Origin of the sequence: Devosia sp. Leaf420, from assembly GCF_001425445.1 — a bacterium.
GTDB lineage: Bacteria > Pseudomonadota > Alphaproteobacteria > Rhizobiales > Devosiaceae > Devosia.
Genome location: NZ_LMQU01000001.1, coordinates 225036 through 282131 on the forward strand (window position 1 = coordinate 225036; position 57096 = coordinate 282131).

A 57096-nucleotide genomic window follows, 5' to 3' on the forward strand; every position below is an offset into this window, starting at 1 on the left:
GACATGTTAGTTTGCAGTTTTGACCGGCATGTGGCGCCTGTCAATGAGGTACGCACATCAAGCTTTGAGCAGAGCCCGGGCTTCTTCGATGCCCAGGGCGCGGGGGCGTTCGCAGGTGGTTTGGAGGGTGAGGACCTGGCCGGTTTCGCCGGCCTTGAGGAGGCCTGTCATCACTTCAACCACATGGAGCGCGACGTCGAGGCCGCAGCGGGCGGTCTGGCCGGTCTCGTGCGAGATCATCATGTCGGCAAGGCCGGCACAGCGATAGTTGGCGCGCGGGATGGCCTTGTCGAGTTCCTGGTTCGGCTTGCCGAAAGGGTGATCCCAGGGCGTGACCGGGGTCCGCGTTCCGTCGATGCTGGCCGTGACCAGATCGCCGCCGAAGAAGTTCGGATCGGGCACGAAGATCGAACCTTCGGTGCCGTAGAGCTCGATATTGTGGTGGCCGTGAGCCGCCACGTCCCAGCTGGCGCCGATGGTGACGATAGCGCCGTTGTGGAACTCGAGCACGCCGTGGATCGTGGTCGGGGTACCGACCTTGACGAAGGTGCCCTTATAGGGGCCCTCGGCTGTGACTTCGCGCTCGGTGCGGGCCATGTTGGTGAAGGCGGAGAGGCGCTTCACGGGGCCGAGCAGATGGACGAGGTCGGTGATGTAGTATGGGCCGAGATCGAGGATCGGGCCGCCGCCGGGCTGGAAGAAGAAGTCCGGGTTCGGGTGCCAATGTTCCATGCCACGGCTCATGACGTGGGTGGTGCCGCTCATGATCTTGCCGAGCTTGCCACTGTCGATGATCTCGCGGGCCTGCTGATGCGCGCCACCGAGGAAGGTATCGGGGGCCGAACCAACCTTGAGACCGCGTTCGTCGGCAGCCTTCTTGAGGGCGAGGCCCTCTTCGACGCTGAGAACGAAGGGCTTTTCGGAATAGGCGTGCTTGCCGGCCGAGATGATGTCCGAAGACACCTTGTAGTGGGTCGCCGGGATCGTAAGGTTCACGATCACGTCGATTTCGCTGTTCTTCAGCAGCTCATCGGGCGTCTGGGCGGCGACGCCGAATTCATCGGCGCGCTTCTTGGCGGCTTCCGGGAGAATGTCAGCGACGGCACGCACTTCGAGGCCGTTAAAGAGCGGCGCAAGGCGCAGATAGGCGGCAGAGATGTTGCCGGCACCCATGATGCCGACGCCAAAGGTCTTTGCCATTTTAGACTCCGTAGCTCTTCAGGGCGGCAGCAGCATTGCGGGCGAAGCGGATGGCATCGCTTGGCTTGTCATGCTCGGCAACGAAGTAGCGCGCCTTGGTCTTGGCCTTGATCTGGTTGATGTAGTTCGGCCAATCAAGCGTGCCGGTGCCGACGTCGGCCCAGCCATCTTCGTCGGTCTTTTCGCCGGCTGGCGCGATGTCCTTGACGTGGACCGCAGTGATGCGGCTACCAAGCTTGTCGATCCAGAACAGTGGATCTTCATTGGCGCGGATGACCCAGGCGAGATCCATTTCCCACTGGGTGTCCGGGGAGGCATCGAGGATCAGTTCCATCGGGGTCTTGCCATTGGCGTCCTTGGCGAATTCCCAATGGTGGTTATGGTAGCCAAAGCCCTTGCCGGCAGCCTTGAAGGCGGCAGCGATCTTGGCGAGCCCTTCGGCGAAATCCGCCCAATTCCCAGTGCCGTCACGATAGGCTTCGGACGGGGGCGCGGGGCAGTAAACGGTCTGGATGCCGACCTGATCGACAATCTTAAGCGCAGCATCGGTGTCTTCGAGCTGGCCATAGCCCATGTGTGCCGTCGGCATGGTGAGGCCGGCGTTTTTGAGGCTCTGCGCGAGAGCGGCAGGATCGGCAAACTGGCCGCCCCAACCTTCGACCTGGGTATAGCCAAGGCCGGCGAGGGTCTTGAGGGTTTCGTCCAGCGACGCTTCGTTGCGTGCGCTATAGAGCTGGTAGGAGAAGTCCATTATCGGCCTCGTCTTTTCGGTTGGATGCGGCTCCGCATGTCGATGGGGTACTCCCCGAAGCGGGTGCCTGTCGCACCGCTTCGTCAGATGCAGTGCCGCAAAAGTAAGGTGAGGATCGGGCAGACCCGAAGTGGCGCCCCGAAGGGCGCCACGAAAGCTTAGAGCCGGCTTTCCGACTGCGCGTCGAAGAGCGAACCGCGGGCGATGTCGAAACCGACAGTGACCTTATCGCCGGCATGGAGCGGAATATCGCTCGAGCAGCGGAAGGTGACCGGGATGCCGGCGACCTTCGTCCAGGCAAGGGTTTCCGAACCCATGGGCTCGACGATTTCGATTTCGGCCTGGGTCTGGAACGGCATGCCTTGGGCGGCATCGCCCAGAAGAATGTGTTCGGGACGCACGCCGAGAACGGCCTTGGTGGCAGCGCCACGCTGGGCAGCGAAATCATAGGCGCCGACCGGGATCTTGGTGCCATCGTCAGCGGTGAAGGTCGCACCATCGAGCGAGCCGTTGATGAAATTCATCGAGGGCGAGCCGATGAAGCCGGCGACGTAGAGATTGACCGGCTTGTTGTAGATGGTGTGCGGATCGGCCAACTGCTGGATGACGCCATTTTTCATGATGGCGATGCGATCGGCGAGCGTCAGAGCCTCGATCTGGTCGTGGGTCACGTAGATCATGGTGTTCTTCAAGCGCGCATGGAGGCGCTTGATTTCGACGCGCAGATCGCTGCGGAGCTTGGCGTCGAGGTTGGACAGCGGTTCGTCGAAGAGGAACACGTCCACGTCACGCACGAGGGCGCGGCCGATGGCGACGCGCTGGCGCTGGCCGCCCGACAGGTTTGCGGGCTTGCGGCCGAGAAGCGGCTGGATCTGCAGGATTTCTGCAGCGCGCGCGACGCGGCGGGCAATCTCGTCCTTGGCCATGCCGGAGACGCGGAGGCCGAAGGAGAGGTTCCGCTCGACGGTCATCTGCGGATAGAGCGCGTAGGACTGGAACACCATGCCGATGCCGCGGTCCTTGGGCTCTTCCCAGGTGACGTTCTTGCCATTGATGAAGATCTGCCCATCGGACACATCGAGGAGACCCGCGATGCAGTTGAGCAGGGTGGACTTGCCGCAACCCGAGGGGCCCAAGAGGACGATGAACTCGCCCTGGGCAATATCGAGATTGAGGCGTTCGAGAACCTTCACATTGCCGAAATTCAGCGAGAGGTCTTTGATGGAAACGCTTGGCTGCATTTCTTTTATCCCTTCACGGCGCCGGCGGCGACGCCGCGTACGAACAGCTTGCCGGACACAAAGTAGATGATCAGTGGCACGAGACCGGTCAGCACGGTGGCAGCCATGTTGACGTTATATTCGGGCGTGCCCTGGGCCGAGTTGACGATGTTGTTGAGCTGAACTGTCATTGGGTAATTTTGCGGACCGGCAAAGACGACGCCGAAGAGGAAGTCGTTCCAGATACCGGTGATCTGCAGGATGAGCGCGACGACGAAAATCGGCAGCGACATGGGGAGCATGATCTCGAAGAAAATGCGCCAGAACCCTGCCCCATCGACACGCGCTGCCTTGAACAGTTCCTGCGGCAGCGAGGCGAAGTAGTTGCGGAACAGGAGCGTCAGGATCGGCATGCCGAAGATGGTGTGGATGACGATAACGGCCTGGAGCGAGCCGAAAATCCCCATGCCGCGCGTCAGCATCACCAGCGGATAGAGCATCACCTGATAGGGGATGAACGAGCCGAAGATCAGGACGGCAAAGAAGATTTCCGAACCCTTGAAGCGCCAATTGACCAGGGCATAACCGTTTACCGCGGCGATGAAGATCGAGACGATGGTCGAGGGGATGGTGATCTTGACCGAGTTCCAGAAGCCGGGGGAGAGACCATTACAGGTGAGACCCGTGCAGGCACTGGTCCAGGCCTTGACCCAGGCATCGAAGCTCGGCGCAGACGGCAGCGCGAAGATATTGCCGAAGCGGATTTCGGGCATGGTCTTGAGCGAGGTCACGACCATGACATAGAGCGGAAAGAGGAAGTAGAGCGCGAAGAAGATCAGGGTCGTGTAGATCATGATCTTCTTGGGCGTGAAGAACGGCTTGGGGCGCGGACCGCGTGGGTCCGTGGCCGCGTTGCCGCTAGTTGCCGGCGCGGAGCCGGTCATAGTCGCGGTCTGGCTCATTTGCGCCCCTTTCCGCCAAATTCGAGATAGGCCCACGGAACCATGATGATCATGACCGTGAGGAGCATCATGGTCGCGGCAGCGAGGCCCTGGCCGATATTGCCGCCCGAGAACATGTAATTGTAGACGTATTTGGCGGGCACTTCGGACGAGATGCCCGGGCCGCCATTGGTGAGCGCGACCACAAGGTCATAAAGACGGACGATGCCCGAGCCGATGAGCACCACGGCGGTGACGAGCACGCCGCGCATCATGGGCAGAACCACCGAGATATAGGTGCGCCAGGTCGGGATGCCGTCGACGCGCGCGGCTTTCCAGATCTCTTCATCGACGCCGCGGAGACCGGCGAGCATGAGCACCATACAGAAGCCGACGCCCTGCCATAGACCGGCAATGAGCAGCGCGAAGAGCACCATGCGCGGATTGGCGATCCAGTCGAAGGTGAAATTGGTCCAGCCCAGGTTCCGCATCGTGCCCTGAAGGCCCAGAGTCGGGTTCATGATCCACTGCCAGACAAGGCCGGTGACGATGAACGAAAGCGCGAAGGGATAGAGCATGATGGTGCGGAAGGCGCTTTCGAAGCGGATCTTCTGGTCCATCAAAACGGCGAGCAGAAAGCCGAGCCCGAGGGTCAGCACCAGCGACATGGCGCCGTACATCAAGAGATTGATGACCGAGACATTCCAGCGCGAGGTGGCGAACAGGCGCTCGTACTGATCGAAGCCGACAAACTTGCCCGTCGGCAGGAGTTTGGAGTTCGTGAACGAGTAATAGATCGTCCAGATGGTGCAGCCGATGAAGACGACGAGCACCGTCGCGACCATCGGGATTGCCGCGACCTTGGCGGACAGGTTGTGAAGGAAGAATTTTTTTAAGGCGCTAGGCCGACTGGAAGATCCAGCCGCCGGCGCGGATTGTACGGCAGTGTCCGCCATCAGTGTCTCTCCATACGACAGTGGTCGACCTTGTCGATTCAAGGCCGACCACCGCTTTTCAGTGATGAGAAGTTATTCTCACCGAAACGACCGACGCTTAGTCAGCGGACTCGATGATCGAAGCATAGCGTTCGATGTAGTCGTCGACAGTGATGCTGTCGTCATCGAGGAACTCGGTGTTGAGGTCCGTCATCTGCTGCTGGGTGTCTGCGGAGAGAGCAAAGTCACCCGACGGCAGCAGACCGTTCTTGAGAAGGCCGAGAGCCTTCTGCATGCACGGATTGGCCTGCGACAGGTCGATATCCGTACGGATCGGCATGGAGCCCTTCTTCAGGTTGAAGGCGAGCTGAGCTTCTGGCGAGATGATCGTGCGCGCAAGCTGGGCCTGAGCTTCGATGACAGCCGGATCGGTGCCTTCTGGAAGAACCGGGAAGTAGAACGAGTCGCCGCCGCCGGTCAGCTGAGTGCCGAGGCCGAGAGCCGGGAGACATTCATAGTCCTTGCCGGGAACGGCGCCAGCAACCTGAAGGTCGCCCTGGAGCCAGTCGCCGTGGATGTTGCCAGCCGCGGTGCCTTCGATGAGCTGCGTGCCGACGTCGCCGAAGGACGGAACCATGGTTTCAGGCGAAACGACCTTGCGCAGAGCGTCGAGAGCTTCGGCAACCTTGCGGAATTCCGGGCTGCGAACAGCTTCGGCATCCTTGTCGCGGTTGATCTTGAGAACGAGATCGGAACCACCAATGCCCGACATCAGAACGCCCGGGATACCCGAGAACGGCCAGCCAGTGGCAAGACCGAATGGCAGGATGCCGGCTTCCTGCAGAGCAGGCCAGGAGGCGACGTATTCGTTCCAATCCTTGGGGACCGGCTGACCGATCTTTTCATAGGCCTTGGTCGAGAGCCACAGCCAATCCCACGAGTGGATATTGACGGGCAGGCAGTAGAGGCCGCCGTCGATCTTGCACGGCTCAAGAAGCGACTGGTCGACGTAGAACGAGTCGATGTTCATGTCGGCAACGACATCGGTCAGGTCGCGGATCAGGCCAGCCTGGATGAGTTCTTCGGCATCGCGGCCGGTGTTCATCTGGGTGGCGCCCATCGGGTCGCCGCCGATGATACGGCTGATGATGACGGGGTTGGCACCGGTACCCGAGCCAGCGAGGGCCGAGTCGATCCACTTGTTGCCGGTTTCTTCTTCGAAGACGCGGGCAAATTCGGCCACGGCGGCCGCTTCACCAGCGGACGTCCACCAGTGGGTCACTTCGAGATCGGCTGCGTACGAAGACGTAGAGCCGAGCAGCGCGGTCGCCATCATGGCAACCACTGCAAATTTCTTCATAGGAATGTCCTCCCAACGAACACGAGGAGCTGTGTGCCCCCATTCATGCCACCGGCCGGCGGATCCCCGTTCCTCCAGACACCCGTTCGGCCGCATGTAATCGATTGCATAAACCAAGTGAAATAGGTTGTGCAATCGATTTCATTAGTTTCATACACGTCTTGCAGACCTGTCAAGATCGAATTAGACAGATTGCGACACTGACAGCGAGAGGGGGCGCTGCCAGCCGTGACAACAGATCGAAAAACGACGACGATTCAAGACGTTGCGCGTATAGCCAATGTCTCCACAGCAACTGTGAGCAGAGCTCTTTCCGCCCCTGACAAGGTGAGCGAGGGAACGCGTGCGCGCGTCTCGGAAGCGATCCGTGCAACCGGTTACACGCTCAATCAGGCAGGCCGGTCTTTACGCCAAAGGTCGGCGAAAACTATTCTTGTCGCCATCCCCGATATCAGAAATCCGTTTTTTTCGCTGATCCTCGACGCCATAGAGCGGGAGGCGGCTAGTCGCGGGTTCGGCGTCCTTGTTTTGAACCTTTATTTCGGCCACGAAACCGTTCGCCGGCTGCAAGATTTTCTTCTTTCGAACCGTGCCGACGGGCTGCTGCTGCTCGATGGGTCGGTCGACATGCACATGCTGCGCGAGCTTGCCGAACAGGCGGCCGAGATCCCGCTAGTGGTGGCGTGTGAAGAGATTCCCAATTCGGGATTTCACACGGTCTTGACGGATAATGTCGAGGCGGCGGAGCGGGCAACGCAGCACCTGATCGACCTTGGACATCGCAAGATCGCGCATCTGGTGGGGCCGGATCATAACGTCGTCGCGCGCGAGCGGCTGGTGGGCTATCTCAAGGCGCTCAATCGCGCCGGCCTCCCTGCCCTGCCCGAATGGCAGCTGCGCGGCAATTTCGACATGGAAAGCGGCTTTGCAGCGTCGGCCCGGTTCCTAGGCGTCGCCGACCGGCCGAGCGCGGTCTTTGCCGCAAACGACGAGGCCGCCATCGGTTTTCTGTCGGGACTACGGAATCACGGCCTGATCTGTCCGCGGGACGTTTCGGTGGTTGGGTTCGACGATCTCGGCGTTGCCGCGCATTATGCGCCGCCTCTGACCACAATGCGCCAACCGCGCGAAACGCTTGGCAGGATGGCCGCGGAAGCGCTGATCGATCTCGTCGAAAATCCCGGCGTGATCGCGGCGCCGCTCCGGATCGTGCTGCGCTCGGAATTGGTGGTTCGCGAGAGTACAAGCCGTGCCCAAATCCAAGTGACCGCGAAAGCCGCCGAGATCGTCGCTTCCTGATCGTGGGGCATTTCATTTTTCGCCAAATCCGCTAAAGGGAGACTCGTGCGGTCCCGTAGCTCAGCTGGATAGAGCAGCAGCCTTCTAAGCTGAAGGTCACAGGTTCGAGTCCTGTCGGGATCGCCAGTCCATCCGCGCTGGCTTATGGGCCGCCTCAGACGTTCAACACTATCGGAGGAGGCCTGCTTGGCTCTCTTTGCCATAAGCTTCATGCTCGAAGACGGTAGCGACTACAATGATCGCCTCGCGACCCTGGTGAAGGCGATCGAGGAAGCGGCCGATGGCGACGTCTGGTCGGAAACAGCCTCGTTTTTTCTCGTCACGTCGACGAAGAATTCGGCCAATCTCAAAGACGAAATCATGGCGTCCGTCGGCTTGCAGGATGGTGACGTGCTGCTCGTTATCAACCTGAGCAAGACCAAAGGTCACTCGACACACGGCCTATCCAAGAAGACCTTGTTCAAGAAGCTGATCGATCAGCGCTAGCGGCTACGCGGCTTCGCTCCATCAGGGCTTGCACCTTTTCTGTGTCTTCACTCGACACGGGATTGTAGACGACCATCCCCAATTCGGGTCGACCATCAACGGCGAAGGCGGAGAATTCGAGCTGCAACAGGCCCATATCCGGGTGGTGCAGACGCTTGACGCCTTCGTGGTGGGCCGCGATGTCGTTCGCGATCCAGAGACGCTTGAAATCGGGACTGGAGGCCGAGAGCTCATCGACTAGCTGCTTGATCGCCTCGGTTGCGCCGGCGCGGGCGACATCGGCGCGGAATGAGCCGACGACGTAGCGCGCGACGCTTTCCCAATCTTCCTGAATGGCGCGAAGACTGGATTGCCCGAACATCAGTCGCAGAATGTTGCGCTTTTCGACGGGCAGCTTGCCGTAATCGGTGAGCACTGCCGCAGCGGCACGGTTCCAGGCCAGCACATCCCAAGTGGCGGACTTGATGAAGGCCGGGCTATGGGCCATGGCGTCGAGAACTTTTTGTAGCCTCGGCGTTACGCCATCGATGGGTTTGTACTGGACCTCGGGAGGCCGCCCGAGCGCGAGGATGTAGATGTGCTCGCGCTCCATCTCCGTCAGCATGAGGCCTTTGGAGAGTCGATCGAGCACATCGGCAGACGGAGCGCCACCGCGACCTTGCTCGAGCCATGTATACCAGGTGGGGCTGATATTGGATCGCTGTGCGACCTCTTCGCGCCGCAAACCGGCCGTCCGCCGCCGGGTGCTGGTGTAGCCGAAGGTTGCCGGGTCGAGACGGGTACGACGATCGCGCAGATAATCGCCGAGAGCATTGCTGGAGCTTGAGGAGACCGACATCCGGGTACATCCTATACCATGATAAGATCACTACTTTAACAGGACCAGATCTACCGCCACCCTGGGTGCCGAACAATATGAAAGGTGTCTTCCATGCGCGTTTTTCTCACGGGGGCGACAGGGTTTATCGGGTCGAAGGTCTTGGCTGAACTGATTGCCGCCGGACATCAGGTTATCGGGGTCGTGCGGTCCGAGACTGGCGCTGATGCTGTGCGGGCCGCTGGCGGCGAGCCATATCAAGGCACGCTGGAAGCGCCGGAGGCTTTGGCAGAGGGGGCGACACAGGCAGATGCCGTGGTGCATACGGCGTTCGACCACGACTTCACCAAATTCGTCGCCAACTGCGAAAAGGACACGCGGGTCATCGAAGCTATCGGTGGCGTGCTCGCCGGATCGAACAGGCCGTTTCTGATCACGTCCGGCGTGGGCATGGGCAATGGACCCAATGGCGAGGCGGCGACGGAACAGGTCTTCGACCGTCAGAACCCCAACCCAAGGCGAATGTCGGAATTGGCGGGCGAGGCTATCGGCGCCAAGGGCGTCAGCGTTTCCTTTGTACGACTGCCGCAGGTGCACGATACGCAGAAGCAGGGGCTGATTTCGCCGATGATCGAAATTGCCCGGCAGCGCGGCTTTGCAGCCTATGTCGGAGAAGGCGCGGGGCGCTGGTCGGCGGTCCATGTCAGGGACGCGGCGCGGCTCTATCGCCTGGCGCTCGAGCAACACGAAAACGGCGCGCGCTATCACGCTGTCGCGGAGAGCGGTCTACCGGCTCGTCTCATCGCCGAGGCGATCGGAAAGGGACTCGGCATTCCCGTGCGGTCGCTCGCGCTAGATGAGATCGAGGGCTACTATGGCCACTTCGCGCATTTTGCGACCATGCACCTGCCGGCCACAAGCGATTGGACGCGCCAGACGCTCGGTTGGGCGCCGACTGGTCCGGGCTTGATCGAAGACCTGCAGAACATGGACTTCGGCAACGCTCGATAGCCTGGGCTGAGGTGCCGGCAGGCTCGTCTGCCGGCACGCTTGAGTTAGATTACCGCGGGTCTTGGGCGGTAGGCGCTTTCGAGATCGGCGATATCTTCGGCGCTCAGTTTCAGATCGAGAGCGGCGACCGCATCGGTCAGGTGATGAGGCTTGGATGCGCCGATGATCGGTGCCGTAACGAGCGGATTGTGCAGGACCCAGGCGAGGGCAACCTGGGACATGGGCACGCCGAGGCGCTTAGCGACCACTTCGACCTTATCGACGATACCGCAGTCCATCTCGGCAGTGTCGCCGTAGAGTTTCGGGATGACATTATCGGAGGCGGATCGGCCGGTAGCCTGCCCCCAGGGGCGAGTGAGCAAGCCCCTGCCCTGCGGACTCCATGGAATCAAGCCAACACCCTGATCGGCGCAGAGCGGCAGCATTTCACGCTCTTCCTCGCGATAGAGCAGGCTGAGCTGGTTTTGCATGGAGATAAACGGCGTCCAGCCATTCATCTTGGCTACATATTGAGCCTTCGAAAACTGCCAGGCCGACATGGACGAGGCGCCGATATAGGTGGCCTTACCCGATCGCACGACGTCGTGCAGCGCCTCCATCGTCTCTTCGATGGGGGTGTCATCGTCCCAGCGATGGATCTGGTAGAGGTCAACATAGTCGGTCTGGAGACGCGAGAGCGACGCATCGATCTCGCGCATGATGGCGCGGCGCGAGAGGCCGGTGGCGTTGGCGTCGGTGCGGCGGGTGGCGCCATTGACCTTGGTGGCGAGAACGATGTCTTCGCGGCGCACGAAATCCTTGAAGGCGCGGCCGACAATCTCCTCGGAACTGCCATCGGAATAAACATTGGCCGTATCGAAGAACGTGATGCCAAGGTCGAGCGCCTGACGGATGAATGGCCGGCTTTCTTCTTCCGACAGGGTCCAGGAATGGTTGCCCTGATCGGCAGCACCATAGGTCATGCAGCCAAGGCAGAGCCGGGAGACTTTCAGGCCGCTATTGCCAAGTCGTTTATGGTCCATTCTCGTTCTCCCGATCCGATTGTTGGCCCGAAGGTAAGCCGTGGCGGCGGTGGGTGTATAGGACTAATCGGCGAGGTTAGCCGATCTTGCTCACACCCACGCTACTTGGCGCCTTACAGATCCACCCAGGCCCGGGTGCGCGTCGACGTTTTCACCGCGTCGAGGACTTGCTGGTTTTTCAATCCGTCTTCAAAGGTGGCCCCACGTTTCAGAGCCCTGCCCTCACGGATGGCGGAGGTGAGCTCCTGGAGCGCGGCAACGACGGAGACGTTCCAGACGCCCTTGTTTAGGCGCGGGAGCTGGGCATTGGGGTCATCGACGGTGATATCGGTAAAGCTCTCGCCTGCCTTGGCGAACATCAGGCGTTCGGTGTCGTTGTCGAGCAGGATGCTACCCTTGGAGCCGAAGACCTGGGTCAGGTTGCCGATATTGTTGGCGGCAACGCCAGACATGAAGACCTGTGCCAAAGCACCGCTGGTCATTTCCAGGGTGAAATAAGAGAGGTCGTCGGCAGTCGCCGTCCAGGCCTCGCCCGTTTTCTTGTCGATCCGGTTCGGAATGACGGTCAGCGCCTGGCCGACGACAGAGCGCACGGGACCGAGCCACCAGCGCAGCATGTCGACCTGATGGCTGCCATTGGCGCCGAGGCGGCCGCCGCCCTGTTCGGCAAGGCTCCACCAATCGCCTTTCGGGCGGCTGGCGGGATTGGCCCAGGAGGCGCCGATATTGGCGATGTTGACGTGGCGAATGTCGCCCAGCTCGCCCGAAGCAATGAGCTCGGCGACGCGTGCGCGATTGGGGTTGAAGCGCAGCTCGTGATCGATCATGTGGACGCGGCCGAGTGCCTCGGCCTTATCGAGCATGGCCTTGGCTTCGGTTGCGTCCATCGCTGTCGGCTTTTCGCAGAGCACATGGGCGCCGCTGTCGAGCGCAGCGAGCGTGATGGGCGCATGGAGATCGGTAGGCGTCGCGATCAGCACGAGGTCGAGCTGGTGGTTGTCGAGCATCGCCAGCCAATCGTCATAAGCTGCGCCGACACCGAACTCGGAGGCGGCGGATTGTGCGCTTTCGAGGCGGCTAGAGGCAATGGCGACGACTTCGGTGCCTTCGACATGGCGAAGGGCGGGCAAGTAGGCAGCGCGGGCAAAGCTTGCCCCGACGATTCCGATTTTCATTTTTGTCTTTCCGGTTTCGGGGTCAGGCCATGGTCTTGAGGCGCGGATCGAGGAAATCGCGCAGCCAATCGCCGAGGATATTGAAGGACAGCACGGTCAGGACGATTGCCATGCCAGGGAAGAACGCCAGCCACCACTTATTGGCCATCAGCTGATCGCGGCTGTCGGCGAGCATAGCGCCCCAGGTCGGCACATCCGGCGGTACGCCGAGGCCGAGGAAGGAAAGCGAGGCTTCCGAGAGGATCACCGAGGCGACGTTGAACGAGGCGATGACGGTGAGCGGGGCGATGATATTGGGCAGGATAGTGCGGAAGATGATGAGGAAGGTGGAATCCCCAAGGGCACGGGCGGCTTCCACATATTCCTTCTCGCGGATGGACAGGGTCTGGGCCCGGACGATGCGGGCATAGGTGACCCATTGGCCAACGCCGAGCACGATGATGATGTTCACGACGCCTGGCCCGAGGATGACGAGGAACATGATGGCGAGGAGAATGAACGGGAAGGCGAGCTGGATGTCGCCGAGACGCATGATGACGTCGTCGATCCAGCCGCCGAAATAGCCGGCGAGCAGACCGGCAATAACCCCGATCGTGCCGCCGACGAGAATGGCGCAAATGCCGACGAGGAGCGAAACGCGCGCGCCGTAGAGGAGGCGCGAGAACACGTCGCGGCCGAGCCCGTCCGTGCCGAGGAGGAAGAAGGCGTTGCGGCGGCCCTCGGTCAGCGGATCGGCAAGGCGCATCATGATGTCTTGCCGATTGGGATCGAGTGGCGAAATCCACGGGCCAAAGAGAGCGGCGATGGCGACGCAGAAGAGGATGAGCGCCGCGACGACCGGCCATTTGGCCTGGACCATGGAGCGGATGGCGCGGCGGAATTCGCGCCGGCGATGGGACATGGGGCGCGTGACGATGACGGGGCGTCCTACAGTTTCGACCGACATTGGAGCCTCCTAAAGTTTCACGCGAGGATCGATCCGGGCATAGACCAGGTCGACGATGAGATTGAGGGCGATGAACACAAGCGCTAGCGTCACGACGGCGGCCTGAACCACGGGAATGTCGCGCTGATTGATGGCGTTGAAGACGAGCCGGCCGATGCCGGGCCAGGAAAACACCATTTCGACGACGACCACGCCGCCGATCAGGAAGCCGAATTCGAGGCCGATCATGGTGACGACGGGAAGCCAAGCATTGCGCAGGGCATGGCGGATGACCACGGCGCGCTCGCTGATGCCTTTGGAGCGGGCGGTGCGGACGAAATCCTGCCCAAGCACTTCGAGCATGGACGAGCGCACGAGGCGGGCATTGCGCGAGATCGAATAAAACGCCACCGCGAAGCCGGGCATGATGAGGTAGTAGAGCGTCTGCGGCAGATTGGTGAAGGCGCGGACGAAGTCGCCCTGAATGAGCGGCATGATGAAGGGCACGTGGCCCGAGATCGGCAGGATGCGCAATTGCAGGCCAAAGAACATGATCATCATAATGCCGAGCCAGAAACTCGGGATCGACTGACCCAGCATGCCCATGGTCATGATCGAGCCATCCACCGCGCTGCCGCGATTGAGCGAGGCGACGACGCCGAGTGGAATGGCGACGACAATGGCCAGGAACATGGCAAAGAGCGTCAGTTCCAGCGTTGCCGGAAGCGCCTCCATCACTGCTTCGATGGCGGGGCGTTTGTAGGAGAGGGAATTACCGAAATCGCCGCGGGCGAGATTGCCGAGGAAATTGATATATTGCTCGGGCAAGGACTTGTCGAAGCCCAGCGCCTCGCGGGTGCGCTGTATTTCAGCTTCGGTCGCGCGTTCGCTGACATAGAGATAAGTGGGATCGCCGCTCATCTGCAGGGCGGTGAAGGTAATCAGCGTTACCCCGATGATGACGATGGCGCTTTGCAAAAGCCGCCTGACGATGAATGTCCACATACGCGGTCAACCGATCTTGGAGAGGCAGGGGATGCGCCGCAGGACGGCGCACCCGGTTAGTCTGAGGCTACTGCTTGAGTGCCGCGGCAAAAAGCTCGATTTCTTCATCGCGCCGTGGCGTCCAATCGATGCGATTGGAGACGCCGTAGAAGTCGGGCTGGAAGTAGAGCTGCAGCCATGGGCCTTCGTCGTAGAAGAGTTTGAGCATGCGATTGATGATCGGGCGCGCCTCTTCCACCGTGTCGGCGGCAAGAGCCAGTTTCCAGTCATCGAACCAGCGTGGGTCCTTCCAGCTCTGGTAATTCGTCGCCGCGTCGGGCGTCGAAAAGAGGCTCATGTCGTAGAGCGGGCTCCAGGTGACACCACCCTGCCCCAGGAAGAAGAGCGGGCCCATCTCCTTGGTGCGAAGGAGCGGAGAATAGACCGAGGCCCATTCGAGCAGTTCGACGTCGGTTTGAACGCCGATATCGCTCAGATATTGGCCGATGGCCTGGACGACATTGGCGTCGTTGAGATAGCGACCGCGCGGCCCCTGCAGGCGAATGTTGAAGCGAACGCCGTTTTCGCCGCGGGGATAGCCAGCCTCATCGAGCAGCTTTTCGGCCATGTCCGGATCATAGGGCACCGGCTTCAAGTCCGGGTTGCCGTTGGGCGGATTAACGAGGCTCGTCATGCGCTCGCATTCGGTACCGAGAAGCTGGACGCAGATGCTTGGGACATCGACGGCATATTGCAGCGCCCAGCGCACCTTTGGGTCCTGGATTTCCTTGGCGCCCGGCATGCCGGCAACGCCTTCGCCCAGATTGAACCCGACCTGCATGCGGCGGGTACCGCTGACCTTGGCAACGGTGGCCGTACCGGATGCGTCAACGGCGGGGACCTGGTCCGGCGCGACATTGGTGATGATATCGACATTGCCAGCGATCAGTTCGGCCGTCCGGGTCGAGGCTTCGGGAATGATGCGCCAGATGATGGTATCGAAAGTGCCGGGATCTTTGACCTTTTCGAGGACGATCTGCGAGCCGCGATCCCAGGAGGCGAGGCGATAGGACCCCGATCCGATTGGATTTGCCGCCGCTCCCTCGAGCGTCATCTTTTCGTAGCTGTCTTTGCAGTGAATATAGACCTGCGCCATCATCCCCAGAGCGAGCGTGGTCTTGGCGCTGAGGTTGATCTTGACGTCGAGATCGTCGACGACCTCGGCGGATTTGAAGCCGAGCGTCGTATAGACAAAGCCCGGCGTATTGCCGGTAAAGGCATTGGCCGGATCAGCTGCGCGATTGAACGAATAGGCGACGTCTTCCGCGGTCAGCGGTTCGCCATCGTCGCAGGTGAGGCCATCCTTGATCTTGAACGTATAGGCAAGCCCGTCGTCGCTGACCTTGGTGTCTTCGACGAGATAGGGCTCGACTTCACCCTCGAACGTCACGCGGAATAGCGTCGCGAAAATATGCTTGGCGATATTGGAATTGTCGCGGCTCGAAATCTGGGCCGGATCAAATGTGGATGCGTCGGCGCTCAAGCCCACGACGATCGTATTGTCGGGGGGAGCCGCCAAGGCTGTGGTCGAGAGCGCAGCGCCCAATAAGGCGGCGACGGCACCAAAGCGAAACAGTGTTCTCATTGTCATTCCCTCATTGACCTCCCGGATACGCATTCTCGCCGGCTATGCTGCCAGCTTGTGCCGGCACGCAGGGCTTCTCCTGACCCTGCGTGCCGAAGTGCGTCACTGTGCGGCGAGTGCGGTGTCGAACAGGTAGACCTTTTCGTCGCGGCGCGGTTCGAAGGTGACCCGCTTGGACACGCCGTAGAAATCGGGCTGGAAGTAGAGCATCAGCCAAGGCGGATCGTTGTAGAAGACATCGAGCATGCGATCGATGACGACGCGCTGCTCCTCGGGGGTCTTGGCAGCGGCGATTTCCGCCCAGCCATCGAACCAGGCAGGGTTCTTCCATTCGGTATAGTTGGTGCCTGCATCGACAGCCGAGAGGTCGGCCATGTCATAGAGGGCACTCCAGGTGCCACCACCCGAACCGAGGAGGAACATCGGCCCGACGTCATGCTTCTGGATCAGCGGCACATAGACCGAGGCCCATTCCATCAGCTCGACATTTGTCTTGACGCCGATGTCGTTGAGGTACTGGCCGATGGCGAGAGCAACGTTGGCATCGTTGAGGTAACGGCCACGGGGCGCCTGGAAATTGATTTCGAAGCGGGTGCCGTCTGCGCCACGCGGGTAACCGGCAGCGTCGAGCAGCTCTTCGGCCTTATCCGGATCATAAGGATAGGGCTTCAAGCTTTTGTTGTCGTTGGGTGGATTGACGAGACCAGTCGCACGCGTGCACTCGAAATTGAGCAGCTGCTTGCAGATGGCTTCGACATCGACGGCATACTGCAGCGCGACACGAACGTCGGTCTTCTGGATGGCCTCGCCGCCCGGCGTACCCGTGGCGAAAGAGTCCTTCATATTGAAGCCGACATAGATGCGGCGGGTACCCTGAACCGACTTGACCTCGGCTGTGCCGGAATTGTTGACGGCTTCGACCTGGTCGGGGGCGACATTGGTGATGATGTCGACATTGCCAGCGATCAGTTCGGCTGAACGGGTCGAGGCTTCGGGGATGATGCGCCAGACGATATTCTTGAAGCTGCCCGGATCCTTGATCTTTTCAAGGACGACCTGCGAGCCGCGGTCCCATGAGGCCAGACGATAGGACCCCGAAGCGATCGGCTTGGCGGCCGCGTCTTCCAGGCTCATCTTTTCGTAGCTGTCCTTGCAGTGAATGAACACTTCGGCGATGAGGCCGAAGGACACCGGATTCTTCTTGTCGAGGTTGATCTTGACCTCGGTTTCGCTGAGCGCCTCGGCGCCGGCAAAGCCGATCGACGAATAAACAAAGCCCGGCGTGTTGCCGGTGAAGGCATTGGCGGGATCGGCGGCGCGGTTGAACGAATAGGCGACGTCTTCCGCGGTCAGCGCTTCGCCGTCTTCGCAGGTGAGGTCAGGCTTGAGCGTATAGGTATAGCTCTTGCCGTCTTCCGCCTCGACATAGGACTCCGCCATCTGCGGCACGATATTGCCTTCGGGATCGACCTCATACAGCGTCCCAAAGATGTGCTTGGCGATGTTGGAATTGTCGCGGCTCGAAATATTGGCCGGATCAAAGGTCGAAGCATCTGCGGAGATGCCGACGACCAGGGTATCTGCAGGCGGGGCGGCTTGGGCGGAAGCAAGCGGCAGAATAAGCGCCGCCGTGCCTGCCATGAGAAGATATCTCACGGTGTTCATTGGGACGTCCTTTGCTGGAGTGCAGAGTGGTGGAATGGTTTGCCGGTCTCTCGCTTCGCAGTTGTGTCGAGATCGGCGGGATTGATCGCTTGGCCCTGTTGAGAGGAGAGGATGCAGGCTTGAACCATGCGAAGCGAATTGAGGTGGTCGCGCCCGGTGCACGGCAGATCGGCCGTGCCGCGCATGGCGGCGACAAAAGCGGCGAGGAGGGATTTGGCGTCGTTGATCCACTGCTCGTATGGCGGGAGCTGAACCGCAGTCAGTTCGGTATCGGCGTGGAGTGCGTAGTTGAGCTCGCCGAACTGATCGTTCTGGACGACGACCCCGTTCTTGCACTCGCTGCGCCACTGAAACCCTGGCTTTTGCCAGTTGGACTGCCAGAGACCCTGATAGTTGACCTCGACGCCATTGGCGAAACGGATCAGCGCGCTGACATTGGCGTCGTCGCGATACATCGACCAGCTCGGGTTGAACGTTGACCCGAAGACCGAGACGGGTTCGGAGCGATAGACGAAGCGCATCAGGTCGAAATGGTGGATCGACTGTTCCCACAGCATGGGCTGATCCATGGTCAGGGGATACTTATTGAAGTTGGGCTTCCAGCCATCGCGCCAGCGCTCATAGGTGAAGCGGCCGAATTCCGGCGCACCCACCGTCTCGTCGAAAAGGCGCAGGGTTTGCTGGGTGACGGGCAGGAAGCGGAAATTGAGGCCGACTGTGAGCGGGACGCCGGCATCTTCAGCCATCTCGACATAACGCGCCGCGAGGTCGACGCTGTCGGCCAATGGCTTTTCCGCGAGAATGGCAATGCCGGCCTTGCATGCCAGCTCCATCTGCCTTTCGCGCCCGCCAGGCGGGGTGGCGAGGAGGACAAAATCGGCATCGAGCGTCGTGATGAGATCAAGATCGGCGCTGGCAATGGCCTCAGGCCACTGTGCCAAGGCGCGGCTGCGCGCATCCTCCGAAGGATCGATCAGGCCAACAATGGTGCAATCCGGATTTTCGCGGATGACGCGCATCCAGAATTGGGCACGGGCACCAAGACCGACGAGGATGATGCGAAGGGGATTCATGCGCGGGCCTCCGCCGAGAGGATGCGGGCAAGTCCGGTGGGCAAAGTGGTCCACTCATAGAGCGCCGACAGGTCGAGCCGATCGCTGGCCATGGGGAGACGTTCGATGCGCGTGGTGTCGCCGATGACGACCTGCGCCTCGGGAATAAGGTCGGCAATCATCCGGGCGAGGTCGATATTGGCGATCGACTGGCCGGAGGTCAGATGAAAGACGCCGCGAAGGGACGGTTGCTTGTGCAGCAGCGTGTCGAGCGCCAAAGCCAGATCGGGGGCAAAGGTCCAATCGCGGCGTTCGGCGGGCATATCGACGATGATCGGTTCGCCGGAGAGCGCCATGTTGAGCCAACGCCTTATCGGCGAAACGATGGTGCGGGTGTCGCGGGGGCGTTCGTCAGGTCCGTAGATCGGGCCAAGGCGAATGGAAATCGCGCGCAGTTCAGTTGCGGCTGCGGCGGCATCTTCCCCGGCGCGCTTGGCTTGTGCATAGGGCAAGTCGGCGGTCGCGGCTGTGCTCTCGAGGTGAACGCCATCCCCATCCGTCGCGCTGAAAACACCTGAGGAGGAGATGAAGACGAAGTCTTTGGCACCGCTATCGATGGCGTGGCGTAGGACCTGGTTCGTCAACTCGATATTGGCTGAAAGGAGCGCGTCCTCGGATGCGGTGTCCCCATTTGCAGGCGTAGTGATTGCCGCGCCGTGGATGACAAGGTCTGCGCGTGGCAGAGCCATTTCGCCCGAAAGAAGATCGCCCTCGATCAGGTCGACACCGGCGAGGCGCTGGCGCGTGGCGGTGTCGAACAGGCGATCAGCGGCAAATACCGCGTCGCCCAGCGCCTTGAAGCCTTGGGCAAGGTGCGAGCCGACAAAGCCGCCGCCGCCAGTGATGAGGACACGCCGCGTCATCGCGCGATCCCCAATTCTTCTGGCGTGATCTGAGAAGCCGAGCGGGTGTGGTCGGAAATAAGCGAAATCGCGCGGATCATGTCGCGATTTTCGATCGCTTCGATAATAGGCGGGTGATTGCGGGCGACGGCGCGGAGATCGCGATTGGCGCTATTGCGCAGGGCCATGATCTGGCGGATGCGCATGTAAAGATTATCCCAGAAGCTGAGCATGAGCTGATGATCGGCAAGGCGGATCAGGGTGCGGTGGAAGGCTTCGTCCGCGGTATTGAGCGCTGCGAGATCGCCGCGCTCGGCAGCTTCGAACATGGCATCTGAATGACGGCGCAGCTCGGAGACATCGACCTGCCGCTCGACGACGCGGCGAATGGCAAAGGCTTCGAACTGTTCGCGCAGGCTATAGAGCTCCTCGACTTCCTTGAGCGTCAGCGGCTTCACCCGCTTGCCTTTGTAGGGCTCGCTTTCGATGAGCCCATCGGCTTCAAGGATCTGGATCGCCTCACGCACCGGCGCACGAGACACCTGCAATTGCTCGGCCAGTGCCATTTCGACGACGGGCGTGCCGGGCTTCATCGTGCCATTGAGGATGGCTTGGCGGATGATATCGGCGACCGACACGCGGAGCGGCACGTTTTCGATACGGCTGATGTCGGCATGCGTCTCTGCCATGGTCATGCCGCCTTGCCTTGCGCGATCGCCACGGCCCGCGCCAAAGCGTCATTGTGTTCCGTGCCAAGACGCACGAAGGGCGGCCGTACAATCGCATAAGCCTCGTCGCCATGACGAAGCGCCGTCGCCGCCTTGATGGCCGGAATGAGCGGCAGGCTTTCAAAAATCTTGCGGACCGCAGTTACACCAGTGGCGATCTCGGCCTCATCGGGCGTTCCGAGGGCATGCATCAGCGCGACGATGTTGCGGGCATTTACGTTGGCGGAGGCGCTGATGCAGCCGGCGCCACCGGCCGCGACGTTTTGCGGGATCAGCGCTTCGGAAGCGGAATAACTTTCAAGCTCTGGGAAAGCCTCGATTACCGACTGGGTGTTCTCCCAATTGCCCGAGGAGTCCTTCAAGCCGACAAAAATGCCGGGATGCTTCTTGAGCAGCAGCTCGATCAGGTTGAGCGTGATCGGCACGCCGGTCATCTGGGGGATGTGGTAGAGGTAGATGCGGAGCGCGCTATTCGCCACGCCGTCGATTATGGCGGAATAGCTGTCAACGAGCCCCTGGTCCGTGACGCCCTTATAATAGAACGGCGGCAGCATGAGCGTGCCAAGGCAGCCGCGATCGGTGGCGTGGCGCGTTAGCGCGATCGTATCTGTCAGAGCGGCGCAGCCGGTGCCGGGGATCAGGCGCTTGGGGTCGATGCCGCCGTCGATCAGGGCATCGAGCGCGTCGATACGCTCGGAGACACTCATGGAATTGGCTTCGCTGGTCGTACCGAACGGCGCGAGACCATCAGCGCCGTCGTTCAACAGGGCCTTCGAATTGGCAACGAAGCGCGTGACATCGACGCTGAGATCGGCGGCGAAGGGTGTGATGGCTGGGACGTAGAGTTTTGGGGTCCGGGTCATACCTGACCCTCCTCGGTCATAAGTTGAAGCGGAGAAATGTCAGTGAAGACATCATCGTCATGAGCGCCGCGCCACATCAGCACGGCAAAGGCCCCTGCCCGATCGATGACGCTGATACCGGCATGCCAGACACCGGGCGCATAAACGACGCCCAGAGTGCCGGGGACGAGAAATGTTTCGACCTGTTCGAGGTCGGGAGATCCGTCAGGACGCGATTGCGCCACGGTGACGAGGTACCGGCTGACATCGAGCGGCACGAAACACTGGGCCGCGTGGGGATGACGTTCAAGGCGGTTCACCAGCGCCGGCATCGTCGTCATCGGCACATTGTTGACGTGGAAGACGGGTTCGAGACCCTCGCCGCCAAGCCAGCGGGAATAGAAGGCGCGGTCGCCGGCTTGGGCCGGGCGATCGATAATCGCGCCATAGGGGGCGAAGCGATCGCTGGAGATACCGGACTGAATGGCAACCGACTGCATCATGCGACCAATTCCTTGGGTGGCATGACAGCACGCCAATGGGCCGCGATGTCGGAACGGCGAGCGATCCAGGCGTCAGGGCTCGCAATCACGTGGTCGAGGAATTTGATGAGACCCGCAAAGCGACCGGGATGGCCGATCACGCGGGGATGAAGGCCAATGGACATCATACGGGGCGTTGCCTGCCCTTCCGCGCGCAGCACGTCGAACGTATCGATCAGGAACTGGGCGTAATCGCCCGCCGTCTCGATGCCGCCGCCCGCGAGAAGTTTGGCATCATTGGTGACGAGCGAATACGGCACGACCAAATGCTGCTTGCCTTCGACCGAGAGCCAATAGGGCACTTCGTCATTATAGGCGTCGCTATCGTAGCTATATCCGCCGTGTTCGACGACGAGGCGCCGGGTATGGGCGCTGGGGCTATAGCGGCAATACCAACCATCCGGCGCGCGGCCGACCGTGTCGAGGATGCTGGCATGGGCCTTGGCGATGTGCTCGCGCTCGGTCGCTTCATCGAGATTGTAGTGCTCGATCCAGCGGTAGCCGTGGGCGACGATGTCCCAATCGGTATCGGCAATGGCCTTGGCGACAAGGCTATTGCGCTCGAGCGCAAGGGCCGCGGCGAAGATGGTCAGGGGCAGATTGCGTTCGCGGAACAGGCGGTAAACGCGCCAGAAGCCGACGCGAGAACCATATTCATACATGCTTTCGGAAGCGAAATCGCGGTCGCCGGTCTTGACCCGAACGGCATTGACCTCGATGAGCGCCCCTTCGGACCGCCCATCGCCTTCACCAATGGAATATTCCGACCCCTCCTCGTAATTGAGGACGAAGTTGACTGCGACACCCGCATTTCCGGGCCATCTGACGGTCGGTGGTCGATTGGCGTAGCCGACGAAATCGCGCATGTTGATGCCCCCGTGCCTGGCCTCAAGGCGTCCAGTCACGCGGTCCTTCCACCTTATTGAAGAAGCAGCACCAGTCGCCGGTGTTGACGTTTGGCAGGGCGCGAAGGCCGAAGAACATGCCGTCCGCGGGCGCAACGAGATGGGCCAGTTCATCGCCAAAGATGTTGATGATCTTGGCGAGGCTATCGCCCTTCTTCATCGGCTTGAGGAAATCGACGCCGGGCGTCGGCACGAAAATGCCGGATGCCGGGGCAAGCATTGCCTCCTGTTGGCCGCGCGTTGCGTCCTTGGGATAGGTCGGCGTGCCGGGATACATCTTGTAGTGGCGGAGGATGTTGATGATGGAGTCGGCGAGGTGCCGCGACACTTCGGCGAATTTTTCCGGCGACGTGGCGGAGCGGCCACCGAGTTCGACCGTGATCCCGGTCTTGCCGATTTCCTTCATCTGCGCCATTGGGCTGCCCTTGGGCAGGAAGTTGGACATGATGCAGCCCCAACCGTCGCCCATCGCCATGGCTAATTCAACGGATGCTGGCGTCTCGTCGACAAAGATCGCCTTGGCGAGGAAAGAGTGCGCACCGCCCGAGTGGATGGAGATTTCAAGGTCCGCGACCTTGCTCATCCATTCCGAATGGGCCCAGGCGACGCGCTCGCTGAGATAACCATTGGCGCGTCCGGGATAGATGCGGTTCATGTCAAACGAGAACGTATCGAGCGGATTGCCGCGATTGGAATTCTCGAAGGCCATGACGTTGAGCACGGGGACCATAACCAAGGTGCCCGAGAGCTGCGCCGGGTCGACTTCCTTGAGGGCAATGCCGCAGGCCATCGGGCCCTCTGGCTCGTCGCCATGGATCGCGCCATCGACCCAGAAAACCGGTCCCGGCTTGGTGCCATTGACGATGACCAGTGGGATTTCGACCTTGGTGCCGCCAGCGAGTTCAGTGACGGGGATGACGCCGCGAACGATGGTGCCCGGGGCTGCGGTGGCGGTGCCGACGGTGATGGTTTTGGCTTCAGACATCGCGCTCAAATCCCCTTGAAGGCGTTATATTTTTCGAGTTCTTCAGGCGTATAGACCTGCATGAACTCGATCTCGATGCCGCCGGCGTCGTTGTCGAGGAAAGCGACGAACCCTTCGGGATGGGGGTGGGAGCCATAGACGCCGCAGGCCTGGCAGATGCGCAGATCGGCGCCCTGCGCCTTGGCGTGGTCGAGCGCCTTATCGATATTGTCGACGGCGTAGCAGATGTGGTGAAGGCCTTCGGCGCCACCGCGCTGTTTCATCCACGCGTCGAACCGTCCGCCCTCTTCGAGGGACTGGCAGAGCTGATATTCGATGCCGCCCAACTGGAAGAGCGCCACGCGGTTCTTGGACTTGGGATAGTCGATAAGGGCCGTATCGGTCGGCACGTCCAGGAATTTCGAATAGGCTTCAAGCGCCTTCTTCGCGTCCTTGACGCCAAAGGCCATGTGCTTGATCGAGAGAACGTTTGGATTGGTGGAAACGGACATAGTGGCTCCTTAGGCTGCCGGCGCTTTGCGCTCGGCGCGGATGGCGTTGACGACGGTTTCTATGCGGCTCATGGCCTCGCGAATGCGATCGACCGACTGGGTGAGCGACATGCGAACGAAGTCGTCCGTGTAGTCGCCATAAATTGTGCCCGGATACATGAGCACCCGGCCCTCGGTGAGGAGACGCTCGCAGAATTCGCTGGCCGGCAGACCGATCGCGGCGACATTGGCATAGACGTAAAAGGCGCCCTGCGGTTCGGCATAGGGAATGCCGAGCGCGTCGAGCCCTTCGCAGAGCGCCTTGCGGCGCTCGTCGTAGATGAGCCGCATCTCTTCGACGCAATCCTGCGGCCCGGTCAGCGCGGCAAGCGCGGCGTGCTGGCTGACCGAGGCGACCGAAATGGCGAAGGCGTGGTTGATCTCGGCCATGGCGACGATCAGTTCGCGCGGACCGGCAAAGTAGCCGATGCGCCAGCCGGTCATGGCATAGGCCTTGGAAAAGCCGGAGAGGGTGATGGTACGCTCGCGCATGCCGGGCAGCGACGCTACGGGCTGGATGCGCTGATTGCCATAGGTCAGGCGCGCATAGATCTCGTCGGAAATCACGATCAGATCGTGCTCGATCGCGAGCTTGGCGATCTTTTCGACTTCATCGGGTGCGGTGACCGTGCCCGTGGGATTATTGGGGTTGATCAGCACCAGCACCTTGGATTTTGGCGTGATGGCGGCTTTGACCATATCGGCGGTGAGCGTGAAGTTGGTCTCCATGCTCATGCGAATATTGACGACCGTAGCATCGGCGAGTTCGGCGGCCTGCCCATAGGGATTGTAGCCCGGGCATGGCACCAGGATTTCGTCGCCGGGATTGAGCAGCGCGAGGGCAATGACGAACATCGCATGCTGCCCGCCGGGGGTAACGACGATCTCGTCGATGGCGTAATCAGCACCGCCATAGGCCTTGATGTTTTCAGCGATTGCCGTGCGCAGTGCGGGGAGCCCGAGGGGGTGACCGTAATGGGTTTCGCCACGGCCGAGGGCATCCTGGCCGGCCTTGACGATATGGGCCGGGGTATCGAGGTCGGGATCGCCACGGCCGAGCTTGATGACATCTTCCAAGCCAGCAGCGATGTCGGTCATCTTGGTGATGATATGCGCGTCCTTGAGCTTGACGCGATTGGCCAGACGGTTGGCGTGCAGGTCTGATGCTTGCATGTCGCTCCCCTCCCCTAAAGGCTGTAAAGTTCGGTGTATTTGCTGGTGAGGTGCGCGATATAGGGCTCGGGGTCGAGCCTGCGACCCGTCGCCTTGATCAGCAGCTCGTCGCGCATGTAGCGGCGCCCATGCTGGTGCACATTCTCGACCATATAGGCCCGGAGCGGCTCATAGTCGCCCGTCGCGAGACCCGATGCGATGGTCGCGTCCTGCTTGGCGGTTTCGAACAACTGGCCGGCCATGACATTGCCGATCGTATAGTTGCAGAAGGTGCCAATCTGACCCGATGACCAATGCACATCCTGCAGCACGCCATTGGCATCGTTAGGCACATCGAGGCCCAGATATTCCTTGATCTTGGCGTTCCAGGCCTCAGGCAGATCCTTGACCGCCAGCGAGCCATCGATCAGCGCGGCTTCGATATCGGTGCGCAGCATGACGTGGAAATCGTAGGTCAACTCGTCGGCTTCGACGCGGATGAAGCCCGGCTTGCAGCGATTGACGGCGCGGAAGAATTCTTCGGCCGTCACATCGGTTAGTTGCTCGGGGTAGAATTTCTGCGCCTCGGCAAAGTTGACCTGCCAGAATTCGCGGCTGCGGCCGACATGGTTTTCCCAGAGGCGGGATTGCGATTCATGGGCGCCGAAGCTGACGCCGCCCACCGCATAGAGCCCGACCAGATCGGTCGCAAAAGGTGTGCGCGTGTAAGCAGGGTCGACACCCTGTTCGTAGAGCGCATGTCCGGCCTCGTGCAGCGCACCGAAAAGGCTCGCCGCCATGTAATTGGGATTGAAGCGAGTGGTGATGCGGACGTCATTGCGAGTGAACGACACTTCAAACGGATGCAGCGTCGTATCGAGGCGACCGCGGTTGAGATCGTAGCCGACCTTCTGCGCCATTTTCAGCGCGAAGGCGTGCTGCTGATCGACGGGATAATGGCGCTCAAGGAAATCGAAGCGCGGCTGGTCTTTTTCGCCGATGGCTTTCACCAAAGGGATCAGACCTTCGCGCAGACGGTCGAAAAGCGGCTTGAGCGTCGCGACCGTTTCGCCCGGCTCGAAGCGATACATCAGTGCATCATAGGGATGTTCGCTATAGCCGATGGCCTCAGCCATTTCGCGATTGAGCGCCACCGTCTGTTCTAGAATTGGCGCGAACTGACTGAAGTCGCTTTCGGCGCGCGCCTTCGCCCAGATGGCATGACCATTGGAGCCAAGCTCGGCGCGCTTGCGGGTCAGTTCGGCAGGAATGGCGAGGTGCCAGTCGATGGCTTCGCGTACCTGGGCGACCATGACTTTTTCCACAGATCCGTCAGCCATGCCGGCGACTTCGGCTTCGGCCTTGTCGAGCTGGGAGCGCGTATTGGCCGAAACCAGGAGGTCGCGGGTCAAAACGGACAGCGTTGCCAACTGCTTGCCACGGGTTTCGTGACCGCCATGGGGCATCATGGTGCGCGAGTCCCAGCTCAGGATCGACTGGGCGTTGAGCAGGTCGTTCACCTGCCCCACAGTTTCCATAAGCTGCGCGTAACTCATTGGCCTGACTATCTTTCTTGTTCAGTGCGGTTGTTTTTGCCGCTTTGTTGATCAGGTGCTTGACGACGCCCGATCCGTATGCACATTTGTCGTTTATCAGATTGTCGACAATCTAACGAGCTAATGTTGGACAGGGAATCTGAAGGTTGTCAAGCGATGCAAACGAGGCGTCTGAAAATAGTGGAACCGCACAAATGAGCAGTGATCTGGGGGGCCTCACCTCCAATGCCGACACCCTCGTCGCCATGGCCGTGTGCGGCTATGTCAGCACGCCATCGCTGCGGCCGGGGCACTACACGCACTACCCCGACGGCAAGGGCGTGATCCTGCCCGGCATGTTCGGCGTGACCTACAATGCCAGTGTCGGCGACAGGGCATTTGGCTGGGCGGGTGACCATGTCGAGCCCGGCGTTTCCATCGCCCATCCCGATGAAAAATCGGACATGGCGCTGCATTACCTCAGCTGCGTCGGAAATGAAGCGACCGTCATGTCAGGCCTCGCCAAAGGCGCCAAGGGCACGGTGACGGGAGAGCACGCGAGGCTCCTCGTCGCCTTCCCCGATGAGGTGAATGACCTCCTCAACATCGGCGATCAAATCCAGATCGAGGCCCTGGGCCGCGGCATTTCGCTCAATGAATTCCCGCAGATCGAGTTCAAGAAAACCAGCCCCAAACTGCTCAACGCACTGCGCCTGACGCGCGCCGGCAATGGCGCCCTGAAACTCCCCGTCGCCATCGAACTCCCCATCGAAATCATGGGCTCGGGCGCCGAGCTTAACTCCGAATATGTCGACCAGGACCTGATGAGCGGGGATCGCGCGCTGATGGCGGATCTGGGCATCGACCAGATGCGGTTGGGCGACATCATCGCCATCCGCCACGCCGACCATCACTTTGGCCGCTCCTATCGCGAGGGCGCCGTGTCCATCGCCATCTGCATTCACGGCGACTCCATCATGACGGGCCACGGGCCAGGCATCATGACGCTGATGAGCTGCGCCACCGGCGGTATCGAGTTCGAGATCGACCCCACCGCGAACATTTCCAATTATTTCCGCATCGGAGCCGCCAAATGACCGTGTCCTTCAACGAAGCCGATCTCGTTGCCGTTTCGGTTGGCGGCACCATCGCCCATCCTGGTTTTCCAGGCCTCCCCGCCGAGCCTTATCGCCTCGCGGCCGATGGCACGCCCTTCCTGCTGCCGGCCTGGGGCGGCATCGTCTACAATGTCTCGGTTGGCGATCGCGCCTTTGGCTGGGCGGCGGATTGCATCCACCCCGGCGTTTCGATCCGTGGCACGGACGACCTGAAAAACCGCGGTCTCAACGTCTTTGCCTGCCTCGGCAATACGGCGACGGTGATGACCGGCCAGGCGCAGGGAGCGAAAGGCGTCGTGACCGGCAAGTCAGGTCGCTTCTCCGAGCAGGTGATCGTCCACTTCCCCAACGACGTCCGCAAGAAGATGGCGATCGGCGACCAGATCCTCGTCAAGTCCTACGGCACCGGCCTGTCCATCCACGGCCACGAAGCGATCAATTGCAAAGGCCTCTCGCCTGATCTGCTGAAGGCGCTGCCCAGCAAGGTCGAAGACGGCGTGCTCAAGTTCGGCGTCGTCGCCACAGTGCCGGCCTTTCTCGTCGGCGCCGGCGCGGGGCTGACGAGCGAAGGCGGAAGTCTTCATATGCAATCGACCGACAAAGCGGCGCTCAAGGAAGCTGGGCTTGATCAGCTCAAGCTGGGCGATGTCGTCGCCATCGAAAATACCGACAGCCGCTACAATCACGGCTATCTGCGCGGCGCGATGAGCATCGGCATTGTCGGCCAGACCGATGGCCCGCGCTCGGGCTACGGGCCCGGTATGACCGTGATCATGACGGCACCCAAGGGTGAACTCGGCTGTTACGTCGATCCATCGGCCAATATCGCCACGCTCCTAAAGCTTGAGGCTTAGACCGTGGCCATTTCCCTGACCAATGTCGACAAACCGAGCCTCGAACGGTTCATGGCCGAAGGCTTCGAGGCTCTGGGCCTTACCGCCGAAGACGCCAAGCTTTTTGCCGACGCACTGATTTTTTCCGAGCTGCGGTTTCACCCCGGCCACGGCCAAGGCGTCCGCCGCCTCCGCCGCTATCAGGAGCGCATCGGCGAAAAGCTCGTCGATCCGCGCGCCCAATTCGAAATCGTCAAACAGAGCCCTGCCCTTGCGCTCGTTGATGCCCACAACGGCATCGGCACCGTGGCCGCCGCCAAGGCCATGAAGCTCGCGATCGAGAAAGCCAAGGTGTCCGGCATCGGCCAGGTGATCGTGCGCAATTCGACCCATTACGGCTCCTCGGCCGTCCACGCCTGCCAGGCCATGGAAGCGGGATGCATCGGCATCGCCTATACCAATGCCGGCCCCGAAATGGCCCCCTGGGGCGCCCGCGAAGGCGCCGTCGGCACCAATCCATGGGGCATCGCTGCCCCGACCAATCTCGGCTTTCCCGCCGTCATGGATTTTGCTCTGACTACCGCCGGCAAGGGCATGATGCAGTGGCATTCGCGCGAGGGCAAAAAGATGCCGCTCGACTGGGCCCTGACACCTGCGGGCGAAGTCACCGACGATCCCGATGCTGCAATGAAGGGCCCCCTCCTCGCGATCGGCGAATACAAAGGCTATGGCCTTGCCTTCATGACTGACGTTTTGACCGGCGTGATCGGCGGCGGCGGCTTTGGCCTTACGCCCTATGCCGACCCGGCCGAACTCGATGTCTCGCACAGCCTCACGGCCATCGATATCGAATGGTTCATGCCGCTCGACGAGTTCAAGGCGCGCATGGGCGAATTCGCCCAAATGGTCAAATCACGCCAGACCCGCCCCGGCTTTTCCGAGGTCCTCATCCCGGGCGAGCAGGAAGCGCGCCGCGTCGCCAGGAAATCCCAGGCCGGTGTTCCACTCGACGATGAAGTGCTCGCCGATCTCGTCGCTCTCGGCAAGGAACTCGGCCTCAAATCCGAAATCCAGGCGATTGGCCCCTATAACGAGGCCCGGCTGTGAACCTGCGGCCCCCCCCCGTTAAACCGGTCCAGCCGCTGGGCCAGGCCTTCCGGCAGGACGTGCAGGCCCGCCTGCGCGTCGCCGCCGAATGGCGTGGCGTTGATGGCGTGCTGTTGCTCTCGCCGGCCAATGTCTTTTATGCCTGCGGCTTCAACTTCTCGGTCAACGAGCGCCCAATCGGCCTCTACGTGCCCGTCGATGGACCAGTACTTCTGTTCGTGCCCTTGCTCGAACTTGAAAATGCCCAGCCGGTCGAAGGCGTCGAACTCGCGACATACGAAGAATTCCCCGGCCTCGTTCATCCGATCGCCTGGATGCTTTGCCAATCCAAGGCCCGGCGCATCGCTATCGACACGCTCGACGCACGCCTTCTCGCAACGCTCAATACCCTTGCCGACGCAATCGTCCTCGAAGACCTCGCTGCGCCGCTGCGCTTCATCAAAACGGCCGAAGAACTCGAACTCACCCGCATCGCCGCCGGCTACGCCGACCTCTGCCTCTTCCGCTTGGCCAGCGAAGCCGGCGCCATTATCCGCAATGGCGGCAGCGAACTCGACCTCCTCGCCGACAGCACCGGTTTTGCCCTCGCGGCCTTGAAGCGCGACTACGGCACCGCCTTTGCGGGCACCAAGCTCGGCATCTCCGCCTCGGTCCATTCGGGTCCGCGCGCTGCCCTGCCCCACGGCTCGACCAGCCATCGTGTTCCCGAATATGGCGACACGATCATTTCCGGCATCGGCGCCAGCCTCGGCGGCTATCACGCCGAAAGTGGCATCACGCTCGTCGTCGGTGAAATGAGCGCTGACCAGCGCCATGTGATGACAGCCATGGCCAACTGCAATGATGCCGCCGTTTCCGCGCTAAAGCCGGGTCAACGTTGCCAGGATGTTAACGAAGCCGCCCTCGATGCGCTCAAATCGGCAGGCCTCGGCGACACGATCCGCCACCGCATCGGCCACGGCATGGGGCTCGAAGGCCACGAAGCGCCCTGGCTCGCGCCGGGCGATATGACCACCATCGAAGCCGGCATGGTTTTCTCCAACGAGCCCGGCGTCTACCGCCCCGGCCGCGACGGCTACCGCACCATCAACACCATGATTGTCCACGACAATCACGTCGAAATCCCCTCGCGTCTGCTCGCGACCCTTCCCATTGACCAGCGCGTCATTCCGCTTTGAGGACCTGAAATGCCCGAACCCGCCTCCTGGCATTATACCAAGATCACCAAGCCCATGTTCGACCTCAAGCCGGTCGATCAGGTCTTGAAAGGCCGCATCATTACCGCGGTCGGCGACGAGATCATTGACGATGGCTTCGTCGAAATCCGTGGCGGCAAGATCACCCGCGTCGGCACGGCCGCAGAGCTCGGCAACACCGATCTTGCGGTCGTCGATACCGGCGGCAAGACCATTATGCCCGGCCTGATCCAGTCCCATGGCCACCTGTCCTGGGATGGTGTGCATGAGCTGTCTTTCCAGTCCATGTATGACAGCCCGGAAATCCGCGCCTATAAGGCCGCCGGAAACATGCTGAAATCGCTGCGCGCCGGCGTCACGCTGGTGCGCGATCTTGGCGTTCACAATGCCAATCTCTTTGCCAAGCAGGCCGTCGCCCAAGGTTTCTTCCCCGGCCCACGCCTTCTCGTATCGGGTGAATCGATCATCCAGACCGGTGGCCACACTTATTGGGTTTGTCGCGAAGCCTCTGGCGCAGATGAGATGCGCCGCGCCGTGCGCGACCAGGTCAAGGGCGGCGCCGATCTCATCAAGATCATGGCCTGCCACGACACGCTCGAATTCACCGATGCCGAGCTTGAAGCCGTCATCGACGAGGCCCATCGCAACCGCCTGCCGGTCACGGCGCACGCCACCTATGACGCCTGCATTCGCCGCGTCGCCGAATTCGGCGTCGATTGCGTCGAGCATGGCGGCTCGATGAGCGACGAGACGATCCAGATACTCATCGACAAGAAAATCCCCATCGTCACGACCTTCTCGGCCCTCGTGATGCAGGCCAAGCCCGATATCGCCAAGGCATTCGGCATTCCCGAGTGGAAGGTGCTCGAACGCCAGAAAGCCGTCGGCGACAAGTCGCGCTTTGATGGGTTGGTGCGCGCCGCCAAGGCGGGTGTGCCGATCGTTTTCGGCACCGACGCCGGCAGCCCCGCGGTCGAGCACGATGTGATCGCGCCCGAACTCGCCTTCATGGTCGAGGTCGGCGTGTGCCCCAATAATCTCGACGCGCTGCGCGCCATCACCATTCGCGGCGCGCAACTTTCGAAAATGGACAAGAAGATTGGCACGGTCGAGGCAGGCAAAGAAGCCGATCTCATCGTCGTCGACGGAAAACCCGACGAGGATCTCTACGCGCTCGAACGCGTCGAGATGACCTTTATCGCCGGCAAGAGGATGCACTGATGAGCTTTCTGAACGACCATATGGCCACCCGCATCACCGAGGACGACGGCTCGTTCCGGACCAAGATGCTCGCCATCGCCGCCGGCATGACCAATGTCATCGCCATGGGTCGCGGCGATCCCGATTTCCATACGCCAGCCCATATCGTCGAAGCCGGCAAGAAAGCGCTCGACGACAACCAGCATCACTATACCGGTCCCCACGGCATCCCGCCGCTCCGGGCTGCCATCGCCGAGCACCTCAATAAGGAATATGGCCTCGACTATTCCGCTGACGACATTGCCGTCACCGCAGGCGTCCAGGAATCCATCACGCTGATCATGCTTGCGCTGATCCAGCCGGGGGACGAGGTACTCATCACCTCCCCGCGCTTCACCACCTATGACATGGCGGTCAACCTGGCTGGTGGCGTGCCCGTCCCGGTCCCGACGTTCCAGAAGGACGATTTCGCACTCGACCTCACCGAGATCGAAAAGCGCATCACGCCGAAAACCAAGATGTTCGTGTTGGTTTCGCCCAACAATCCAACGGGCGCCGTCACGCCGCCAGACGTCATCCGCGGCATCGCCGATCTCGCGATCAAGCATGACCTCATCATCGTCTCGGACGAGATCTACGCCAAGATCATTTATGACGGCTACGAGCACCTCTCGATCGCGACGCTTCCGGGCATGAAGGATCGCACCATCACGCTCAACGGGTTCTCCAAGACGTATGCGATGACAGGCTGGCGCGTCGGCTATATGGCCGCCCCTGCCGATTTCATCTCACGCATCACCGACACCCGTCATACGCTTTCGATCAACACATCGACCATCAGCCAATATGCGGCCCTCGCTGCGCTGACCGGGCCGCAAGAGCCTATCGAGGCGATGATCGCGGAATACAAGGCACGCCGAGATTATCTGCTGCCTGCGCTCGACGAAATGGGCCTGACCTACGGCAAGCCCGGCGGTGCCTTCTACGTCTATATCAACGTTGCCGGCACAGGCATGTCGACGCCCGAATTCTGCGAAAAGCTCCTGCGCGAAACCGGCGTCATGCTCTTCCCCGGCACCATGTTCGGCGACCATGACCCGAGCTATATCCGCATGTCGTTCCTGCAGCCGCTCGACAAGATCAAGGATGCGGTCGAGCGGATGAAGGTCTTCATCGCCAAGCACGCGAAAGTCGCCGCATGACCGACAAGCCCAATCCCGCCGAAAAGTTCGTTGGTATCCAGGTCAGCCCGATCAACTTCATCGACGAGGGTGTCGAAAACGTCCTCGACATCCTCAAGGACCGCGTCGGCGTAAATGTCCTGATGCTCGGCACCGTCTCCTGGCTTGGCCTCAAGACCGGGCGCTCGATCTCCCATAAGCTCGATGGCTGGCCCGACCATGGCGTGCCGGAACCTTTCGCCATGAAAGGGGGCGCTTACTTCGAGCCCGATCCGGCCTATTACAACGGCACTTTTATCAAGGATTATCGGGCCAAGGACCCCGAGTTCGAAGGCAAGGACATCCTCGACATGGTCATCGCCCCCGCCCACGAGCGGGGCATGAAGGTCTTCATCGAGCTGATGGAGCCGTTTTTCAAATATACCGGCCACGGCTCGACCAACACGGTCGATATCCCAAACCTCGCCCAGGCGATGGAAGTCGACATCTTCGGTCGCCTCGGCAGCGACCCATCGACCAGCCACCCGGACTATCGCAACTGGATCCTCTCGATGATCGAGGACCAGGTCCGCAATTACGATATCGACGGTGTCATGTGGTGCAATGAGCGCAATTCTCCGCTCGACACCCTGATTCAGGGCGGTGCGCCGGGTGATTTTTCGACCCATGCCCGCAAGGAAGCCCTGGAGCGCGGTATCGACGTCGAGGCCTGCCGCCGGGCGCTGCTCAATCTCTATAATTTCATGCAGGAAGCCGCGTCGGGCAAGGAATTCGCCGATGGCGCCTTCATCACCTTCATACGCACGCTTCTCGCCAACCCAGAAGCGCTGATCTGGGAGAAATTCTGGCTCGAGCGCAACAAGGACCTCGACCGCGAGCTTTATGGTCTCGTCAAATGGTGCAAGCCCGGCCTGAGCTTTGGGCTCAACGTCTGGAACCGCAACCATTTCAACATCTTCCGCCGCGCCCAATGGCCGTGGGAAGAGCAGACCATGTATGCCGATTGGGTGAAGCCCATCACCTATCAGCATCAGGCCGGCGAGGTGTTCACCAAGGAACTGGGCTTCTTCCAGAAGACCATTTTGCGCGATTTTTCGCCCGATGAAGCGACGGCAGTGCTCTATCGCATTCTCGGCCTCAACGAGGCGCCCTATGCCAACGTCATCGCCGCGGGCATGGACCCGGACACCTATGTGTTCGGCCAATGCGCGGATGCCGTGAAGGGCGTCAACGGCAAGGCCAAGGTTTTCATGGGCCTCGGCGTCGATGCCCCGCGCACGAAGGCCGAGACGGCCAAAATGACACCCGACATCGCCTATCGCTCCGTGATGGCGACCTACCGTGCCGGTGGCCATGGCGTCGTCCTCGCGCCCAATTATGCCAGCATGCACCTGACCAATCTCGATGGCGTGGCCAAGGCCCTGACAGAACTGGGGCTGAAGGATTGACGTATTACGACACCATCATCCGCAATGCGGACGTGCTGACCGAGACGGGGATCACGAAAATCGACGTGGCCATCTGGGGCGAAAAAATTGCCGCCCTGCTGCCGGCGGGTGCTGGAGAGGCCAGTGCGATCATCGACGGGGCTGGGCAAACCCTTTTGCCAGGCGTCATCGATATTCACTTCCATATCCGCGCTCCGGCCTATCCGGATCGGGGCACGGTCGAGAGCGAAACCAAGGCTGCGGCGGCGGGCGGCATCACCACCCTTTTCGAAATGCCGATCAGCAAGCCGTGCTGCAATTCGGCCGAACGGGTCGAGATGCGAAAGGCGCATTTCGCCGAACATGCCCGGATCAATTTCGGCATTTTTGGCGCTCCTGGCGACCTGACACCAGAAGCAGTCAGTGCCATGGCTGATGCCGGCGCCATCGCTTTCAAGATTTTTACGACCGAAGCCCCGGCCGGTCGCGATGACGAGTTCTTTGGCCTGTCGTTCCCGGACGAGGCAGACCAGATGCGCGCGCTCAAGGCCGTCGCGGCGACGGGCATTCCGCTTGTCGTCCATGCCGAGAGCGCCCAAATGATTGCGTTGAGGGAAGCGGCCGCTCGATCGCTCGATCTGGCCGATCCCGATACGCATCTCGCGGCGCGCCCAGCCATTTGCGAGGCTGTCGCGGTCGCCAAGCTTCTCACCATGAACATCGAGGCCGGCGCAAAGCTGCACATTGCCCACGTCACCAGCGCTCTGACAGTTGATGTTCTGAGGCGGTTCAAGGGAACGTCCGACTTTTCGGCGGAAACCTGTCCGCACTATCTCTTTCGCACCCATGACGATGTGCGCAAGGCAGGGGTTTTTGCCAAGATCAATCCGCCAGTCCGGCTCCAGGCAGATCAGGAAGCGCTTTGGTCCGCACTGGCAGACGGCACGATCGAGCATGTCACGACCGACCACGCGGCATTTTCCCATGCCGAGAAGCTTGCAAGCGCCAAGGATTTTCTGCGCGCGCCACCAGGTTCGCCGGGATCGGAAATTCTTCTGCCGTCCATGTTAGACGCCGTCGCCAAGGGCCGTATTTCGCTCGATAGAGCCATGGCACTCTTGAGCGCCAATGCTGCGGCCCGCTTTGGGCTGACGAACAAGGGACGCATTGCCGTTGGCGCGGATGCCGATCTGATCCTCGTTGACCCCATTGGCGTAACCGAAATCACCAAGGAAAGCCTCCACACCTTCGCGCGCGATGTGGCTCACCTCTATTACGGCGCGAAATTTTCGGGCCGGGTGACGCGAACATTGGTTGGCGGCAAGACCGTTTTTGATGGCGAAGTCGTTGGACAAGCGGGAGACGGCCACTTCGTCGCTCCAGACCGGACGATCCGACCCGACACCAGATTGAGGGCCTGACCCATGACTGACGCATTCGCATCTTCGTCTACGGCACGGACCAACGAACCGCCTCTCCTCGAGGTTGAAGACCTGCAGACCTCGTTCATCGTCGGCGAAGGCCAGGATGTGCGGGCCGTCGACGGCGTCAGCTTCGTCGTCAAAGGTGGCGAAACACTCGCCATCGTCGGAGAGTCCGGCTCTGGCAAATCCGTGACGAGCCTTTCCATCATGCGGCTTCTGCCCAAGAAGATTGGCCGCATTTCGCGAGGGACCATTCGCCTTCGCGGCAAGGATCTGGTGAGCTTGCCTGAAGGAGAGATGCGCGCCATTCGCGGCAACGACATCGGCATGATCTTTCAGGAGCCGATGACGAGCCTCAATCCAGTACACACCATCGGCACGCAGATCGCCGAAGTGGTCATGCAGCACGAAAAGCTGGGCAAAAAAGCTGCGCACCAGCGCGCTATCGAAATGCTCGAACTCGTGGGCATTCCGGAGCCGGTCCGCCGCGCCAGCCAATATCCGCATGAAATGTCGGGCGGCATGCGGCAGCGTGCCATGATTGCCATGGCGCTTTCATGCGAACCGAGTGTTCTGATTGCCGACGAGCCCACGACGGCCCTCGATGTGACCATCCAGGCGCAGATCCTCGACCTGATGCGCAATCTCCAGGCCAAGATGGGCATGGCGATCGTCTTCATCACGCACGATCTCGGCGTCGTTGCTGAAATGGCCGATCGGGTAGTGGTGATGTATGCCGGCCAGGTCGTCGAGACCGGTACCGTCGCCGAAATCTTCTCCAAGCCCCTGATGCCCTACACATCGGGCCTCATGCAGTCGATCCCGCGCATGGGCGAATTTGAAGAAAAGACGCGGCTCCAGACCATCCCGGGCTATGTGCCGCTCTTGACCAAGCTGCCCGGCGGCTGCCGTTTCCGCACCCGTTGCGCCTTTGCCGAAGAGCGCTGCGCGGCAGCCGAACCACCGCTCGAAGTGCTCGATAGTGGCCGATCCGTCCGCTGCGTGCGCTGGCGCGAACTCGATCTCAAGACCAAGGCGACGGCATGACCGAGACATCCTTTCCAACGCCAGTCGCTCCAAGTGATGCACTGCTCGATGTGCGACACCTCAAAAAGTACTTTCCGATACGCGGCGGTGTGCTGAGCCGCGTCGTCACCAATGTGAAAGCGGTCGACGACGTATCCTTTTCGATCCGCCGGGGCGAAGTCGTCGGGCTCGTCGGAGAATCGGGATCTGGCAAGACAACCGTAGGCCGAACCATTCTGCGATTGGGGGAGCCGACATCGGGCGTCATCGACTTTGATGGCGCTGATATCAGCAAGCTCTCAAAGCCCGCGATGCGGCGCTATCGCAAGCGGATGCAGATTGTCTTTCAGGACCCCTATGCCAGTCTCAATCCGCGCGAAAAGATCCGCACCGTGCTGGGGCATGCGCTGGCCGTCCACAATATCGGCACCTCGGCCGATCGCGAAGACCGGATCGTCGCCATGCTCGAACAGGTCGGTTTGAGCGGGGACTATCTCGATCGCTTCCCGCATGAATTTTCGGGCGGTCAGCGCCAACGTATCGGCATTGCCCGCGCCCTGGCCGTCGAGCCCGATTTCATCGTCGCCGACGAGCCGGTCTCGGCTCTCGACGTGTCGATCCAGGCGCAGGTCGTCAACCTCCTTGAAGACCTCAAGGACAAGTTCAGCCTGACCATGCTGTTCATTGCCCACGACCTGGCGGTCGTCGAGCATATCAGCGACCGGGTCATCGTCATGTATCTCGGGCGGATCATGGAGATCGCGCCGACGCGCACGCTCTATCACAATCCCAACCACCCCTACACCAAGGCCCTCCTCTCCGCAGTGCCCAATCCGGACATCACGGCGCGCAAGGATCGGATCATTCTCAAGGGCGATATTCCGAGCCCTATCAACCCGCCGTCCGGCTGCGTCTTCCGCACCCGCTGTCCCATGGCGATCGCCGATTGCGCCAAGGTCGTGCCGGTGCCGGTCGAAGTATCGCCCGGTCATTTCAGCGCCTGCATCCGCACCGCCCCACAACCGGCCTACGGCCAACTTGCCGCCCAGGATATGCCATGACCGATCTCGATGTGAAATTTGACCGCTACTACACCTATGACGAGATGACGGAGCGGCTGCGCCGGCTGGTCGCTGCTTATCCCGACCTCGCCACGATGACATCGCTCGCCAAGAGCTTTCAGGGGCGCGACGTCTGGCTGATCGAGATCACCAACCCCAAGACCGGTCCGGCGGCCGAAAAGCCTGGCTATTACATCGACGGCCAGATTCACGCCGAGGAGCACGCAACCTCGGCAGCGGCGCTTTATGCCGTCTATCACCTGCTGACCAAGTACGGCACCGACGAAGAAGCGACGCGCCTTCTCGATACGCAGGTGTTCTACATTCTCCCGCGCATCAATCCGGACGGCGCAGAGCTATCGCTGGTGCCGCCTTATTACAACTGGTGCGGCAATGGGCGCTTCATGCCTGGCGCCGATCGGCTTGAGGGGTTGATCCCCGAAGACATCGACGGCGATGGCTACATCGTCTGGATGCGCGTGCCGGACCCGAAGGGCGAGTGGAAAAAGAGCGCCAGCAATCCCGACATCATGGTGCAGCGCACGCCGGGCGAGGAAGGCGGCGAATATTACCGCATGTACCCCGAGGGCACCGTCCGCAACTATGATGGGGTGAACATCCCGGTCGAAAAGCCGTTCGACGGCAATATGAACCGCAACTTCCCGACGCACTGGTCTCCACAAGAATACGGCGCCGGCATTCATCCGCTGTCGGAGCCCGAAGCCTTCGGCATGGCGAAGTTCATTCTCGACCATCCCAACATCTGCGGCATGTGCGCCTATCACACCCATGGCGGCATTATCCTGCGGCCATCCATGACCAAGCCCGATAGCGCCATGAGCGCGCGGGATATCAATCTCTATAAGGAAATCGGCAAGGTCGGCACGGCACTTACGGGTTACCCGACCGTCTCGATCTATGAGGAATTCACGCCGGACAAATCCGTCGTCCGTCGCGGTGGCCTGATGGACTGGACCTATGAGGAGATGGGCATCATCTCCTTCGGCACCGAGCTTTGGGATCTCGAGCGCACGGCTGGCGTGCCCAAGGAAGGCTATTATAACCTCTATCCGCGCAATGAAGAGGTGCAGCAAAAGGTCTATGATTACGTCAAGGCGAACATGGCCCAGAAAGGCTGGCGCGACTGGAAGCCATTCGATCATCCGCAGCTCGGCAAGATCGAGATCGGCGGCATGGTCAATATCTGGAGCTACCGCAATCCGCCGGGCAATCTGCTCGAAGAAATGGTCCGCCAGAACGTCCTCTTCAATCTCAAGCATGCGGCCGCCGCGCCGCAGGTCAAGGTCGAGGATGTGAGCATCACCGCCGTCGGCAGCGACCTTTATAAGGTGCGCGCAGTCATCAGCAATTTCGGCTATCTGCCGACCAATCTCTCGGACGTAGCCATCGCAAATAAGGTGGCCAAGCCCGTCACTGCCGCGATCAGCGTCGATGGCGGGGAGCTGGTGATGAACCCCGAAACCGCCGATCTCGGCAATCTGGCAGGCCGCAACGAACGCCTCTACCCCTGGTCACCTTGGGGTCAGCAATGGACCGCAAATGGCCGCCCCATCGAGTGGCTGGTCCGCGCCAAGCCCGGCGCATCGGTTACCGTCACCAGCCGCTCCGAAAAGGGCGGCACGCACCGGGTCACCACGACGATCAACTAAGTTCCTGTCCCAACTGGCTCCGGTCCTTCTGGGACCGGAGTATTTTTTATCGGGCAGCTATTTCCTGCACCAGATCCCAGGCCTTGATGCGCTGGTCGTTGAGACCACTGGCGTCCTGAACGGCCAGATGTACGAAAGCCGGTGCAAGTTCGATCGGGTCCTTCCAGATCTTGCGCATTTCCGGCGAATAGGTCGTTTCGCTCATCGGCGTGCGCATGGCATGACCGGGGGTCACGATATTGACCGAGACATTGTAGGGCGCGAACTCTTTTGCCAGCGCGCGCGACAGACCCTCGATGCCAAACTTCGATGCGCAATAAGTGCTCTCGTCGACATCGCCGACAATGCCGGCATTGCTGGAGACGTTGATGATGGCGCCGGCTTTTCGAGCCTTCATCCCCGGTGCGACCGCTTTGACGCAGAGGAAGGCGCCCTTGAGATTGACGCCCATCAGCCGATCCCAATCGGCGATGGTGACAGCCTCGACCGGCTTGAAGAATATGATGCCGGCATTGTTGACCAGAACGTCGATCCGGCCCGCCTCGGCTTCGATGGCCTTGAGCGCCGGCTCGATGCTCTCGGCGTCGGTGAGATCGAGTTTTCGCGGGCGGATATCGCCCGGGAGGTCGGCAAGACTTTTGAGCTCATCCTCCAACACATCGAGCGCATAAACCGTCGCGCCTTCCGCACCGTACAGCTGGGCGATGGCGCGGCCTAGGCCGCGCGCTGCGCCAGTGACGATGGCAATCTTGCCGTCCAGTTTACCGCTCATGTCGCGATCCTTCCGCCGTCGATGACAAGACCAATCCCGGTGACGAAGGAGGACTGTTTTGAAGCAAGGAACAGCACGGCCTCGCCGATTTCGTCGCCAGTGCCCATGCGCCCGAGCGGCGTGATCGAACGCCATTTTTGTTTCAGCGCATCAGGGTCTGTGGCTTTTTCCAAATTTCTCCGGTTCATGCCGGTGTCGATGACGCCCGGATTGATGGCGTTGCAGCGAATGTTGCGGGTCGCATATTCGATGGCGATGACGCGCGTCATCGACATGATGCCGCCCTTGGATGCCGCGTAGCTCAGATTGCCGCCGACATTGGCAAAGGCGCTGACTGATGAATTGTTGACGATGGTACCGCCGCCATTGCGCAACAGCGCCGGGATCGCGTGCTTACAACCGAAAAAAGTGCCCTTGAGATTGATATCGATCACGCGCTCGAAGAGGGCTTCGGTAACGTCTTCGGAAGGCATAACCGGTTGTTCAATGCCTGCATTGTTGAAGATGGTGTCAAGCTTGCCGTGATCTTTTTCCGCGCGGGCGATGAGTTCGGCGACCTGATCCTCCTGGGACACGTCTGTGTGCTGAAAGACAATCGACAGTCCCGCCGCTTTCGCCTCATCGGCCAGACGCGCGCCCTCAGCGTCATCGACATCCCCGACAACGACTTTCGCGCCTTCGCGGGCGAAAAGCATCGCAGTCGACCGCCCCATCCCGCTTGCGCCACCGGTGATCACGGCCACCATGCCTTCTAGTCTCACATCTACCCCCAGATTTGGTTGCCAAAGCCTACAGTATTGTATGCTTGTAATACAAACTCAAAGTCGTAGATTTGGGCAAACGGAGCATGTGATGAGCCTCTCGATTACCCTATCCAGCCCTCCCGACATCTACGCCCCTGCCAGTTATGAGCACGTGGCCCAAGCTGGCGATTTTGCTTTCATAGCCGGGCAGGTCTCGCGTGACAGCGCCGGTAAACTGGTCGGGCCAGGCAACGCCGGCGAACAAGCGGCACAGGTCTATCGCAACATCGACGCTATCCTCCGCCATATCGGTGCGGAGCGCGACCAAGTGGTGAAGATCACCACCTATCTCGTGGACCCGGCCGATTCCGCGGTAGCAGCGGCAGAGCGGAAGGCGTTCTTTGGCGAACACCGTCCGCCCCATACCGGTCTGATCGTCGCGGCGCTGGGCAGACCTGAGGTCAAGCTCGAGGTTGAACTTGTCGTCTATACCCCGCGCCAGGCTTAACCTAGCGCGAGGGCATCTGCGACGCGGCTCGCTCCATAATCGCGCTCGGCGGCAGCGCGGGTGATCTTCTCCTCGCGGAGGTCGGCGGCCAAGGCGGCAAGCGGACGCTCGCCGGGATCGCCAAAGCCCCCGCCGCCCAACGTTTCGACGCGGATCACTTCGCCCGCTGCGAGAACCAGCCCCGAGGCTTTGGAATGCAGATTTTCTTCCTGAGCCGTGCCGGGATTGCGCCGGATGCGCGTCACATTTGACGCCTTGCCACCGGCGACGCCGGGCGCCGGAATGATGTGGGCATCCGAGCGAGCCGAGAAGGTTGTATTGTCCTCCCGAATGCGGATCTGCCTTGCCATGCCCATGCCGCCGCGATGCCGCCCTGCCCCGCCGGAATCCGGCACAAGGCAATATTCGTCGAGCAGCAGCGGATATTCGAGTTCCAGCGCTTCGGCGGGCAGATTGGTGGAATTGACCGTGTGGACATGGACCGCATCCATGCCGTCGCGATCTGCAAAGGCGCCAGCACCGCCGCCCATGCTTTCGGGATAGACATAGGTCGCCTGGCGGCCTTCATGCCAGCCGGAGATGGAAACGGCCGAGGTCGAGTCATTGCACGAGGCCATGACCTTGTCTTCCGGCATGGCCTGGTAAAGCGCCCCGAACACGGCGCCGCAAAGACGGTTCGAAGTGACAGCACGACCAGCGACAGCGGCCGGCGCCTTTGGATTGACGATCGTGCCCGGGGGCGCGGAGATGCCGATGGGGTCGATAATCCCCTGATTGGGCATCAGGCCAGGATCGAGCACCGCTTTGACGCAATAATAGATCGAGGCCTTGAGGGCACTGTCCGGCAGGTTGATCGCCCCACGCGCCTGCGGACCCGAGCCCGCGAAATCGAAAGAGAGCTTGTCGCCCGCAATGGTTGCCGTGCAGACGATCGGCACCGGTTCGCCCGGAAAGCCGTCATCGTCCATGGCGCGCTCGAAGCGATAGACACCATCGGGCAAAGCCGCCACCCGGTTGCTCAGGCGCCGGCGGGTGTAGGTCAAAATGTCCTCTATAGCCTGCGACACCGCCGGCCAGCCCATGCGATCGACCAATTGCACCAGCATGGCGCCGCCGCGCACATTGGTGCCGATCTGCGTGCGCAGGTCGAGCAGCCGCTCCTCGGGATCGCGGGTGTTGTGGGCGATCAGTTCGAGCAGATCCTCGTCGATCTCTCCGCCCCGCGCGATGCGGATGATGGGCAGACGGATGCCCTCTTCGAAAATCGAGCGGGACGTGCCCGAGGTCGATCCTGGCGTCTTGCCGCCGACATCAGCATGATGCGCGATATTGCCGGCAAAGAACCGGACTTCGCCCTCATGATGCACCGGCGTGATGATCGAGATATCCGGCAAGTGGCTGCCACCAGCGAGGTAGGGATCATTGGCAATGAAAGCGTCGCCGGGCTTCATGGCCGACAAGGGGTAGCGCGCCAGCATCGCCTCGACGGCGCCGATCATGGCGCCGAGGTGAATGGGAATGTGGTCGGCCTGGGTCACCAAGCGCCCCTGCGCATCGAAAATCGCCGTCGAACAATCGCGGCGTTCTTTGATATTGGACGAGAAAGACGAGCGGATCAGGATCGACCCCATATCCTCGGCAATGGCGAGCAACCGGTTGGAAAACACCTCCATCTGGATGGCATCGGCAATGCGTTCATTGTCTTGGGTCACAGGTTGGTCTCCACGATCAGATTGCCCCAGCGGTCAGCGACGACGGTTTGTCCCGGCAGGATCAGGCTCGTTGCGCTCATTTCGTTGATAATGGCCGGGCCGGAGATCGACACACCGGACGGCAGGTCGCCGCGATGATAAATCGGGGTGTTGAGCCAGCCGTGAGTGGCATCATAATAGACGGGCCGGGAGCCTGTTTGAGCGGCCTCGAGACTTGATCCGCCCTGAACTTTCGCCTGTGGCGCCTTTTCGACGGCGCCGATCGCCTGCACGCGGGCCGAGACGAGCTGGATCGCCCGGTGTCGGATGTCGTAGCCATATTCTTTGACGTGGGCCGCGTGGAACCGCTCTTCGAGTTCTTCGAGATCGCCGTCACCAAGGCCGCTGCAGTCGACCTTGACCTCAAAATTCTGGCCGCGATAGCGGGCATCGAGAACACGATTGAAACGACGGTCGCCGGTGGCGACGCCTTCATTGTCGAGCCAGGCCGCACCCTCGGTTTCCATGGCATCGAAAAGGCCGAGGACGTGGGTCCAGTTCTCTGCGGTGCAATCTGAAAAGAAGCTGCGCACATAGTCCGAGCTGAGATCGGTCAGCAGCATGCCGCGAGCACAAAGGGTACCCGGCTCGCGGGGAATGAGAATGCGCGGCAGGCCGCATTCGACTGCGACTTCCGCCGCGTGAAGCGGTCCGGCGCCGCCGAAGGCGCAGAGGGCAAAGTCGCCCATGTCATAGCCTTTTTCCACCGACACCGACCGGATCGCGCGGCTCATATTGGCATTGGCGATCTGGATGATGCCGTGGGCGGCCGCTTCAAGCGAAATGCCAAGCGGCTCAGCGATGGCCTCGCGAATGACCCGGCGCGCCGCTTCGAGATCGATCTGCATGCGGCCGCCAAGCAGGGTCGTTGCGTCAAGACGGCCGAGGCAGAGATTGGCATCGGTAATCGTCGGCTCCGTACCGCCGCGCCCATAGGCGACCGGTCCCGGTGCTGCGCCGGCTGACCGCGGCCCGACTTTCATCGAGCCCGCGTCATCGATCGCGGCGATGGAGCCTCCGCCTGCCCCGATGACGTGAATGTCGAGCATTGGCGTCTTGACGGGATAGCCGGCGACGAGCCGCGCACTGTTGAAAAGCGGCGTGCAATTGTCGATCAAGGAAACGTCGGTCGAGGTGCCGCCGACATCGAAGGTGATGAGATTAGGCAGTCCCGCAACGCGCCCAATCTCAGCAGCGCCCACCACACCGGCCGCTGGCCCGGACACGCAGGTGCGCACCGGGCTTGCATAGACCGTGTCGATCGACATCAACCCGCCGTTGGAGTGGATCGTATAAGGCGCAGCGGGAATGCCGACATCAGCAACGCGCTTGCGGAAGCGCTGCAGATAGCTGCCCATGCGCGGGCCAACAAAGGCATTGACCGCGACAGTCGACATGCGTTCGAACTCGCGAAATTCCGGCAGAATTTCCGAGGAAAGGCTCACATAGGCATCAGGCAGAAGCTCGCGGACGACTTCCTTAGCGCGGGCTTCGTGTTCCGGCCTGCGATAGGAGTGGAGAAAACAGATGGCAACGCTTTCGACCCCGGTGGCCGCCAGTTTGGCGACTGCCTCGCGCAGCGAGTCCTCGTCGAGTGCCTGCAGCACTTCTCCATCCGGCCCGATCCGCTCAAGCACCTCGACGCGACGGTCGCGCGGGATCAGGACCGGCGGCTTTTCCATCCGGTAATCATAGATCGAGGGGCGAGCCTGCCGCCCGAGCTCGAGCACATCGCGAAATCCCTTGGTGGTCACGAGCCCGGTCCGCGCGCCGCGCCGCTCGATGACGATATTGGTCGCGACGGTCGTGCCATGCGCCAGATAGCTCACGGATGAAGGCGCAAAACCCAATTCGCCGAGCATGTCGCGCAAGCCATTCTCGATGGCTTCGGACGGATCATGCGGTGTCGAGGATGTCTTGAAAAAATGGACATCGCCCGAGCGGTCATCGAGCAAGGTGAAGTCCGTGAACGTGCCGCCAACGTCGACGCCAATACGATACATGTATGGGGAAACCCGGTTGAGAAGAGGCTATCTCTCCAAACCTTGTCATACAGTATACAATCGATCAACCGACTTTTTATCTGCTCTCTGCCCTAGCGGCTGATGGAGACGTCGCCGGTTTTCTTGCGCGCAATCAAGAGCATATGATCTTCAAGCGCCGCCTGGATATCCTTGAACGGCGTCGACGGCTTGGCGACCTGCGCCACGATCCAGTCGCGAAATTGCTCATGCTGCCGGGCGCTTGCCTCGAGGTCTTCGTCGCGGAACCGCTCGAAATTAAAGATGATCAGCACATGGCGCGCGATCGTGTCCCAGAGGGTACCGACGATAGGATTGTGCGCCGCCTGACGAATTGCGCGGTGAAATTCGAGATCGGCAATGAGCGAATTGCGCAGACTGCCGCCTTTGGCCGAGGCGATCATCATTTCAATAGACGGCTGAAGGACTTTGGGACTGCCTTGTCCCTTGCGCCAGTTCTCGATGGCGTCGCGCAGCATGAAGGTCTCGAGGCTGAGGCGGACTTCCATGATCTGCTGGGTAATGCCTGGCTCAAAGGCGGCGACGCGGTAACCCTTGTGCCCTCCGCCACTGATGATGCCCTGCGCGTGCAGCACCTTCAGCGCCTCGCGGATGGGCACACGGCTGACGCCCAGTTTTTCCACCAGCGTCGTCTCGACGATTCGCTCATTGGGCAAAATGATGCGGGTCGCGATGGCCTCGGCGATAGTATCGGCGACGCTTTCCGACAGCGAAATCCGCTTGGGTTGCGGGAGTTCGACGAGGTTTGCTTCGCCGTGCATGCGTGTCTCCACCTTGGGCGCCGGGGCAAGGCTTCGCCGCCAACACAAGGCCGCTTCTATCACCCAGCCTATTTCCCCACAACATTGCCTTACAGTTAGACAATCGAAGATTGGATTGATTATTCCGGGCCGAAGTCGTCAGCGTAAATGCCAACGTAGATCACACCATCGTCTGACACTTTGCCGCGATACATGCCCTCAGTATTGTGCACCAGCGAGACAGCGCCATGGCGATCTATCGCTATTATTCCCGCGCCAGCACCGTCTCCTTTCAGCTCGTTGACCGCGTTCTGTGTTGCATCGGCAAGAGGGGTATTAAGGTAGAGCATGCGCGATGCAATGTCGTGGGCGGTGCATCGGCGGATAAAGTACTCGCCGAGGCCTGTGCAGGACACGGCGACGACGCCATTGCGCGCATAGGTCCCCGCACCAATAATCGGCGCATCTCCCACACGCCCGGCGCGCTTGAATGTATATCCGCCGGTCGACGTTGCCGCTGCAAGATTGCCGGCGTCGTCCAGCGCAACGGCTCCCACCGTGCCGTGCTTTTCCGCTTCCGTGCGGCTGCGATTGAGTTTGCCGGTACGCTCGTCTTCGGCGCGCTGCCAATGCTGCTGTCGAAGGGGCGTCGTGAAATAATCCGGCTCGACCATAGCGAGACCTTGGCCGCGCGCAAAGTCGTCGGCACCCGCGCCGGAAAGCAGCAGGCACGCGCCGTCTTCCATGATCAGGCGCGCAGCTTGGATCGGGTTGCGAATGTGTCGGGCTGATGCGATGGCCCCTGCGGCCAAGGTTCGCCCATCCATGATCCCGGCATCGAGTTCATGCTCTTGCCGCTCGTTGAGGACTGCGCCATGGCCGGCATTGAAACTGGGATGATCTTCCAGCGCCACGACCGCAGCCTCGACCGCGTCGATGGCAAGGCCTCCCTCATTCAGCACAGACCAGCCAGCGGCAAGAGCGGCTCTGAGCCCCTCGCGAGCTGCGCGATAACCTTCCTCGGTGATCGACCCACGCGGGATGGTGCCAGCGCCTCCATGAATCGCAAGTGTCGCCAATTGATAGGTCTCCCTGAGATTGCAGCTTGATCGGCGCCGCCTTGTGGTCAACCCTGAGGCCAGTTCTGCCGCTGGTCAATCGGTGGTGCGTGGTCAGACTGGATTGGGATATCAGCCTTGAAAATTTCGGACATGAACTGGTTTGCCGTCGAGGACTATCTACGCCGAGACGATCGCGCGATCATCCCGCTCGGCTCGACGGAGCAGCACGCCTACCTCTCCAATAGTGTCGATTCGATCCTTGCGGAAAAAGTGGCGGTCGAAGCCGCAGAGCCAACCGGCGTGCCGGTTTTTCCCGTTCTGGCCTATGGCATCACCCCCTATTTCACTGCCTATCCCGGCAGCGTTTCGCTCCGCGCCGAAACCTACGGCCGGATCATCACCGACATGCTCGATAGCCTTGCCGGCCAGGGTTTTCGGCGCTTCCTTTTCGTCAATGGACATGGCGGCAACAGCCCGGGCCAAACGACGGCACTCGAATGGCTGAACGATTATGCGGACTGCCGGATACGCTGGCACAACTGGTGGAATGCACCGAAAACCTTTGCCAAGGTGCAGGCCATAGACCCCGTCGCCAGCCACGCGTCGTGGATGGAGAACTTTGCATGGACGCGATTGCCCAACATCGGCATGCCCAGCAGCCAAAAGCCGATGAGTGATTTGGACAAGCTGAAGACGATGGGGAGCAAGGCGGTAAAGGACTATCTCGGCGACGGTAATTTCGGTGGATTCTACCAGCGGCCAGACGAGGAAATGCAAGCGATCTGGGATACTGCGATCGACGAAACCAGGTCTTTGATCGAGAACGGTTGGGCTTAGGTCATGTCCATAACGTTCGACTTCAACGGAAAGTCCGTCATCGTGACCGGGGCCGCGCAAGGCATTGGTCGCGCGATTGCCGTTGCTTTTGCTCAAGCCGGCGCCTCTGTCGCGGCGTTTGATATCGATGAGGCCGGGATGGCGCCGTTGGCATCGTCGGGCGTGGCGCTCACGATCCCGGTGGACCTTGCTGATCAGACTTTGGTTGCCAAAGCAGTGGAACAGGTCGTGCGCACGGCGGGAGGCGTCGACATTTTGGTGACTGCGGCCGGAGGTGTCCGTGGGCAGGTGGGCGGCCCGTTGGAGGCCATTACGCCGGATGCGTGGCAACAGCTATTCGCGGCCAATGTCGAGAGCGCGCTATGGTGCGCTCAAGCAGTCGCGCCTCATATGAAAGAACGTGGCGCGGGGCGGATTGTCACCATTTCATCCGGGGCAGGACTTCGCCCCAGCCTTACGGGCATTCAGGCCTATTCTGCGGCAAAGCACGCACTTGTCGGGCTGACCAAGCAGCTAGCCCTTGAATTGGGGCCCGCTGGGATAACGGTGAATAGCGTTGCACCAGGCTTCGTGTTGTCCAATCCCAACACCCGGCGTCAGTGGGACAGCTATACGAGTGACCAACAAGACCGCCTTATCGCGTCGACGCATACGCGGCGCTTGGGCACGCCCGACGACATCGCGGCGGCGGCGCTGTTTTTGGCATCCGATGAAGCGTCGTGGATTTCGGGGCAGATTATCAGCGTCGATGGCGGGCGGGCTTAGGATCGCGTTTGGCTGAGCGAGGCCATTGTTGCCGCCAGTATCCGCCGGATTTCGGGGCGGCAGGAGCCGCAATTGGTGCCGGCTTTGGTGCATTGGCCGATGGCTTCCACGGTGTCGCAGCCGTCTTTGGCGATGGCGGCGGTGATGGTGTTGATACCGACGGAAAAGCAGGAGCAGACGGTAGCGCCCGGGTCAGGCATGTCGGCGCCGGGACGGCCGGCGAGCACGACTGAGGCGCTGAGGTTTGTTTTGGTAAGAAGCGTCGTCGCCCATTGGCGGGAGACAATGACGGGATCGGGAGAGGTGTAGAGCGCGAGGATCAGGCGTCCATCTTCGAGCACTGCGAAGTTCCGGCGGCCAACGCGGTCGTCGCTGAAGGTTTTGATGCGGGCGTTGGCGGGGAGATGGAAATTTGCTTTGAGCCAGGCGATCCAATCTTCGGGCTCATTGAACCATGCAAGTTCGCCGCGCGTGCCGCCGTTGATTGGCGCGACGGCCCAATAGTCGCTGGTCAATGCCGGGCTTTGCGCCACCACGAAAAAGCCAAAGAGACGAGCGCCAGCCGGTTCGACATGGACCCGCGCCATCTTGAGCGCCGGCTGGCCGGAGACCGGGTCAGTCTTGGCGGCGACGAGTGAATCGATGCGGCCATTGGAGGCGAATTGGTCGGTCCAGTGCATGGGCGCAAAGACCTGGCCCTGTGGTTGGCGATCGGTGACGACAGCGCGCAGTGTCACGCTGGCTCGGGCATTGGAGACACGGACCAGAGTGGCGCGACGGATGTTGAGGCGCTCGGCGTCGGCCGGGTGAATTTCGAGGAAAGGCTCGGCATAGTGGGCGGAAAGCCGCGCGGCTTTTCCGGTGCGGGTCATGGTGTGCCAGTGATCCCGGACGCGGCCAGTGTTGAGCACGAATGAGCCGGGCGCCGGGCGAATGGGCGGCGGCGGCACGACCGGGACGAAGCGGGCTTTTTGATCGGGCGTGAAAAAGCGGCCATCGCCGAACATGCGTGCGCTGGGTTTAGTTCGCACCGGCCACTGGGTGGGTTGGATGGCTGCGTAATCGGCGCCGCTCAAGCCTGCGAGGTCGAAGTCGCGGGTCCCGTCGTTTTCAAAGGAAGAGAGCGCAACGTGCTCGGCGAAAATGTCGCCCGGGGTGCGATAGGGAAAAGCTTTGGAATGTCCGAGGCGTCGCGCAACTTCGGAAATGATCCACCAATCGGGACGCGCTTCGCCTGGAAGGGCAAGAAAGGGGCGCTGGCGGGATATGCGGCGTTCCGAATTGGTGACGCTGCCTTCCTTTTCGCCCCAGCCCGCGGCCGGAAGTCTGACATGGGCATAGTGGCCAGTGTCGGTCTTCGCATTCATGTCTGAGACGACGACAAAGGGACACGCTTCGAGAGCAGCGCGGACGGCGTCGGCATCGGGCATGGAATCGACGGGGTTGGTCGCCATGATCCAGACTGCCTTGATCTCGCCTCGCGCCATGGCGGCGAAGAGATCGACGGCCTTGAGGCCAGGCTTGGTCGCGACATTGGGCGCCTGCCAGAAGCGCCCTACCCTCTCAATCGCTTCGGGCGTAAAATCCATATGGGCGGCCAGCATATTGGCGAGACCACCGACCTCGCGCCCGCCCATGGCGTTGGGCTGACCGGTGACGCTGAAGGGGCCCATGCCCTTGCGCCCGATGCGGCCGGTCAAGAGGTGGCAGTTGATTATGGCATTGACCTTGTCAGTGCCCGAGGCGGATTGATTGACGCCCTGGGAATAGACGGTGACGGTGCGCTCGGTTTTGGCGAACCAGTCATAAAATGTTGCGATGTCGGCAGTTGCCGCGCCGGTGGCTTCGGCGACGCGGTCGAGCGGCCAATCTTCGGCGAGGAGCAATGCGGATTCGGCGTCGCTTGTGTGTTGCGCCACGAAGTCGGCATCAACGTGCCCAAGGTGCGCGAGATGACCGAGGAGACCGACAAAAAGTGCGCTATCGCCGTCGGAGCGGAGCGGCAGATGAAGATCGGCAATGTCGGCGGTGGAGCTGCGGCGCGGATCGATGAGTACGACGCGCATATCGGGACGTTCGGCCTTGGCGGCGGCGAGGCGCTGATGCAGCACCGGGTGGCACCAGGCGAGATTGGAACCGACGAGCACGACGAGATCGGCCAGTTCGAGATCTTCGTAATTGCCCGGGACGGTGTCGGAGCCGAAGGCGCGCTTGTGGCCAGCGACCGACGATGCCATGCAGAGGCGAGAATTGGTGTCGATATTGGCGCTGCCGACAAAGCCCTTCATCAGCTTATTGGCGACGTAATAGTCCTCCGTGAGGAGCTGGCCTGAGCCGTAGATGGCGACGGAATCTGGGCCGTATCGCTCGATGGCTTCGCGAAAACGGGTCGCGACGAGGTCGAGAGCTTCGTCCCAACCTGCGCGGCGATTGCCGATTTCGGGGTGCAGAAGCCGGCCTTCCAGCGAGAGGGTTTCGCCGAGCGCGGAGCCTTTGGAGCAAAGGCGACCGAAATTGGCGGGATGATCGGGATCGCCCGCAATCGCGACGCTGCCATCGGCTTGGGGCGTTGCAAGGACACCGCAGCCAACGCCGCAATAGGGACAGGTGGTCTTGACGGTTTTGGCGGAGCCGAGGGCGGTCATGCAGCGTAGTTTCCAAAGTCGACAGGCGAAGGAAGCGGCGCGGATCAGCCCGCGACGCTGCACCGACCGCCATAGGGATCTATCGGGGCGCTGCCTTGGAAGGCCGCGCCGAAGATGAGCGTGCCCCGCATATCGCTCGTCGCGGCAGACTCGCGGAGCAGGTCAAAAAACCAGGGACCGTCGGTGGTTTCGCCATAGAGCACGGTGCCGACGATGCGATCATCCCGGAGGATAAGGCGCTTGTAGATGCCGTCTTCCTCGTCGCGCAGGACGATGTCTTCCTGCCCGTCGCGCGTTTCAAGATCGCCAGCCGAAAAAACCGAAATGCCAGTGACCTTGAGTTGGGTCGCCGTGGGCAGGGGCCGGAATGCGGCAGGCTGATCCGCCAGGGTTTTGGCGAGGACAGCAGCCATATCGTAAAGCGGGGCGACGAGGCCGTAGCATATGCCATCGTGTTCTACGCATTCGCCAAGAGCGAGGATGTGCGGGTCGGACGTGCGCATCTGATCGTCGACGACGATGCCGCGTTCGACATGAATGCCCGCATCGGTCGCGAGGCGCGTTTCGGGGCGGATGCCCACTGCCATGACGACGATATCGGCCTGGCAGATCCGGCCATCTTCAAGCACCACGGCTTCGGCGCGTTCGTGGCCGATGATCGCTTGAGTTTGGGCTTTGCAGAGCACTTCGATGCCCCGGTCCTCGAAGGCTTTTTGGAGCATGGCCCCGGCGACGGGGTCGAGCTGGCGGTTCATCAGATGATCGGCGGCATGGAGGACTGTGACGCCCATGCCGCGCAGGCGGAGAGCGGCGGCGGCTTCTAAGCCGAGGAGACCGCCGCCGATGACGACGGCGCGTGAGCCGGGCATGGCAGCGGCCGCGATCATCTTCTGCACGTCGTCAAAATCGCGGAAAGCCAGAACGCCGGGGAGGTCCTTGCCGGCGATAGGCAGGACAAAAGGGGCCGAACCTGTAGCGACGACAAGGGTATCGTATGGCGTTTCGCCACTACGGGAAATTACCACCTTTCGGTGGCGATCTATGGCGGTGACGTGTTCGCCGAAGTGGGTGGTGACGCCGTGCGAGGCGTACCAGGCGGCACTGTGGGTAATGATGTCCTCAAAGCTCTTTTCGCCGGCGAGGACTGGAGAAAGCATCAACCGGTTGTAATTGCCGCGCGGCTCGGCGCCGAAAAGGGTGACGTCGTAGCGACCTGGCGCCTCGGCGAAAAGATGTTCGAGGGCGCGGCCGGAGGCCATGCCGGCCCCGACCACGACGAGCTTTTGCCTACCGCTCATGCGGGCTGCCCGACCGGCTGGCGCTCCATGCGCCGGACGGTCATGTGCATCCAGAGGAATGCGACGGCGACCAGTACGAAGAGCGCAATAAAGCAGCTCGACCAGATACCGGTGACATCGTTGAGATAGCCAAAGAGCAGCGGCAGGACGAAGCCACCGAGGCCACCGATCATACCGACGAGACCACCGACAGCGCCGACATTCTGAGGGTAATAGGCCGGGATGTGCTTATAAACGGCGGCCTTGCCGAGGCTCATGAAAAAGCCGAGGACAAAGATCAGGCCAACGAATGCCCAGGGGCTCAACTCGAAGTGCAGCGGAACGGGGCCGTTGATGCCGGCGACGACAAAATCGGATGTCGGCAGAGCCAGAATGGCGGTCATCAGCAGCGAGACACCGAAGGTCCAATAGAGCACGGTGCGGGCACCGATACGGTCCGAGAGGGTGCCGCCATAAGCGCGGAAGATGCTGGCGGGAACGGAGTAGAAGGCGGCGATCATGCCGGCCGTCTTGATGTCAAAGCCATAGACGCCGATCAGATAGCGCGGCAGCCACAGGGTGAGCGCGACGAAGGCGCCGAAGGCGAAGAAGTAATAAAGGGCGAAGCGCCAGACCTGAAGATTTCGCAGCGGCTCGAATTCACTGAGGAGGCTCTTGGGCGTGTAGGGCTCGGTGCGGCGCTTGACGATGATCGGATCATCTTCGGTGGTGAACCAGAAAACGACAGCGATCACAACGAGCGCGGCGGCCCAGATCAGCGCGACCGACTGCCAGCCCCAGGCAAGCATGACGAAGGGGGCGAGGAATTTGGTTACGGATGATCCGACATTGCCGACGCCGAAAATTCCGAGAGCCGTGCCCTGCTTACCGGCGGCATAGAAGCGGGACACATAGGCGACGCCGACTGCAAAGGAGCCCCCCGCGAGACCCACGCCAAGCGCGGCTATCAGGAACTGCTCATAGGTTTGAGCGAAGGTGAGTAGGAAGGTCGCCAGTGCCGCGGCGAGCATGGTGATGACATAGACGATGCGGCCGCCCATGCGATCGGTAAGCACCCCGAGGAGGACGCGGACCAGCGAGCCCGTGAGCACCGGGGTACCGATCAGGAGGCCGAACTGGGTTTCGCTGAGCCCAAGCTGGTCCTTCAACTGTACGCCGATTATGGAAAAAATCGTCCAGACGGCAAAGCACACGGTGAATGCCACCGTGGACATTGTCAGCGCGCGTGTCGATTGCGCTGAGGAAGTCGACTGCATGTTTGTCATGCCTTTCACCCCTAAAACAAAAAGGCCGCCAACAGAGCCGACCGGATATTCCGATCGCTTCTATTGGCAGCCTTGCCTGTGGCACCCATCGTTGGACGCCAGTTCAATCGCTCCTGAGAGCGTTTCACCAGAGGTAATGCATTTAGTGTGCCAGCCGGATTTCGCGGCAAAATGCTTTATGGCGCAGCTATTTAGCAGATTCCAGATTTTTCCGACTTTGGCGACCAATCGCCTAATTGGGCATCATTCGCATATTTTTTGCCCAAATTTAGAGCCTGCACATATTGAAAGCGAATTGGAGCGCGCTAACCCGCGTAACTCACAGCGACGAGCTCGATTTTCCGCAAGCGGGTTGCTCCGATGGTTAAAATACGGCAAACTCGGGGCAAATGGGGGATGCGACACTGGATTCAAATCAGACGCCACCGACCATTGTGCTATTTGATCTCGATGGCACATTGGTGAACCATATCAACCCGCGCGTGCTGCAGGCGCTGGAGTTTTTGGACGACTGCTCGCACCGTGCCGCAAGGCTGGTTGCGCGGTTCCGCCTGATGCGGCGCCAACAGACAACGCCATGCAAGATGCCAAAGTTGCTCGTGCATCGCGCGATCCATCGCGTTCGCCGCAAGTCTGTCGATCAAATGCTGGTGCCGTGCGAAACAATGCGCCGGGTACTGGAACGCCTCCATGAGAACGGCGTCGTGCTGGGGCTCGTGAGCAACGGGCTTGGTCGTGGCTATGGTCACGACGTGCTCGAAGCCTTTGATCTCAAGAAGTATTTTACGACCTGCGTGTTCCGCGAGGACGTGGCGCGCGGCAAGCCTTGGCCGGATTCTATTCAGGCGGCGCTCGGCAATGTGGGCCGCGGTCTGCGGGCGCGCGACGTGGTTTGGTATGTTGGCGATCAGCGCAAGGATGTGGATGCAGCGCTTTCCGCTTCCGCCAATTTGTCGCGTGCGATCGTGCCAGTGGCTTTGGGCGCGCGTGCGGCGCTGCGGGCCATGGACGGCGATTGCCCGCAATTGCAAATTGCCTGGTCAGCGCATGATCTCGATCGGCTGACGTCCGACCTGTTCGATACGCACCTTTACGGACCGGTGCGGACACCCTACCCGCTTGCGGTGGCTACTGCGTAAGATTGGCGCTGCGGCGCCTAGCCTTTGCTTCGATGGGCTACAAAAGGCTTTTGTGATGCCGACCTGTAGCTATCAGTATCCACCCAATCATTGCGGCCGTCATTGCCCGCCTTGTCTGAGCATTCCAGCGCGCTGACGGATGGACTAGCCGGACGAGCCGGGTGGTGACGATCATAGAGAGATCATGTCCCTTTGGGACAAAACAGGACCGGTCCGACACGCGTTATCCAATTACCGCAAACTAAAAATCAAAACCCATTTGGCTGATGGAGGGTGCGGGAGCGGCTGAGACCTCTTCCTGCTTCTCATCTTTGAAGATTGGCTTCGCTTTCGCCTTACGTGGTTGGGCCGGTTTTGGAACTACAGCGGGCTTTTCGATGATCACTTCTACGGCTTCCGGCTCAACCTTCGCAGTTTCTGCCTCGGCGGCAGTTGCGATGAGATCCAGCCAGCCTTTTGCGGGGGTCAATTTCGCTGGCCGGAAGGCATAGACATTTTCGCGGCCTTTTTTGACCTCGGCGACGAGACCTGCGGATTTGAGCACGCGCAGATGGCGCGAGATGGCGGGGCGGCTGATCGAAAAAGCCTCGGTCAGCACATGGACCGGCGTCGGCGCGACCTTGAGAATCTCAAGGATACGGCAGCGCGTGGTGTCGGCCAGGGCTGAATAAAGGGCGATGGGCGGCTTCGATCTTTTGCTCATGCGCCGAGCCCTATGTAACAAGGGTGTTACACGTCAAGTTATGGCACCATTTGTTCACCAGAAACGTTCAACCAGCGTTCAGCATGCCACGGGATTGCCACCCGCGGATAAGATTGTGGTCATGCCTCAAGCGTCAGTCTAGCCCACGGAGGATCGCCACATGGTGTCGCAGGACCAAAGCCCTACCTATTCCTGGTGGAGTCGCGAGCAACGGCCATTCAGCATGGCTGAGGTGGTGGTCGATGCAGTAGTGCATGTGCTTGGGCTTGTGGGCGCGATAGCGGCAGGGTCGATCCTGCTTGTCCTCGCGCTGATGCATACAGCGCCGGAGGCGTTTCCGGCGCTGGTGGTTTATGTGGCGACGCTAGTTGCGGTGCTGGGCGTGTCGCTCGCTTATAATGTCTGGCCGGTTTCGCCGATCAAAATGCACTTGGCGCGCTTTGACCAGGCAGCGATTTTCCTTTTTATTGCGGGGACTTACACGCCATTTCTCGCCGTAATTGGCGGAACGCGAGCGGGCGCTATCATGATGAGCCTCGTCTGGGGCGCTTCGCTGATTGGGGTGGCGCTGAAGCTGATCGTGCCGCAGCGTTTCGGGCGGCTGGCGATCCTGCTTTATCTTGCGATCGGCTGGAGCGGCATTCTGGTGTTTCAACGGCTGGCCGAGGAACTTCCGTCATCGACGCTATGGCTTTTGCTGGCCGGCGGCGTGACCTATTCCGCCGGCATTGGCTTTCACCTCTGGGAAAAGCTGAAGTTTCAGAATGCTTTATGGCATGTGTTCGTGGTGGCAGGCGCGAGCCTCCATCTCTGGGCGGTGCTCGACTGCATGGTCATCCACAGGCTCTGAAACTTAGTCGATGCGGTCGTGGGTGACCTTATCGCCCGCGACGATACCGAGCTCTTTGCTGCGGCCGCCGGGGATTTCCAGCACGAACTGCACCGGACCATCCGAAGGGATGGAGGTTGGGTCCT

Annotated in this window: 53 protein-coding genes and 1 tRNA gene (1 of these 54 cut by a window edge); 20 read left to right on the forward strand and 34 right to left on the reverse strand. The window is 61.0% G+C overall.

The features are described 5' to 3' along the window. Positions 1-57: 57 nt before the first annotated feature. From ASG47_RS01195 to ASG47_RS01220, 6 genes are all read right to left on the reverse strand, one after another. Positions 58-1200, reverse strand: coding sequence for a Gfo/Idh/MocA family protein (locus ASG47_RS01195; protein WP_061906908.1), 1143 nt, complete (start codon positions 1198-1200; stop codon positions 58-60). 1 nt (position 1201) lies between these two features. Beyond that, positions 1202-1951, reverse strand: a complete 750-nt coding sequence (locus tag ASG47_RS01200; protein WP_061906909.1) for a sugar phosphate isomerase/epimerase family protein — start codon at positions 1949-1951, stop codon at positions 1202-1204. 158 nt (positions 1952-2109) lie between these two features. Further along, positions 2110-3192 (reverse strand): ABC transporter ATP-binding protein, encoded by a 1083-nt coding sequence (locus ASG47_RS01205; protein ID WP_061906910.1) that lies wholly within the window; start codon positions 3190-3192, stop codon positions 2110-2112. A 5-nt stretch (positions 3193-3197) separates the two neighbouring features. Beyond that, positions 3198-4115 carry a carbohydrate ABC transporter permease gene (locus ASG47_RS01210; RefSeq protein ID WP_244484122.1) on the reverse strand — a complete coding sequence of 306 codons (918 nt, stop codon included), beginning with the start codon at positions 4113-4115 and terminating at the stop codon, positions 3198-3200. A gap of 14 nt (positions 4116-4129) precedes the next feature. After that, a complete protein-coding gene (locus ASG47_RS01215; protein ID WP_082511500.1) occupies positions 4130-5068 on the reverse strand; it encodes a carbohydrate ABC transporter permease in 939 nt (312 codons plus the stop codon). 97 nt (positions 5069-5165) lie between these two features. Continuing rightward, positions 5166-6407, reverse strand: coding sequence for an ABC transporter substrate-binding protein (locus ASG47_RS01220; RefSeq protein ID WP_061906912.1), 1242 nt, complete (start codon positions 6405-6407; stop codon positions 5166-5168). 228 nt (positions 6408-6635) lie between these two features. Here ASG47_RS01220 and ASG47_RS01225 point away from each other — a divergent pair, with 228 nt between their 5' ends. The 3 genes from ASG47_RS01225 (at position 6636) to ASG47_RS01235 (ending at position 8192) form a co-directional block, all read left to right on the forward strand. Continuing rightward, positions 6636-7706, forward strand: a complete 1071-nt coding sequence (locus ASG47_RS01225) for a LacI family DNA-binding transcriptional regulator (RefSeq protein ID WP_082511501.1) — start codon at positions 6636-6638, stop codon at positions 7704-7706. A 49-nt stretch (positions 7707-7755) separates the two neighbouring features. Continuing rightward, positions 7756-7832: transfer RNA gene (locus ASG47_RS01230), tRNA-Arg, on the forward strand. 60 nt (positions 7833-7892) lie between these two features. Beyond that, on the forward strand, positions 7893-8192 hold the full coding sequence (locus ASG47_RS01235) for a hypothetical protein (RefSeq protein WP_061906914.1): 300 nt from the start codon (positions 7893-7895) through the stop codon (positions 8190-8192). On the opposite strand, the gene ASG47_RS01240 is transcribed toward ASG47_RS01235, so the two are convergent. Continuing rightward, the gene (locus ASG47_RS01240) at positions 8167-9030 is read right to left on the reverse strand and encodes a helix-turn-helix transcriptional regulator (RefSeq protein ID WP_061906915.1); all 864 of its coding nucleotides are present in this window, start codon (positions 9028-9030) and stop codon (positions 8167-8169) included. The two genes, ASG47_RS01235 and ASG47_RS01240, sit on opposite strands and share 26 nt — an antisense overlap. A 93-nt stretch (positions 9031-9123) precedes the next feature. On the opposite strand from ASG47_RS01240, the gene ASG47_RS01245 reads away from it, so the two are divergent. Then, entirely contained in the window at positions 9124-10020 is an 897-nt protein-coding gene (locus ASG47_RS01245) for an SDR family oxidoreductase (RefSeq protein WP_061906916.1), read from the forward strand. A gap of 44 nt (positions 10021-10064) precedes the next feature. Here the strand turns inward: ASG47_RS01245 and ASG47_RS01250 are convergent, their stop codons facing one another. The 16 genes from ASG47_RS01250 to ASG47_RS01325 all read right to left on the reverse strand — a co-directional run bounded on the left by ASG47_RS01250 (position 10065) and on the right by ASG47_RS01325 (position 26630). Next, entirely contained in the window at positions 10065-11042 is a 978-nt protein-coding gene (locus ASG47_RS01250) for an aldo/keto reductase (protein WP_061906917.1), read from the reverse strand. A 113-nt stretch (positions 11043-11155) separates the two neighbouring features. Then, a complete protein-coding gene (locus tag ASG47_RS01255) occupies positions 11156-12217 on the reverse strand; it encodes a Gfo/Idh/MocA family protein (protein WP_061906918.1) in 1062 nt (353 codons plus the stop codon). Positions 12218-12239: 22 nt separating this feature from the next. Continuing rightward, positions 12240-13163, reverse strand: a complete 924-nt coding sequence (locus ASG47_RS01260; RefSeq protein ID WP_082511502.1) for an ABC transporter permease — start codon at positions 13161-13163, stop codon at positions 12240-12242. 9 nt (positions 13164-13172) lie between these two features. Then, on the reverse strand, positions 13173-14147 hold the full coding sequence (locus tag ASG47_RS01265; protein ID WP_061906919.1) for an ABC transporter permease: 975 nt from the start codon (positions 14145-14147) through the stop codon (positions 13173-13175). Positions 14148-14214: 67 nt separating this feature from the next. Beyond that, positions 14215-15771, reverse strand: a complete 1557-nt coding sequence (locus ASG47_RS01270) for an ABC transporter substrate-binding protein (protein ID WP_061906920.1) — start codon at positions 15769-15771, stop codon at positions 14215-14217. A gap of 102 nt (positions 15772-15873) precedes the next feature. Then, a complete protein-coding gene (locus tag ASG47_RS01275; protein ID WP_061906921.1) occupies positions 15874-17436 on the reverse strand; it encodes an ABC transporter substrate-binding protein in 1563 nt (520 codons plus the stop codon). Continuing rightward, positions 17433-18509: a Gfo/Idh/MocA family protein gene (locus tag ASG47_RS01280; RefSeq protein ID WP_061906922.1), complete on the reverse strand. Its 1077-nt coding sequence runs from the start codon at positions 18507-18509 to the stop codon at positions 17433-17435. Before ASG47_RS01280 ends, ASG47_RS01275 begins: the two co-directional genes overlap by 4 nt. Beyond that, positions 18506-19411 (reverse strand): NAD-dependent epimerase/dehydratase family protein, encoded by a 906-nt coding sequence (locus tag ASG47_RS01285; RefSeq protein ID WP_061906923.1) that lies wholly within the window; start codon positions 19409-19411, stop codon positions 18506-18508. Before ASG47_RS01285 ends, ASG47_RS01280 begins: the two co-directional genes overlap by 4 nt. Beyond that, positions 19408-20085 (reverse strand): GntR family transcriptional regulator, encoded by a 678-nt coding sequence (locus ASG47_RS01290; protein WP_061906924.1) that lies wholly within the window; start codon positions 20083-20085, stop codon positions 19408-19410. The genes ASG47_RS01285 and ASG47_RS01290 overlap by 4 nt, the downstream gene beginning before the upstream one ends. Next, positions 20082-20981, reverse strand: coding sequence for a dihydrodipicolinate synthase family protein (locus ASG47_RS01295; RefSeq protein ID WP_061906925.1), 900 nt, complete (start codon positions 20979-20981; stop codon positions 20082-20084). Before ASG47_RS01295 ends, ASG47_RS01290 begins: the two co-directional genes overlap by 4 nt. After that, the gene (locus tag ASG47_RS01300; protein WP_061906926.1) at positions 20978-21463 is read right to left on the reverse strand and encodes an ureidoglycolate lyase; all 486 of its coding nucleotides are present in this window, start codon (positions 21461-21463) and stop codon (positions 20978-20980) included. Before ASG47_RS01300 ends, ASG47_RS01295 begins: the two co-directional genes overlap by 4 nt. Next, complete coding sequence (locus tag ASG47_RS01305) at positions 21460-22368, reverse strand: polysaccharide deacetylase family protein (RefSeq protein WP_061906927.1); 909 nt, start codon at positions 22366-22368, stop codon at positions 21460-21462. The genes ASG47_RS01300 and ASG47_RS01305 overlap by 4 nt, the downstream gene beginning before the upstream one ends. 22 nt (positions 22369-22390) lie before the next feature. Then, on the reverse strand, positions 22391-23392 hold the full coding sequence (locus tag ASG47_RS01310) for a succinylglutamate desuccinylase/aspartoacylase family protein (protein WP_061906928.1): 1002 nt from the start codon (positions 23390-23392) through the stop codon (positions 22391-22393). 5 nt (positions 23393-23397) lie between these two features. After that, positions 23398-23883 carry a VOC family protein gene (locus ASG47_RS01315; RefSeq protein WP_061906929.1) on the reverse strand — a complete coding sequence of 162 codons (486 nt, stop codon included), beginning with the start codon at positions 23881-23883 and terminating at the stop codon, positions 23398-23400. A gap of 9 nt (positions 23884-23892) precedes the next feature. Next, entirely contained in the window at positions 23893-25095 is a 1203-nt protein-coding gene (locus tag ASG47_RS01320) for a pyridoxal phosphate-dependent aminotransferase (protein ID WP_061906930.1), read from the reverse strand. A gap of 14 nt (positions 25096-25109) precedes the next feature. Further along, positions 25110-26630 (reverse strand): carboxypeptidase M32, encoded by a 1521-nt coding sequence (locus tag ASG47_RS01325; RefSeq protein WP_061906931.1) that lies wholly within the window; start codon positions 26628-26630, stop codon positions 25110-25112. Between the two features lie 194 nt (positions 26631-26824). Between ASG47_RS01325 and ASG47_RS01330 the strand changes: the two genes are divergently transcribed. Genes ASG47_RS01330 through ASG47_RS01380 form a run of 11 tightly spaced genes read left to right on the forward strand, consistent with a single transcriptional unit; the run spans position 26825 to position 39852 of the window. Then, the gene (locus ASG47_RS01330; protein WP_061906932.1) at positions 26825-27706 is read left to right on the forward strand and encodes a DUF4438 domain-containing protein; all 882 of its coding nucleotides are present in this window, start codon (positions 26825-26827) and stop codon (positions 27704-27706) included. Further along, on the forward strand, positions 27703-28581 hold the full coding sequence (locus ASG47_RS01335; RefSeq protein WP_061906933.1) for a DUF4438 domain-containing protein: 879 nt from the start codon (positions 27703-27705) through the stop codon (positions 28579-28581). Before ASG47_RS01330 ends, ASG47_RS01335 begins: the two co-directional genes overlap by 4 nt. A gap of 3 nt (positions 28582-28584) precedes the next feature. After that, positions 28585-29667 carry an Ldh family oxidoreductase gene (locus tag ASG47_RS01340; protein WP_061906934.1) on the forward strand — a complete coding sequence of 361 codons (1083 nt, stop codon included), beginning with the start codon at positions 28585-28587 and terminating at the stop codon, positions 29665-29667. Then, entirely contained in the window at positions 29664-30845 is a 1182-nt protein-coding gene (locus ASG47_RS01345; protein WP_061906935.1) for a M24 family metallopeptidase, read from the forward strand. Before ASG47_RS01340 ends, ASG47_RS01345 begins: the two co-directional genes overlap by 4 nt. A gap of 9 nt (positions 30846-30854) precedes the next feature. After that, entirely contained in the window at positions 30855-32084 is a 1230-nt protein-coding gene (locus tag ASG47_RS01350; RefSeq protein ID WP_061906936.1) for an amidohydrolase family protein, read from the forward strand. Then, positions 32084-33265, forward strand: a complete 1182-nt coding sequence (locus ASG47_RS01355; RefSeq protein WP_061906937.1) for a pyridoxal phosphate-dependent aminotransferase — start codon at positions 32084-32086, stop codon at positions 33263-33265. Before ASG47_RS01350 ends, ASG47_RS01355 begins: the two co-directional genes overlap by 1 nt. Beyond that, the gene (locus tag ASG47_RS01360; protein WP_061906938.1) at positions 33262-34692 is read left to right on the forward strand and encodes a hypothetical protein; all 1431 of its coding nucleotides are present in this window, start codon (positions 33262-33264) and stop codon (positions 34690-34692) included. The genes ASG47_RS01355 and ASG47_RS01360 overlap by 4 nt, the downstream gene beginning before the upstream one ends. Beyond that, a complete protein-coding gene (locus tag ASG47_RS01365) occupies positions 34689-36092 on the forward strand; it encodes a dihydroorotase (protein WP_061906939.1) in 1404 nt (467 codons plus the stop codon). Before ASG47_RS01360 ends, ASG47_RS01365 begins: the two co-directional genes overlap by 4 nt. Positions 36093-36095: 3 nt before the next feature. Next, entirely contained in the window at positions 36096-37142 is a 1047-nt protein-coding gene (locus tag ASG47_RS01370; protein ID WP_061906940.1) for an ABC transporter ATP-binding protein, read from the forward strand. Then, positions 37139-38182, forward strand: a complete 1044-nt coding sequence (locus ASG47_RS01375; RefSeq protein WP_061906941.1) for an ABC transporter ATP-binding protein — start codon at positions 37139-37141, stop codon at positions 38180-38182. The genes ASG47_RS01370 and ASG47_RS01375 overlap by 4 nt, the downstream gene beginning before the upstream one ends. After that, positions 38179-39852 carry a M14 family metallopeptidase gene (locus ASG47_RS01380; protein WP_061906942.1) on the forward strand — a complete coding sequence of 558 codons (1674 nt, stop codon included), beginning with the start codon at positions 38179-38181 and terminating at the stop codon, positions 39850-39852. The genes ASG47_RS01375 and ASG47_RS01380 overlap by 4 nt, the downstream gene beginning before the upstream one ends. A gap of 46 nt (positions 39853-39898) precedes the next feature. On the opposite strand, the gene ASG47_RS01385 is transcribed toward ASG47_RS01380, so the two are convergent. After that, on the reverse strand, positions 39899-40624 hold the full coding sequence (locus ASG47_RS01385; RefSeq protein ID WP_061906943.1) for an SDR family NAD(P)-dependent oxidoreductase: 726 nt from the start codon (positions 40622-40624) through the stop codon (positions 39899-39901). Then, positions 40621-41385, reverse strand: a complete 765-nt coding sequence (locus tag ASG47_RS01390; protein WP_156463937.1) for an SDR family NAD(P)-dependent oxidoreductase — start codon at positions 41383-41385, stop codon at positions 40621-40623. The genes ASG47_RS01385 and ASG47_RS01390 overlap by 4 nt, the downstream gene beginning before the upstream one ends. A 91-nt stretch (positions 41386-41476) precedes the next feature. Here ASG47_RS01390 and ASG47_RS01395 point away from each other — a divergent pair, with 91 nt between their 5' ends. Beyond that, positions 41477-41875 (forward strand): RidA family protein, encoded by a 399-nt coding sequence (locus ASG47_RS01395; protein ID WP_061906945.1) that lies wholly within the window; start codon positions 41477-41479, stop codon positions 41873-41875. Here ASG47_RS01395 and ASG47_RS01400 read toward each other — a convergent pair. The 4 genes from ASG47_RS01400 to ASG47_RS01415 all read right to left on the reverse strand — a co-directional run bounded on the left by ASG47_RS01400 (position 41872) and on the right by ASG47_RS01415 (position 47487). Next, positions 41872-43587: a hydantoinase B/oxoprolinase family protein gene (locus ASG47_RS01400; RefSeq protein ID WP_244487017.1), complete on the reverse strand. Its 1716-nt coding sequence runs from the start codon at positions 43585-43587 to the stop codon at positions 41872-41874. The genes ASG47_RS01395 and ASG47_RS01400 overlap by 4 nt on opposite strands. After that, a complete protein-coding gene (locus ASG47_RS01405; RefSeq protein WP_061906946.1) occupies positions 43584-45629 on the reverse strand; it encodes a hydantoinase/oxoprolinase family protein in 2046 nt (681 codons plus the stop codon). The genes ASG47_RS01400 and ASG47_RS01405 overlap by 4 nt, the downstream gene beginning before the upstream one ends. A 92-nt stretch (positions 45630-45721) precedes the next feature. Continuing rightward, a complete protein-coding gene (locus ASG47_RS01410; protein WP_061906947.1) occupies positions 45722-46429 on the reverse strand; it encodes a GntR family transcriptional regulator in 708 nt (235 codons plus the stop codon). 119 nt (positions 46430-46548) lie between these two features. Next, positions 46549-47487, reverse strand: coding sequence for an isoaspartyl peptidase/L-asparaginase family protein (locus ASG47_RS01415; protein WP_061906948.1), 939 nt, complete (start codon positions 47485-47487; stop codon positions 46549-46551). Between the two features lie 117 nt (positions 47488-47604). On the opposite strand from ASG47_RS01415, the gene ASG47_RS01420 reads away from it, so the two are divergent. Continuing rightward, on the forward strand, positions 47605-48306 hold the full coding sequence (locus tag ASG47_RS01420) for a creatininase family protein (RefSeq protein WP_061906949.1): 702 nt from the start codon (positions 47605-47607) through the stop codon (positions 48304-48306). Between the two features lie 3 nt (positions 48307-48309). Then, positions 48310-49071 (forward strand): SDR family NAD(P)-dependent oxidoreductase, encoded by a 762-nt coding sequence (locus ASG47_RS01425; RefSeq protein WP_061906950.1) that lies wholly within the window; start codon positions 48310-48312, stop codon positions 49069-49071. Here ASG47_RS01425 and ASG47_RS01430 read toward each other — a convergent pair. The 3 genes from ASG47_RS01430 to ASG47_RS01440 are packed head-to-tail and all read right to left on the reverse strand — an operon-like array spanning position 49068 to position 54279. Beyond that, complete coding sequence (locus tag ASG47_RS01430; protein ID WP_061906951.1) at positions 49068-51716, reverse strand: nitrate reductase; 2649 nt, start codon at positions 51714-51716, stop codon at positions 49068-49070. The two genes, ASG47_RS01425 and ASG47_RS01430, sit on opposite strands and share 4 nt — an antisense overlap. A 44-nt stretch (positions 51717-51760) precedes the next feature. Further along, on the reverse strand, positions 51761-53014 hold the full coding sequence (locus tag ASG47_RS01435) for an NAD(P)/FAD-dependent oxidoreductase (RefSeq protein ID WP_082511504.1): 1254 nt from the start codon (positions 53012-53014) through the stop codon (positions 51761-51763). Continuing rightward, positions 53011-54279, reverse strand: a complete 1269-nt coding sequence (locus ASG47_RS01440) for an MFS transporter (RefSeq protein ID WP_061906952.1) — start codon at positions 54277-54279, stop codon at positions 53011-53013. Before ASG47_RS01440 ends, ASG47_RS01435 begins: the two co-directional genes overlap by 4 nt. A 389-nt stretch (positions 54280-54668) precedes the next feature. Here ASG47_RS01440 and ASG47_RS01445 point away from each other — a divergent pair, with 389 nt between their 5' ends. After that, positions 54669-55418 (forward strand): HAD hydrolase-like protein, encoded by a 750-nt coding sequence (locus tag ASG47_RS01445; protein WP_061906953.1) that lies wholly within the window; start codon positions 54669-54671, stop codon positions 55416-55418. Between the two features lie 241 nt (positions 55419-55659). Here ASG47_RS01445 and ASG47_RS01450 read toward each other — a convergent pair whose 3' ends face one another. Next, positions 55660-56121 carry an ArsR/SmtB family transcription factor gene (locus tag ASG47_RS01450; RefSeq protein ID WP_061906954.1) on the reverse strand — a complete coding sequence of 154 codons (462 nt, stop codon included), beginning with the start codon at positions 56119-56121 and terminating at the stop codon, positions 55660-55662. Between the two features lie 160 nt (positions 56122-56281). Here ASG47_RS01450 and trhA point away from each other — a divergent pair, with 160 nt between their 5' ends. Beyond that, positions 56282-56971 (forward strand): PAQR family membrane homeostasis protein TrhA, encoded by a 690-nt coding sequence (gene trhA, locus ASG47_RS01455; protein WP_061906955.1) that lies wholly within the window; start codon positions 56282-56284, stop codon positions 56969-56971. Between the two features lie 3 nt (positions 56972-56974). Here the strand turns inward: trhA and ASG47_RS01460 are convergent, their stop codons facing one another. After that, positions 56975-57096: the 3' end of a DUF192 domain-containing protein gene (locus ASG47_RS01460; protein ID WP_061906956.1), read on the reverse strand. It continues 328 nt past the right edge of the window; the window shows 122 of its 450 coding nt (coding positions 329-450); its start codon lies off the right edge, out of view — the gene reads right to left on this strand; the stop codon is at positions 56975-56977.

Bases quoted from the DNA above. Each gene is read 5' to 3' on its own strand.
- ASG47_RS01240 (WP_061906915.1), bottom strand. From the start codon at position 9,030: ATGTCGGTCTCCTCAAGCTCCAGCAATGCTCTCGGCGATTATCTGCGC.
- ASG47_RS01255 (WP_061906918.1), bottom strand. From the start codon at position 12,217: ATGAAAATCGGAATCGTCGGGGCAAGCTTTGCCCGCGCTGCCTACTTG.
- ASG47_RS01330 (WP_061906932.1), top strand. From the start codon at position 26,825: ATGAGCAGTGATCTGGGGGGCCTCACCTCCAATGCCGACACCCTCGTC.
- ASG47_RS01325 (WP_061906931.1), bottom strand. From the start codon at position 26,630: ATGAGTTACGCGCAGCTTATGGAAACTGTGGGGCAGGTGAACGACCTG.
- ASG47_RS01335 (WP_061906933.1), top strand. From the start codon at position 27,703: ATGACCGTGTCCTTCAACGAAGCCGATCTCGTTGCCGTTTCGGTTGGC.
- ASG47_RS01265 (WP_061906919.1), bottom strand. From the start codon at position 14,147: ATGTGGACATTCATCGTCAGGCGGCTTTTGCAAAGCGCCATCGTCATC.
- ASG47_RS01215 (WP_082511500.1), bottom strand. From the start codon at position 5,068: ATGGCGGACACTGCCGTACAATCCGCGCCGGCGGCTGGATCTTCCAGT.
- ASG47_RS01430 (WP_061906951.1), bottom strand. From the start codon at position 51,716: ATGACCGCCCTCGGCTCCGCCAAAACCGTCAAGACCACCTGTCCCTAT.
- ASG47_RS01375 (WP_061906941.1), top strand. From the start codon at position 37,139: ATGACCGAGACATCCTTTCCAACGCCAGTCGCTCCAAGTGATGCACTG.
- ASG47_RS01275 (WP_061906921.1), bottom strand. From the start codon at position 17,436: ATGAACACCGTGAGATATCTTCTCATGGCAGGCACGGCGGCGCTTATT.
- ASG47_RS01405 (WP_061906946.1), bottom strand. From the start codon at position 45,629: ATGTATCGTATTGGCGTCGACGTTGGCGGCACGTTCACGGACTTCACC.
- ASG47_RS01250 (WP_061906917.1), bottom strand. From the start codon at position 11,042: ATGGACCATAAACGACTTGGCAATAGCGGCCTGAAAGTCTCCCGGCTC.
- ASG47_RS01310 (WP_061906928.1), bottom strand. From the start codon at position 23,392: ATGTCTGAAGCCAAAACCATCACCGTCGGCACCGCCACCGCAGCCCCG.
- ASG47_RS01450 (WP_061906954.1), bottom strand. From the start codon at position 56,121: ATGAGCAAAAGATCGAAGCCGCCCATCGCCCTTTATTCAGCCCTGGCC.
- ASG47_RS01300 (WP_061906926.1), bottom strand. From the start codon at position 21,463: ATGATGCAGTCGGTTGCCATTCAGTCCGGTATCTCCAGCGATCGCTTC.
- ASG47_RS01355 (WP_061906937.1), top strand. From the start codon at position 32,084: ATGAGCTTTCTGAACGACCATATGGCCACCCGCATCACCGAGGACGAC.
- ASG47_RS01285 (WP_061906923.1), bottom strand. From the start codon at position 19,411: ATGACGCGGCGTGTCCTCATCACTGGCGGCGGCGGCTTTGTCGGCTCG.
- ASG47_RS01410 (WP_061906947.1), bottom strand. From the start codon at position 46,429: ATGCACGGCGAAGCAAACCTCGTCGAACTCCCGCAACCCAAGCGGATT.
- ASG47_RS01320 (WP_061906930.1), bottom strand. From the start codon at position 25,095: ATGCAAGCATCAGACCTGCACGCCAACCGTCTGGCCAATCGCGTCAAG.
- ASG47_RS01270 (WP_061906920.1), bottom strand. From the start codon at position 15,771: ATGAGAACACTGTTTCGCTTTGGTGCCGTCGCCGCCTTATTGGGCGCT.
- ASG47_RS01195 (WP_061906908.1), bottom strand. From the start codon at position 1,200: ATGGCAAAGACCTTTGGCGTCGGCATCATGGGTGCCGGCAACATCTCT.
- ASG47_RS01245 (WP_061906916.1), top strand. From the start codon at position 9,124: ATGCGCGTTTTTCTCACGGGGGCGACAGGGTTTATCGGGTCGAAGGTC.
- ASG47_RS01425 (WP_061906950.1), top strand. From the start codon at position 48,310: ATGTCCATAACGTTCGACTTCAACGGAAAGTCCGTCATCGTGACCGGG.
- ASG47_RS01305 (WP_061906927.1), bottom strand. From the start codon at position 22,368: ATGCGCGATTTCGTCGGCTACGCCAATCGACCACCGACCGTCAGATGG.
- ASG47_RS01385 (WP_061906943.1), bottom strand. From the start codon at position 40,624: ATGAGCGGTAAACTGGACGGCAAGATTGCCATCGTCACTGGCGCAGCG.
- ASG47_RS01445 (WP_061906953.1), top strand. From the start codon at position 54,669: ATGGGGGATGCGACACTGGATTCAAATCAGACGCCACCGACCATTGTG.
- ASG47_RS01295 (WP_061906925.1), bottom strand. From the start codon at position 20,981: ATGACCCGGACCCCAAAACTCTACGTCCCAGCCATCACACCCTTCGCC.
- ASG47_RS01205 (WP_061906910.1), bottom strand. From the start codon at position 3,192: ATGCAGCCAAGCGTTTCCATCAAAGACCTCTCGCTGAATTTCGGCAAT.
- ASG47_RS01280 (WP_061906922.1), bottom strand. From the start codon at position 18,509: ATGAATCCCCTTCGCATCATCCTCGTCGGTCTTGGTGCCCGTGCCCAA.
- ASG47_RS01210 (WP_244484122.1), bottom strand. From the start codon at position 4,115: ATGACCGGCTCCGCGCCGGCAACTAGCGGCAACGCGGCCACGGACCCA.
- ASG47_RS01200 (WP_061906909.1), bottom strand. From the start codon at position 1,951: ATGGACTTCTCCTACCAGCTCTATAGCGCACGCAACGAAGCGTCGCTG.
- ASG47_RS01395 (WP_061906945.1), top strand. From the start codon at position 41,477: ATGAGCCTCTCGATTACCCTATCCAGCCCTCCCGACATCTACGCCCCT.
- ASG47_RS01315 (WP_061906929.1), bottom strand. From the start codon at position 23,883: ATGTCCGTTTCCACCAATCCAAACGTTCTCTCGATCAAGCACATGGCC.
- trhA (WP_061906955.1), top strand. From the start codon at position 56,282: ATGGTGTCGCAGGACCAAAGCCCTACCTATTCCTGGTGGAGTCGCGAG.
- ASG47_RS01435 (WP_082511504.1), bottom strand. From the start codon at position 53,014: ATGAGCGGTAGGCAAAAGCTCGTCGTGGTCGGGGCCGGCATGGCCTCC.
- ASG47_RS01440 (WP_061906952.1), bottom strand. From the start codon at position 54,279: ATGACAAACATGCAGTCGACTTCCTCAGCGCAATCGACACGCGCGCTG.
- ASG47_RS01380 (WP_061906942.1), top strand. From the start codon at position 38,179: ATGACCGATCTCGATGTGAAATTTGACCGCTACTACACCTATGACGAG.
- ASG47_RS01220 (WP_061906912.1), bottom strand. From the start codon at position 6,407: ATGAAGAAATTTGCAGTGGTTGCCATGATGGCGACCGCGCTGCTCGGC.
- ASG47_RS01290 (WP_061906924.1), bottom strand. From the start codon at position 20,085: ATGACCATGGCAGAGACGCATGCCGACATCAGCCGTATCGAAAACGTG.
- ASG47_RS01350 (WP_061906936.1), top strand. From the start codon at position 30,855: ATGCCCGAACCCGCCTCCTGGCATTATACCAAGATCACCAAGCCCATG.
- ASG47_RS01360 (WP_061906938.1), top strand. From the start codon at position 33,262: ATGACCGACAAGCCCAATCCCGCCGAAAAGTTCGTTGGTATCCAGGTC.
- ASG47_RS01370 (WP_061906940.1), top strand. From the start codon at position 36,096: ATGACTGACGCATTCGCATCTTCGTCTACGGCACGGACCAACGAACCG.
- ASG47_RS01260 (WP_082511502.1), bottom strand. From the start codon at position 13,163: ATGTCGGTCGAAACTGTAGGACGCCCCGTCATCGTCACGCGCCCCATG.